This window comes from Pseudomonas oplopanacis (assembly GCF_057128725.1).
In genome coordinates, this window is sequence record NZ_JBSKHV010000001.1 from 169,177 (window position 1) to 226,112 (window position 56,936).

The 56,936-nt window shown below is 60.9% G+C and carries 52 protein-coding genes and 1 pseudogene (2 of these 53 only partly in view); 32 read left to right on the plus strand and 21 right to left on the minus strand.

The genetic code is table 11. From position 1 onward, the window contains the following. The 14 genes from rfaH to ACWKV5_RS00900 all read left to right on the plus strand — a co-directional run. Positions 1–4 carry the end of a transcription/translation regulatory transformer protein RfaH gene (rfaH, locus tag ACWKV5_RS00835; protein WP_483839742.1) on the plus strand. 533 nt of this gene lie to the left of the window's left edge, so 4 of the gene's 537 nt are visible here — the last part of the coding sequence; the start codon falls outside the window, past its left edge; it ends in the stop codon at positions 2–4. A 94-nt stretch (positions 5–98) separates the two neighbouring features. Further along, entirely contained in the window at positions 99–1,202 is a 1,104-nt protein-coding gene (locus tag ACWKV5_RS00840) for an outer membrane beta-barrel protein (RefSeq protein WP_483840302.1), read from the plus strand. Between the two features lie 12 nt (positions 1,203–1,214). After that, positions 1,215–1,748, plus strand: a complete 534-nt coding sequence (locus ACWKV5_RS00845; RefSeq protein ID WP_483839743.1) for a polysaccharide biosynthesis/export family protein — start codon at positions 1,215–1,217, stop codon at positions 1,746–1,748. 2 nt (positions 1,749–1,750) lie between these two features. Further along, positions 1,751–4,063, plus strand: coding sequence for a GumC family protein (locus ACWKV5_RS00850; RefSeq protein ID WP_483839744.1), 2,313 nt, complete (start codon positions 1,751–1,753; stop codon positions 4,061–4,063). 146 nt (positions 4,064–4,209) lie between these two features. Continuing rightward, positions 4,210–5,601: an undecaprenyl-phosphate glucose phosphotransferase gene (locus ACWKV5_RS00855; protein ID WP_483840303.1), complete on the plus strand. Its 1,392-nt coding sequence runs from the start codon at positions 4,210–4,212 to the stop codon at positions 5,599–5,601. A gap of 30 nt (positions 5,602–5,631) precedes the next feature. Beyond that, entirely contained in the window at positions 5,632–6,972 is a 1,341-nt protein-coding gene (locus ACWKV5_RS00860; RefSeq protein WP_483839745.1) for a UDP-glucose dehydrogenase family protein, read from the plus strand. 13 nt (positions 6,973–6,985) lie between these two features. Further along, the gene (locus ACWKV5_RS00865; RefSeq protein WP_483839746.1) at positions 6,986–7,690 is read left to right on the plus strand and encodes a WecB/TagA/CpsF family glycosyltransferase; all 705 of its coding nucleotides are present in this window, start codon (positions 6,986–6,988) and stop codon (positions 7,688–7,690) included. A gap of 2 nt (positions 7,691–7,692) precedes the next feature. Further along, positions 7,693–8,775, plus strand: coding sequence for a glycosyltransferase (locus ACWKV5_RS00870; protein ID WP_483839747.1), 1,083 nt, complete (start codon positions 7,693–7,695; stop codon positions 8,773–8,775). Next, positions 8,772–9,884 carry a glycosyltransferase gene (locus ACWKV5_RS00875; protein WP_483839748.1) on the plus strand — a complete coding sequence of 371 codons (1,113 nt, stop codon included), beginning with the start codon at positions 8,772–8,774 and terminating at the stop codon, positions 9,882–9,884. Before ACWKV5_RS00870 ends, ACWKV5_RS00875 begins: the two co-directional genes overlap by 4 nt. Then, positions 9,881–11,218, plus strand: coding sequence for an O-antigen ligase family protein (locus tag ACWKV5_RS00880; RefSeq protein WP_483839749.1), 1,338 nt, complete (start codon positions 9,881–9,883; stop codon positions 11,216–11,218). The genes ACWKV5_RS00875 and ACWKV5_RS00880 overlap by 4 nt, the downstream gene beginning before the upstream one ends. Then, a complete protein-coding gene (locus ACWKV5_RS00885) occupies positions 11,212–12,165 on the plus strand; it encodes a glycosyltransferase family 2 protein (RefSeq protein WP_483839750.1) in 954 nt (317 codons plus the stop codon). Before ACWKV5_RS00880 ends, ACWKV5_RS00885 begins: the two co-directional genes overlap by 7 nt. 15 nt (positions 12,166–12,180) lie before the next feature. Beyond that, positions 12,181–13,599 (plus strand): oligosaccharide flippase family protein, encoded by a 1,419-nt coding sequence (locus tag ACWKV5_RS00890; protein ID WP_483839751.1) that lies wholly within the window; start codon positions 12,181–12,183, stop codon positions 13,597–13,599. Between the two features lie 30 nt (positions 13,600–13,629). After that, entirely contained in the window at positions 13,630–14,685 is a 1,056-nt protein-coding gene (gene galE, locus ACWKV5_RS00895; protein ID WP_483839752.1) for a UDP-glucose 4-epimerase GalE, read from the plus strand. Positions 14,686–14,714: 29 nt separating this feature from the next. Continuing rightward, positions 14,715–16,160: a family 16 glycosylhydrolase gene (locus tag ACWKV5_RS00900; protein ID WP_483840304.1), complete on the plus strand. Its 1,446-nt coding sequence runs from the start codon at positions 14,715–14,717 to the stop codon at positions 16,158–16,160. Between the two features lie 23 nt (positions 16,161–16,183). Here ACWKV5_RS00900 and treS read toward each other — a convergent pair whose 3' ends face one another. Then, complete coding sequence (treS, locus tag ACWKV5_RS00905) at positions 16,184–18,250, minus strand: maltose alpha-D-glucosyltransferase (protein ID WP_483839753.1); 2,067 nt, start codon at positions 18,248–18,250, stop codon at positions 16,184–16,186. 230 nt (positions 18,251–18,480) lie between these two features. Here treS and ACWKV5_RS00910 point away from each other — a divergent pair, with 230 nt between their 5' ends. Next, on the plus strand, positions 18,481–19,350 hold the full coding sequence (locus ACWKV5_RS00910) for a hypothetical protein (protein WP_483839754.1): 870 nt from the start codon (positions 18,481–18,483) through the stop codon (positions 19,348–19,350). A 123-nt stretch (positions 19,351–19,473) separates the two neighbouring features. Here the strand turns inward: ACWKV5_RS00910 and ACWKV5_RS00915 are convergent, their stop codons facing one another. Then, entirely contained in the window at positions 19,474–20,805 is a 1,332-nt protein-coding gene (locus ACWKV5_RS00915) for an MFS transporter (protein WP_483839755.1), read from the minus strand. Positions 20,806–20,933: 128 nt separating this feature from the next. Here ACWKV5_RS00915 and ACWKV5_RS00920 point away from each other — a divergent pair, with 128 nt between their 5' ends. Next, positions 20,934–21,830 (plus strand): LysR family transcriptional regulator, encoded by an 897-nt coding sequence (locus tag ACWKV5_RS00920; RefSeq protein ID WP_483839756.1) that lies wholly within the window; start codon positions 20,934–20,936, stop codon positions 21,828–21,830. Between the two features lie 3 nt (positions 21,831–21,833). Here the strand turns inward: ACWKV5_RS00920 and ACWKV5_RS00925 are convergent, their stop codons facing one another. Genes ACWKV5_RS00925 through galB form a run of 3 tightly spaced genes read right to left on the minus strand, consistent with a single transcriptional unit; the run spans position 21,834 to position 24,360 of the window. Continuing rightward, the gene (locus tag ACWKV5_RS00925) at positions 21,834–22,910 is read right to left on the minus strand and encodes a 4-oxalomesaconate tautomerase (protein ID WP_483839757.1); all 1,077 of its coding nucleotides are present in this window, start codon (positions 22,908–22,910) and stop codon (positions 21,834–21,836) included. A gap of 2 nt (positions 22,911–22,912) precedes the next feature. Further along, entirely contained in the window at positions 22,913–23,629 is a 717-nt protein-coding gene (locus ACWKV5_RS00930; RefSeq protein WP_483839758.1) for a 4-carboxy-4-hydroxy-2-oxoadipate aldolase/oxaloacetate decarboxylase, read from the minus strand. Further along, entirely contained in the window at positions 23,626–24,360 is a 735-nt protein-coding gene (galB, locus tag ACWKV5_RS00935) for a 4-oxalmesaconate hydratase (protein ID WP_483839759.1), read from the minus strand. Before galB ends, ACWKV5_RS00930 begins: the two co-directional genes overlap by 4 nt. Before the next feature lie 155 nt (positions 24,361–24,515). Between galB and ACWKV5_RS00940 the strand changes: the two genes are divergently transcribed. Continuing rightward, positions 24,516–25,748 carry a LysR family transcriptional regulator gene (locus tag ACWKV5_RS00940; RefSeq protein ID WP_483839760.1) on the plus strand — a complete coding sequence of 411 codons (1,233 nt, stop codon included), beginning with the start codon at positions 24,516–24,518 and terminating at the stop codon, positions 25,746–25,748. A gap of 140 nt (positions 25,749–25,888) precedes the next feature. Here the strand turns inward: ACWKV5_RS00940 and ACWKV5_RS00945 are convergent, their stop codons facing one another. From ACWKV5_RS00945 to ACWKV5_RS00955, 3 genes are all read right to left on the minus strand, one after another. After that, positions 25,889–27,136: an OprD family porin gene (locus ACWKV5_RS00945; protein ID WP_483839761.1), complete on the minus strand. Its 1,248-nt coding sequence runs from the start codon at positions 27,134–27,136 to the stop codon at positions 25,889–25,891. 123 nt (positions 27,137–27,259) lie between these two features. Then, positions 27,260–28,522 carry a gallate dioxygenase gene (locus ACWKV5_RS00950; protein WP_483839762.1) on the minus strand — a complete coding sequence of 421 codons (1,263 nt, stop codon included), beginning with the start codon at positions 28,520–28,522 and terminating at the stop codon, positions 27,260–27,262. 25 nt (positions 28,523–28,547) lie between these two features. Continuing rightward, positions 28,548–29,885, minus strand: a complete 1,338-nt coding sequence (locus tag ACWKV5_RS00955) for an MFS transporter (protein ID WP_483839763.1) — start codon at positions 29,883–29,885, stop codon at positions 28,548–28,550. 225 nt (positions 29,886–30,110) lie between these two features. On the opposite strand from ACWKV5_RS00955, the gene ilvD reads away from it, so the two are divergent. Continuing rightward, positions 30,111–31,793 carry a dihydroxy-acid dehydratase gene (gene ilvD, locus ACWKV5_RS00960; RefSeq protein WP_483839764.1) on the plus strand — a complete coding sequence of 561 codons (1,683 nt, stop codon included), beginning with the start codon at positions 30,111–30,113 and terminating at the stop codon, positions 31,791–31,793. Between the two features lie 127 nt (positions 31,794–31,920). Here the strand turns inward: ilvD and ACWKV5_RS00965 are convergent, their stop codons facing one another. Together ACWKV5_RS00965 and ACWKV5_RS00970 are read right to left on the minus strand one after the other, a co-directional pair. After that, the gene (locus ACWKV5_RS00965) at positions 31,921–32,784 is read right to left on the minus strand and encodes a methyl-accepting chemotaxis protein (protein WP_404942959.1); all 864 of its coding nucleotides are present in this window, start codon (positions 32,782–32,784) and stop codon (positions 31,921–31,923) included. Then, positions 32,779–33,534: pseudogene (locus ACWKV5_RS00970) on the minus strand (MCP four helix bundle domain-containing protein); the annotation flags it as partial. The gene ACWKV5_RS00965 and the pseudogene ACWKV5_RS00970, both read right to left, overlap by 6 nt. Before the next feature lie 219 nt (positions 33,535–33,753). Between ACWKV5_RS00970 and ACWKV5_RS00975 the strand changes: the two are divergent. Then, a complete protein-coding gene (locus ACWKV5_RS00975; RefSeq protein ID WP_483839765.1) occupies positions 33,754–34,614 on the plus strand; it encodes a CAP domain-containing protein in 861 nt (286 codons plus the stop codon). Positions 34,615–34,886: 272 nt separating this feature from the next. On the opposite strand, the gene ACWKV5_RS00980 is transcribed toward ACWKV5_RS00975, so the two are convergent. Further along, positions 34,887–35,549 (minus strand): pentapeptide repeat-containing protein, encoded by a 663-nt coding sequence (locus tag ACWKV5_RS00980; protein ID WP_483839766.1) that lies wholly within the window; start codon positions 35,547–35,549, stop codon positions 34,887–34,889. A gap of 577 nt (positions 35,550–36,126) precedes the next feature. Between ACWKV5_RS00980 and katG the strand changes: the two genes are divergently transcribed. Continuing rightward, positions 36,127–38,382, plus strand: coding sequence for a catalase/peroxidase HPI (gene katG, locus ACWKV5_RS00985; protein ID WP_483839767.1), 2,256 nt, complete (start codon positions 36,127–36,129; stop codon positions 38,380–38,382). Positions 38,383–38,705: 323 nt separating this feature from the next. Further along, positions 38,706–38,930, plus strand: a complete 225-nt coding sequence (locus ACWKV5_RS00990; protein ID WP_483839768.1) for a hypothetical protein — start codon at positions 38,706–38,708, stop codon at positions 38,928–38,930. A 108-nt stretch (positions 38,931–39,038) separates the two neighbouring features. Here the strand turns inward: ACWKV5_RS00990 and ACWKV5_RS00995 are convergent, their stop codons facing one another. The 3 genes from ACWKV5_RS00995 to ACWKV5_RS01005 form a co-directional block, all read right to left on the minus strand. Beyond that, positions 39,039–40,478, minus strand: a complete 1,440-nt coding sequence (locus tag ACWKV5_RS00995; protein WP_483839769.1) for an FAD/NAD(P)-binding protein — start codon at positions 40,476–40,478, stop codon at positions 39,039–39,041. Between the two features lie 106 nt (positions 40,479–40,584). Further along, positions 40,585–42,015, minus strand: coding sequence for an LLM class flavin-dependent oxidoreductase (locus ACWKV5_RS01000; RefSeq protein ID WP_483839770.1), 1,431 nt, complete (start codon positions 42,013–42,015; stop codon positions 40,585–40,587). Between the two features lie 157 nt (positions 42,016–42,172). Beyond that, a complete protein-coding gene (locus ACWKV5_RS01005; RefSeq protein WP_483839771.1) occupies positions 42,173–42,736 on the minus strand; it encodes a helix-turn-helix domain-containing protein in 564 nt (187 codons plus the stop codon). On the opposite strand from ACWKV5_RS01005, the gene ACWKV5_RS01010 reads away from it, so the two are divergent. The 7 genes from ACWKV5_RS01010 to ACWKV5_RS01040 all read left to right on the plus strand — a co-directional run bounded on the left by ACWKV5_RS01010 (position 42,731) and on the right by ACWKV5_RS01040 (position 50,085). Next, positions 42,731–43,756 carry a DMT family transporter gene (locus ACWKV5_RS01010; protein WP_483839772.1) on the plus strand — a complete coding sequence of 342 codons (1,026 nt, stop codon included), beginning with the start codon at positions 42,731–42,733 and terminating at the stop codon, positions 43,754–43,756. The genes ACWKV5_RS01005 and ACWKV5_RS01010 overlap by 6 nt on opposite strands. Positions 43,757–44,021: 265 nt before the next feature. Continuing rightward, positions 44,022–46,940 carry a monovalent cation/H+ antiporter subunit A gene (locus ACWKV5_RS01015; protein WP_483839773.1) on the plus strand — a complete coding sequence of 973 codons (2,919 nt, stop codon included), beginning with the start codon at positions 44,022–44,024 and terminating at the stop codon, positions 46,938–46,940. Further along, positions 46,940–47,284, plus strand: coding sequence for a Na+/H+ antiporter subunit C (locus tag ACWKV5_RS01020; protein ID WP_007944721.1), 345 nt, complete (start codon positions 46,940–46,942; stop codon positions 47,282–47,284). Before ACWKV5_RS01015 ends, ACWKV5_RS01020 begins: the two co-directional genes overlap by 1 nt. Further along, complete coding sequence (locus ACWKV5_RS01025; RefSeq protein WP_123435818.1) at positions 47,281–48,966, plus strand: monovalent cation/H+ antiporter subunit D; 1,686 nt, start codon at positions 47,281–47,283, stop codon at positions 48,964–48,966. The genes ACWKV5_RS01020 and ACWKV5_RS01025 overlap by 4 nt, the downstream gene beginning before the upstream one ends. Continuing rightward, complete coding sequence (locus ACWKV5_RS01030) at positions 48,963–49,451, plus strand: Na+/H+ antiporter subunit E (RefSeq protein WP_483839774.1); 489 nt, start codon at positions 48,963–48,965, stop codon at positions 49,449–49,451. The genes ACWKV5_RS01025 and ACWKV5_RS01030 overlap by 4 nt, the downstream gene beginning before the upstream one ends. Then, the gene (locus ACWKV5_RS01035) at positions 49,448–49,726 is read left to right on the plus strand and encodes a K+/H+ antiporter subunit F (protein WP_027924693.1); all 279 of its coding nucleotides are present in this window, start codon (positions 49,448–49,450) and stop codon (positions 49,724–49,726) included. Before ACWKV5_RS01030 ends, ACWKV5_RS01035 begins: the two co-directional genes overlap by 4 nt. Beyond that, positions 49,723–50,085, plus strand: coding sequence for a Na+/H+ antiporter subunit G (locus tag ACWKV5_RS01040; protein ID WP_123435820.1), 363 nt, complete (start codon positions 49,723–49,725; stop codon positions 50,083–50,085). The genes ACWKV5_RS01035 and ACWKV5_RS01040 overlap by 4 nt, the downstream gene beginning before the upstream one ends. Before the next feature lie 155 nt (positions 50,086–50,240). Here the strand turns inward: ACWKV5_RS01040 and ACWKV5_RS01045 are convergent, their stop codons facing one another. The 4 genes from ACWKV5_RS01045 to ACWKV5_RS01060 form a co-directional block, all read right to left on the minus strand. Then, positions 50,241–50,678 (minus strand): DUF3995 domain-containing protein, encoded by a 438-nt coding sequence (locus ACWKV5_RS01045; protein ID WP_483839775.1) that lies wholly within the window; start codon positions 50,676–50,678, stop codon positions 50,241–50,243. A 74-nt stretch (positions 50,679–50,752) separates the two neighbouring features. Then, positions 50,753–51,769, minus strand: coding sequence for an ABC transporter substrate-binding protein (locus ACWKV5_RS01050; protein ID WP_483839776.1), 1,017 nt, complete (start codon positions 51,767–51,769; stop codon positions 50,753–50,755). A 117-nt stretch (positions 51,770–51,886) separates the two neighbouring features. After that, positions 51,887–52,090, minus strand: a complete 204-nt coding sequence (locus ACWKV5_RS01055; RefSeq protein WP_483839777.1) for a hypothetical protein — start codon at positions 52,088–52,090, stop codon at positions 51,887–51,889. Next, the gene (locus tag ACWKV5_RS01060; protein ID WP_172825907.1) at positions 52,090–52,539 is read right to left on the minus strand and encodes a hypothetical protein; all 450 of its coding nucleotides are present in this window, start codon (positions 52,537–52,539) and stop codon (positions 52,090–52,092) included. Before ACWKV5_RS01060 ends, ACWKV5_RS01055 begins: the two co-directional genes overlap by 1 nt. A gap of 420 nt (positions 52,540–52,959) precedes the next feature. Here ACWKV5_RS01060 and ACWKV5_RS01065 point away from each other — a divergent pair, with 420 nt between their 5' ends. The 3 genes from ACWKV5_RS01065 to ACWKV5_RS01075 all read left to right on the plus strand — a co-directional run bounded on the left by ACWKV5_RS01065 (position 52,960) and on the right by ACWKV5_RS01075 (position 53,967). Next, positions 52,960–53,208 (plus strand): hypothetical protein, encoded by a 249-nt coding sequence (locus tag ACWKV5_RS01065; RefSeq protein WP_483839778.1) that lies wholly within the window; start codon positions 52,960–52,962, stop codon positions 53,206–53,208. 158 nt (positions 53,209–53,366) lie between these two features. Next, positions 53,367–53,597 carry a hypothetical protein gene (locus ACWKV5_RS01070; protein WP_483839779.1) on the plus strand — a complete coding sequence of 77 codons (231 nt, stop codon included), beginning with the start codon at positions 53,367–53,369 and terminating at the stop codon, positions 53,595–53,597. A gap of 130 nt (positions 53,598–53,727) precedes the next feature. Further along, entirely contained in the window at positions 53,728–53,967 is a 240-nt protein-coding gene (locus ACWKV5_RS01075; RefSeq protein WP_483839780.1) for a DUF2789 domain-containing protein, read from the plus strand. A 9-nt stretch (positions 53,968–53,976) separates the two neighbouring features. Here ACWKV5_RS01075 and ACWKV5_RS01080 read toward each other — a convergent pair whose 3' ends face one another. The 3 genes from ACWKV5_RS01080 to ACWKV5_RS01090 form a co-directional block, all read right to left on the minus strand. Continuing rightward, on the minus strand, positions 53,977–54,180 hold the full coding sequence (locus ACWKV5_RS01080; RefSeq protein WP_046027607.1) for a hypothetical protein: 204 nt from the start codon (positions 54,178–54,180) through the stop codon (positions 53,977–53,979). A gap of 120 nt (positions 54,181–54,300) precedes the next feature. Further along, positions 54,301–55,944 carry a methyl-accepting chemotaxis protein gene (locus ACWKV5_RS01085; protein WP_483839781.1) on the minus strand — a complete coding sequence of 548 codons (1,644 nt, stop codon included), beginning with the start codon at positions 55,942–55,944 and terminating at the stop codon, positions 54,301–54,303. Between the two features lie 160 nt (positions 55,945–56,104). Next, positions 56,105–56,509 carry a TraR/DksA family transcriptional regulator gene (locus ACWKV5_RS01090; protein ID WP_007907888.1) on the minus strand — a complete coding sequence of 135 codons (405 nt, stop codon included), beginning with the start codon at positions 56,507–56,509 and terminating at the stop codon, positions 56,105–56,107. 366 nt (positions 56,510–56,875) lie between these two features. Between ACWKV5_RS01090 and ACWKV5_RS01095 the strand changes: the two genes are divergently transcribed. Continuing rightward, positions 56,876–56,936: the 5' end (the start) of a glutathione S-transferase gene (locus tag ACWKV5_RS01095; protein ID WP_483839782.1), read on the plus strand. It continues 551 nt past the right edge of the window; 61 of the gene's 612 nt are visible here — the first part of the coding sequence; its start codon is at positions 56,876–56,878; its stop codon lies beyond the right edge, outside the window.

Genomic DNA, 56,936 nt, shown 5'->3' on the forward strand with positions numbered 1-56,936 from the left:
CTAATTGCTTGCCTTATATGCTTTTCTTCAGGAGCTATGATATGGCCTTGATGTCACGCTGCCCTGTTGCACTGCTCATGGCCTCTCTTTATCCAGGGATGGCCTGGAGTATTAATCCACAAAATATCGATGTTTACGGCTTTAACTTCACCCCAACTTTCCTATTCTCAGAAAGTTACGATGACAACTTTCGCGAACTGGAAAACAATACGCAATCTTCCATGATCACCCGGCTGGCGCCTTCCTTCGAACTCAAGGCGGAAGACCGTAACAGTGCCACTCGCTTGATCTGGCAGCCCACTCAGTACATTTACCACGACGAGTCGGATGCTTCGTATACGGCACAACGGGTGCGAGCCGACAGCATCATGGAGTTCACCGACCGGCACCGTTTGAAACTTGAAGCCGAATACCGAAAATGGGAGCGCACGGAATCGACAGCAGTCCCGGACGAGAATGACAAACTCAACAACAAACGCGTGGGCGGCTTGTACACCTACGGCGCAAAAAGTGCGGATAACCAGATTGATGTCGGCGCCAACTACGCAGAGCTTCGCTACACCAATGGCGATGGCGTCAACGACGACAAAGAACGTAATACCACCGGCGTGACCACCACTTGGTATCACCGCATTGGCAGCAATACCCGTGGTTTGCTGGAGTACGACCATACGGACTTCGATTATTTGCAAGCCAACAGCCCGCGCAGCAGTAAATCCGACGCAGTTCTGGGCGGTGCCACATGGGACTTCACCGCACGCACCTCGGGCAAAGTACGCATTGGTTACGAGAAAAAGAATTTCGACAACAGCGAATCCAAAGACCTCGACAACCCCACTTGGCAAGTGGATCTGCAATACAAGCCGCGCACCTATTCGACCTTTACCTTCGTCGCCCGCCAGGCCCTCGCCGAGGGTGACGATGGCGCCGACGCGGTGAAATCGACCTTCACCCAGGTCGGTTGGCGCCATGGCTGGACCGAACGCATCACCACCGTGGCCCAGGCCGGCTACGGCCAATATGTCTACGAAGGCCAAAGCCGCAAGGACGATCTTCAGGACTACAACCTGGCCCTGATATACGCCATGCGCCGATGGCTGGATATCGAACTCGGCTATCGCTACCGGGATAACAACTCGGATGCCGAAGATGAAAGCTACACCCGCAACGTTGTTTCGATCAGCTTCAACGTAAGCCTATAGGAGGGTTTTGCCATGAACTCACACACTCTTGGCTTGTTGTTCGTATTGGCATTTGTCCCCACTACGTACGCAGCGGACCCCGGCACCCAGTACAAACTGGCCGCGGGCGATGTCTTGCGCATCACCGTGTTCGGCGAGCCGGAACTGAGCATTAAAAGGGTCCGCCTCAACGATGCGGGAACGTTTTCCTACCCATTCCTGGGTGAAATTTCCGCCAAGGGTCTCACCCCCAGCCAACTTGAAAAGGTCATCGTCGATGGGCTCAAGCAGGGCTACCTGACCGATCCGAAAGTCAGCCTGAGTCAGATCGAATACCGCTCGTTCTACATCAACGGCGAGGTCACCAAGCCTGGCAGCTACCCGTTCGTGCCCGGCCTGACGCTTGAAAAAGCCATCGCCCTGGGCGGTGGCCTGACCGAGCGCGCCTCGATCAAACGCGTGACGATTGTGCGCGGCGACAGCGGCCAGACCCTCACCGATGAAGTAACACGCGGCACCACGATTGCCCCCGGCGACACCATTTCCATTGCACAAGGCTTTTTCTAATCATGGACAACAGCCCTAGCACCTACGTCGAACGGCCTCTGCAAACGCACCTGCATCAGCAGCACAGCGAAGACAGGGACACCATTGATCTGCTCAAACTGTGGAGGGTGATCTGGCGCGCGAAATGGAAAATCGGCTGGCTGGTGGTACTCAGCATTGCCTTGGCGGTGGCGGCGGTCTCTTTGATCACCCCGCAATACGTCGGCAGTACCACGTTGCTGTTCAACGACAAGACGCCGCCGCTGATGTCCTTCCAGCAAGTGAAGGATTCAAGCAGCAATGCCACCGACTACTTGCAGACCCAACAGGCACTCCTGGAATCCCGGGACCTGGCCGAGCGAGCGGTGAAAAAACTCGGCCTTACCACCAACCCGATCACGGACCCGCGCCAGCAACCGGCGCCGTGGTTCACCCCGCGCCAATGGCTGGCGGACCTCAACCTGGATCAATGGATACCCGGACTGGGCATGCTGTTGCCGGTGAAGGACGCGCCAACCGAGGAAGACGTGTTCAATCAGGTCACGCAAAACCTGATGCTGCACACCACCGTCAAGTTTGTCGGCAAAAGCCAACTGCTGAACATCGAGGTCGAGCTGCCGGACCCTGATCTCGCCGCCGCCGCGGCCAACGCATTGGCCCAAGGCTTTACCGACAGCCAGATCGACACCAGCGAAAAGTCTTCGCAGACCACCACCGCGTGGATGAACACCCGACTGGTCGAGCTGCGCAATAACCTGCGCGTGGCCGAGAAAAAACTCCAGGGTTACCGCGAAGAGCAAGGGCTGGTCGATGTCGGCGGTGTCTCCACCATCAGCGCCAACGAACTGGAGGCGACCGGCAGCCGCATGGTCGACGCCCGCCGCACCCGTGCCGAAGCCGAGAGCGAATACCGTCAGGCCAAAGCCTTGAGCACTGGCGACTTGAGTCGGCTCTCCAGCGTTCCCGCGGTGCTGGCCAACCCGCTGGTCCAGCAATTCCAGGCGGACCGGGCCAAAGCGCAAGCCAAGGTCGATGAGCTGTCGGGGCGCTATGGGCCTAAACACCCGAGCCTGATTTCCGCGCAGTCCGAATTGCGCGCCGCCACCACCGCCCTGCAATTGCAGGTGCAGCAAGTGGTCGCCGGGATCGAGCGGCAATACCAGCTCGCCTCGGCCAGCGAAGCCTCGATCCGCCAATCGTTCAACAGCAACAAGGCGCAGATCCAGGACATCGCGCGCAAAGAGTTTCAGTTGCGCGAGTTCCAGCGTGAGGTCGACAGCACCCGTGCCTTGTACGAAACCTTCGTCACTCGCTTGAAGGAAACCGCCGCCACTGCCGACATGGACTCGACCAAAGTGCGCATCGTCGACCCGGCGATTGTGCCGATGGAAGCCAGCAAGCCACGCAAAACGCTGATCGTGGGCATTGTCGGGTTGCTGGCCGCGCTGGTTGGCGTTGCGCTGGCCCTGCTGTTCGACAGCCTGAGCAACACCTTCAAGACCGACGATGCGGTCGAAAGCACGCTCAATATTCCATTGCTCAGCGTCGTGCCGTTGGTGATGAAGAAAAGCCGCCGGCAACTGGCGCGCTTGTTCGAGGACAACGACAACCCGCGTTTTTCCGAGACCATTCGCAACCTGCGCACCTGGTTGATGTTGCAAAGCAGCGAGATGCCGTCGCAGGTGGTGCTGGTGACCTCGACCGTGGCCGGTGAGGGCAAAAGCACCATCGCCAACAACCTCGCCAGCTCGCTCACGTCACTTGAGCGGGTGCTGCTGATCGATGCCGACATGCGTCAGCCGACCCTTTCGCTGAACTTCGACTTCCCGCCGGATGCTCCCGGGTTGGCGAATGTCATCGCGGGCACGGCGCGGCTCGAAGACTGCATCGTCTCGGTGGGCAACCTGGATTTACTGCCGGCCGGCAGAATGTTGCAGCCCTCGGTGGACCTGTTCACCGCACCGCGCCTGCCGTCCCCCGCCGACGCACTCAACCCGGCGCGCCAGCCACCGCCGCAGGACTTGCTCAGCTCGCCGCGCATGGCGCGGATGCTCGAAGCACTGAAGTCGCGGTACCGCCACATCATCATCGATTCGCCGCCGGCGGAGATGATCAGCGACGCCTTGCTGCTGGCCCAGCATTCGGACGCCGTGATCTACGTGGTCAAGGCCGACAGCACGCCGATCAGCCAGGTGCAAAGGGGCATCGCGATGCTGCAACAAAGCCACGTACCGGTGTTCGGCACCGTGCTCAACCAGGTCGACCTGCGCAAGGCGCGCAAGTACGGCTACAACCACTCCCGCACTTTCTATAACTACGACTTCGCGCCCCGGTAACACCGGGGCGACCCAGTCGACGCGTCACCTCTGCCAAAACAAAAACAGCTGCTTCACCTCTGCCGAGCTACGGAAAAGCCTGCGGGAGCCACGCCGTGTCCGCCCGTTTTGTGCTGGTGCATCACTTCTGCCTTGAGGTTAAGCCCATGACACCGCTCTATACCGCTCACTTGACCCACCGCCGGGGCCTGACCTTCTGGGGCCAGTGGCTGTGCGCGATGACGCTGACCACCGCACTGTTAATGGTGCTCGTGTGGTGGCGCGTCGGCAGCCTGACCAGCGATTACCGCATCCTGCTGATCCTGACGGTGCTCGGCTCGGTGCCGATCTACAGCCTGATGCAGGTCTACCACAAGCGTCATGGCCTGTTGGTCGGGCTCGGCCGATTGCTTGCCGGCTGGCTGATCCTGCTGGCCGTGCTGGCGGCCATTGCCTTCATCACCCAGACCAGTGCGACGTACTCGCGCCAGGTCATCATGGTCTGGGCGGTGCTGGGGTTCCTGGTCCAGGCGTTGAGCTTTTTGCCCCTGCATTACTTCGCCCGGTTGCACTCGCGCATGGTCTGCAAGGAACGCCGTTCGGTGATCATCGGCACCTGCCCGACCGCCCATGAACTGGCGAAAAAGCTGTCCCGTCCGAACCGCGCGCTGGTCCTGGGTTTCATCGCCGCCGCCGACGACAGCGGCCCGGCGCCGAGCATTCTGCCGCTGCTGGGCAAGGTCGACGGCATTCGCGAAATCATCACCCGCCTGGCCGTGCGGCGCGTCTACATCGTCCTGACGATGGCGCATGCCGCGACCATCGAAGCGCTGTACATCGACCTGCTGGACATGAACGTCGACGTGGTCTGGATCCCGGATTTCGGCAGCATGGTGCTGCTCAACCATTCGATCTCGGAAATCGAGCGGATGCCGGCGATCTACCTCAACGAAAGCCTGATCAGCTCGCACCCCGCCAGCCTGTTTTGCAAGGACCTGTTCGAACGCAGCCTGGCGGCCATGGCCCTGATTGTGATCAGCCCGTTGCTGTTGTTGGTCGCGGCGGCCGTCAAGTTGAGCTCCCCGGGCCCGGTGCTGTTCAAGCAAAACCGCCACGGCTGCAACGGCGAAGTGATCAAGGTCTGGAAGTTTCGCTCGATGCGCGTCCACGACGACCGCGAGGTGCGCCAGGCCACCCGCGAAGACGACCGCGTCACGCCGGTCGGGCGCTTCCTGCGCCGCAGTTCCATCGACGAATTGCCGCAACTGTTCAACGTGCTGTTCGGCCAAATGGCCTTGGTCGGCCCCCGCCCTCACGCCGTCACCCACAACATTTACTACACCGGCAAAGTCCGCGCCTACATGGCCCGACATCGCCTCAAGCCGGGCATTACCGGGCTGGCGCAGGTCACCGGGCATCGCGGCGAAACCGAGACGGTTGAAAAGATGCAGCTACGCGTCGCCCAAGACCTCAACTACATCAACCAATGGTCGCTGTGGCTGGACATCAAGATTCTGATCAAGACGCCCTTCACGTTGTTCTCGAAAAACATCTACTGACCCCCTGCTTCGACTACCCGAGGTTTGATCATGAATGTGAGCGTATTCGGTATTGGTTATGTGGGCCTGGTCCAGGGCGCCGCGCTGGCAGAAGTCGGCCATAACGTGATGTGCGTGGATGTCGACGCCGCCAAGGTCGAGGCCCTCAAGGACGGCACCTTGCCGATCTACGAGCCGGGCCTGAAAACCCTGGTGCGCGACAACTACCAGAGCGGCCGCCTGCAGTTCAGCACCGACTTGGCCAGCGCCGTGCAGCATGGCGATGTGTTGTTGATCGCCGTCGGCACACCGCCCGACGAGGACGGTTCGGCCGACCTTCAGTACGTGTTGAGCGTGGCGCAAACCATCGCGCAGAACATGGATCGCCACCAGATCATCGTCGACAAATCCACCGTCCCCGTCGGCACGGGCGACCTGGTCCGCGCACGCATCGAACAGGTGCTGGCGGACAACGATCGCGGTCATCTGACCTTCGACGTGGTCTCCAACCCGGAATTTCTCAAGGAAGGCTGCGCGGTCGAAGACTGCATGCGCCCGGACCGGATCGTCATCGGCACCGACAGCCCGCGCGCTGAAGAGGTCATGCGCGAACTGTACGAACCGTTCAATCGCAACCGCGAAAAAATCATCGTCATGGACATTCGCAGCGCCGAGCTGACCAAGTACGCGGCCAACTGCATGCTGGCGACCAAGATCAGCTTCATGAACGAAATGGCCAACATCGCCGAAAAGCTCGGCGCCGACATCGAAATGGTCCGCCACGGCATCGGGTCCGACCCGCGCATTGGTTATCAATTTATCTACCCCGGCCTCGGTTACGGCGGCTCGTGTTTTCCCAAGGACGTAAAGGCGCTGATTCACGCCGCCACCAGCGTCGACATCGATGCGCGGGTGCTCAAGGCCGTGGAGTCACGCAACAACGACCAGAAAACCACCCTCTACAGCAAGATTTTCAATCACTTCGACGGTGCCCTGCGGGGCAAGACCTTCGCCTTGTGGGGCTTGAGCTTCAAACCCAACACCGACGACATGCGCGAAGCCCCCAGCCGGGTCTTGATGGAAGCCCTGTGGCACGCCGGTGCCAACGTCCAGGCCTACGACCCGAAAGCCATGGAAGAAACCCAGCGCATTTACGGCTCGCGCGATGACCTGACCTTGGCGGGCACCAAAGAAGCGGCGCTGAAAAATGCCGACGCCTTGATCATCGTCACCGAGTGGCAAGCGTTCCGCGCGCCGGACTTCGACCTGATCAGCCAGCGGCTCAAGCAACCGCTGATTTTCGACGGACGCAACCTGTTCGACCCACAGCGCTTGAGCAAACGTGGCTTTACCTACGTGTCCGTGGGTCGGCCGACCCATGCCGCGATTTGAAGGGGGCCGGGCCATGATCACGCTGAAAATCGTCAGGCATTACTCACCGACCTTGCTCGACGCCAACCAGGCGTACTCCTTCATCAACTTCGCCTCCATCAGCAGCTTTTTTAAACACACCCCGGGCACCGTCGCCTACTTTTGCGACGGCATGCTGATGTCAGCGTTCATGTCGCGGGTCACCGGGCGCAACGTCGGCCGGGTCAGCTTCGACTTCACTTCCATCGCTCACCCGGTGCTCGGCAGCGCCGAACAACAGGGCAAACGGGTGTATTTCGTCGGCGCCCGGCAAGACGAACTGGAGTTGTTCATCGGCAAGATCAAGGCGCGCTATCCACAGCTGATCATCGCCGGCTACCACAATGGCTACTTCGATGCGGCTCAGGCCGAAGGGATTCAGGCCGAGATCTGTCGCAGCGAAGCGAACATCCTGATCGTCGGTCTCGGCGCCGGATTGCAGGAACAGTTCGAGCAGGACGCGCAGCGATCCGGGTTTCGCGGCGTGGCCTTTACCTGTGGCGGGTTCATTCGCCAGGAGGCCATGGCCACGCGTCAGTACTACCCGGCGGCGATCAATCGCCTGCACCTGCGCGCGTTCTATCGCATGTACCGCGAGCCGCACACCATCAAGCGCTACCTCGTCGACTACCCAAGCAATTTCCTGCAACTGCTGGCGATGGTCGTTCGGCGCGAAGTCACCATCAGTGTCGGGGAATGACCATGCACATTCTGTTCATCCTCAAGGATTTCAAATCGGGCGGTGGCGTCGAGCGCGTTCAACAGCGCTTGTCCGAGCAGTTTCTCAAGGACGGCCAACGGGTGAGCTTCTTCGTCATCAATGGCGACACGCCGGACACTGAAGGCGTGCAGAGCCTCAATGACGGCGGTGGCAGCGGCCTGTGGGGGATGCTCAAATCGATCGTCCAGTTGCGCCGGTTGATTCGCCGAGAGGGCGTCACCCACCTGATTTCCGCCAAGGAGCAGGCCAACCTGTGTACGTGGTTCGCCACCCTCGGCAGCCCGTGCAAGGTCATCTATAGCCGCCACACCACCCTCGATTGCACCGAACAGAAAACCGGCCCCGCCAGCCTGCGCCTGCTCTACGCGCTGTACCTGTGTGGCAGCGGCAAGGTGGTGGCGGTGTCCACTGTGTTGCGCCAGTCGTTGGTCGACATGATGCCGTGGGGGCAGCAGCGCATCCGCTATTGCCCGAACGCGGTTATCACCGAACAACTGCTGCGCGCCGGCAAGGGCCCGTTACCCACCGAAGTCCCCCGCAATTACTGGTTGGGGCTGGGCCGGTTGGTCGAGCCCAAGGGCTTTAACCTGCTGCTCGACGCCTATGCCATGGCCCTGCATAGCGAAGCCGTGCCGGATCTGGTGATCGCCGGTGACGGTCCACTGCGCGAAGCCCTGCTCATTCAGGCAAACCGCCTGGGGATCGCGCACCGGGTGCATTTCACCGGGTTCCTGAGCAACCCCTATCCGCTGCTTAAGAACGCGCGGTTGTTCATTCTCAGCTCGGTGCACGAAGGCATGCCGACCGTGCTGATCGAGGCCCTGGCGCTGGGTACGCCGGTGCTGGCGTGCGACTGCGAGACCGGGCCTCGGGAATTGCTGGACCACGGTCGACTCGGCCAACTGGTCAAGGTCAACGACGTGCCGGCGCTGGCCGAAGGCATGCTGCAAAGCCTGTTTTTGCAGGGCCAGGTGGCGATCAACGAGGACATGATCTGCGACGCGATCCGCCAGTACACCAGCCAGTACGCCGCACAAGCGTATTACCAGGTGTGGAATCAATGAAAAAGCTACTGATTATCCTCCACGACCTCAGCGCAGGCGGGGCGGAAAAAATGATGACGCGCCTGGCCGGTGCGCTGGTGGACGCGGGCAATGACGTGACCCTGCTGATGCTCACCGGCGGCGGCCTCAACGTGGCTAACCTCGACCCCCGGGTGAAAAAGGTTGAACTGGGTAGCCCGCGCAGTTCACGGGCGGTGCCGGCGCTGGCGCGTTTCCTTCGGCAAAACCGTTTCGACGCGCAACTGGCGGCGCTGACTCACGTCAACGTGGTCGCCATCGTTGCCGCCGCGCTGTCGGGGACGCTGGCCCGGTTGCACGTCAGCGAGCGCAATGCGTTTTCCCACGACAAGCACGTCAACCCCGACCTCATGGTGCGGATCGCTTACCGGGTGGCGCCGCTGCTGTATCGGCTGATTCCCAACCCGGTGATTTGCGTGTCACGCGGCGTCGCCCAGGATTTGATCGACACCACCATTGCCCGTCGCCAGGACGTGACCATTGCCGACAACCCGGTGCTCGACAACGATTTTCGCGACAAGCCGCCGCGCCCGCCCAGCCATCGCTGGCTGCTGGAAGCGTCCAGCCCGGTGATTGTCGCCGTGGGTCGCCTGGCGCCGCAAAAAGGTTTCGACACCTTGATCACCGCGTTCGCCGCACTGCCCAATCGCAACGCGCGCCTGATCATTTTTGGCGAAGGCGGATTGCGCGATCGTTTGCTGGCGCAGGCACGTAAACTGGGCGTGGAGGATCGGATCGACCTGCCGGGGTACACCCATGACCCGTTGGCGGAAGTGGCCGCCGCCGATTGCTTCGTGTTGTCGTCGCGTTTCGAAGGCAGCCCCAACGCGCTGGTCGAAGCGCTCTCCACCGGCACGCGGGTAGTGTCGACCCGTTGCCCCCATGGCCCGCAAGACATCCTGATCAATGGCGTCGTAGCCCCTCTGGTGGCGGTCGACGACCCGATTGCACTGTCGCAGGCAATTGCCCTGCAACTCACCACCCCACGCGATGTACACCGCCAGGCCCGCCTCGATGCGGCGGCCCGGTTCATGAACGCCAGCGCGGTGAAAACCTACCTCACCGCCCTGCTCGGGAGCCCCTCGCCATGAACAGACTGGAGATCCGCTATTCCACCCTGCGTGACGGCTTCACCTTGTTCGGTGTGCTGTTTTACATCCAGGTGATTTCGTTTGTCCTTGGTTTGGGCGGCGCTTCGAGTTTCGACGACATCGACAAAGACCTCGAAGGCAACGTGACCAACCAGGTCTGCGGCTTGATCACGTTGCTGGTGCCGTTGTTTTTCTTCATTCGCAACAAGGTGTTCCTCAGTAAAAGTTTCTACCGTGGCAACTTCTTTCTGCTGCTGTTCCTGCTCTGTGTGATCGCCTCCATCGGCTGGTCGTTCGACCCGATGCTCAGCCTCAAACGCTTTGTCGCGATGATCAGCGTGGTGTTTTTTGCCGGTTTCATCGCCTACAACTACAGCCTTGAAAAAATCACCTTCATGCTCGGCTGTGCCATTGGCGTGGCGGCGTTGATCGGCTTGATTCTCGCGTTGGTGATGCCCAGTGCGGCGTTCATTTCCGGGGGGATTCGCGACGGCGCGTTCAAAGGGATCTTCATGGAGAAGAACGCCGGCGCACGGATCAATGCCATCGCGATCCTGCTGTTGCTGCCGATGATTCGCCAGCGCAACCGCTGGGCGCTGTTCTGCTCGTTTTTCTCGCTGATCGCGATCCTGCTCGCGCAGTCAGCGACCGGGGTGGTGCTGATCATTGCCGGCACCATCAGCTACGGCTATTTCCTGACGCTGATCCGGTTGCGCATGAACCGATCGCAGCTGATGTTCCTTGGTTGCACCCTGCTCTACCTGCTGGTCTGTCTTTTTCTCTACAGCAACTTCGCGGTGCTGCTGGAGATGGCGGGGCGTGACCCGTCACTCACCGACCGAACGATGATCTGGGAGCTGCTGGCACCCTTTGTCGACAGTCAATTCCTCAAGGGCTACGGCTACGGCGCCTTCTGGTCGAGCCCGGACGCGGACGCCTTCATTACCCGTTGGGGCTATATCGGCAACGCCCACAGCGGCTACATGGAAACGCTGCTCAACGGCGGCATCATCCAGCTGACCGCGCTGGGCCTGCTGCTCGCTGAAGCGCTGATCAAGCAATACCGCGCCGTGACGGCTAATCAATCCGCGCAGTTTCGCGCCAGCGCCCTAGTGATTATCGGTCTGTTCGCCGTCACCAACTACGTGGCGTATGTGATCCCCAACTACCGCTCCGCCGAGTTTCTGGTGTTCTGCACCCTGGCATTGTCATTCCGGCACCACCACGCCAAAGCGTTTGAACACTCACCGGCCACCGTGCACCACGTCCCCGCTGACGCCGCACGCCATGGCGCAGCGGCCCAGGTCATCCACAAGGAGCAACGCCCGTGCTGAATCCAGTCTCCCCAGCACCGTGTACGGTGTGCGTGGTCATCCCGATGTACAACGCCGCCGTCAGCATCCGCCAGACCCTGGACTCGCTGTGCGAGCAAACCCGGCGGCCTGATCACGTCATCGTCATCGACGACGGCTCTGGCGACGCCGGGCCGCAGATCGTTTACGACTATGTCGCGCCATTCCCCTTGACCCTGTTGCGCCAGGCCAATGAAGGCCCCGCCAGCGCGCGCAACCGCGGCGTGTTCCGCTCCGAAGAAACCTTTATTGCATTCCTCGATGCCGATGATCAGTGGCACCCGCAAAAGCTGGAAAAACAGTTGGCGCTGTATGAAGAGCTCTGCCGCCTCGGGCACTCGGTGGGGCTGATTGATTGCGACGTGTTGATCGAGTACAGCGACGGCACCCGGCAAGTCGAAGAGCGGCACAAATGCGGCCGGCACTTCGACGATTTCATTCACGCCAACATCGTCAACGGCACCTCGGCAGTGCTGGTGCTACGCGAAGTGGTGACTGCACTCGGCGGGTTCGACCCGTCGCTGCACTTTGCCGAGGACCGCTTGCTGTGGACGCGGATCGCCGAGTACTGGGAAATCCGCACGGTGCCGCAGGTGCTGGTCCGGCGCGAGATCAACAGCAACAACATCACCGCCCAGCCGAAAAAGTACTACCCGCACAAGGTCAAGTTCATCGAGCTGTACCTGGCGCGTTATGGCGCCGTACTGAGCCGCCAGCAGCGCATCGATTTCGTGCTGGCCAACCATGCGGAATTTCTCGACTCGTTTTCTCGACAAGGTCTGCATTCGCAGGTGATCAGCGTATACCGCAGCATGTTTGAACATTCCTGGCAGACGCTGTTTTTCTGCCGTGGCAAACAGACCCTGCGCTACCTCTATGCGCGGGCAAAAACCTTGCGCAAGGCAGCCGAGTCGACCACCGCTCATTGATCCGGTCCCGCTCCCATGGCCAATCATCGTCTGGTTACATTGATCTGGATCTTCACCGAGAAATTCGGCCTGATCTTCCTGTCCATGATCACGTTTGTCGTGTACGCCCGATTGCTGTCCCCGGCAGAACTGGGGGTGGGCACGGTCATCATCGCCATCGTCGAATTGATCGGACTGATTTACTCCTCGGTGCTGGAAGATCCGCTGGTGCGGCTTGAGCGACTGGAGGACAAACACATCGCCACGGCGTTCTGGGCTGCGGTGCTGGTGAGCCTGGCGTCCATCGTCGTCATCACCGGCGCGGCCCTGCTGTACACGCCCTCCCCGGTGCTGCAATGGATGATGGCCATCGCCTCGGTGAAGATCCTGTTCACCATGATGGCCAGGGTCTATGTGGCGCAAATGCGCCGCAGCGGCAACTTCAAGATGCTCGCCTCCCGTACGTTGCTGGGCAAGGTCGTGGGCGGCGTTGCCGGTGTGGCGGTGGCGCTTCTGGGGTTGGGTGCCTGGGCGGTGATTGCCCAGGCCGTGATCATGGAATTGGTCTCGATCATCGTGTTGATGCTCGGCGAGCGACGGCGCATACCGTTCCTCATCGACGGTCCGTTCCTGCGTGAACTGTTGAAGGCTGGCACGCCGGTGGCGATCAACGCACTGAGTTCACAAACGCTGCAACGCGGGGTCACCGTGGTCCTCGGCATGACCGCCGGCGCCAATGCGGTGGGCATGTTCAACATGGCGATGCGCATCATCGACCTGCCGCGTAGCGCGATCTATAACGGCCTGATGAGCTACGCGCTGCCGGTGTTTGCCCGGCGCAGCGCCGAACCAACGCGGCTGCTGGGGATCATCGGTGACTCGACCGCCGTCAGCGGCTTCCTGCTGACGCCACTGTTCATCGGCATCGCCCTCACGGCGCAGGACTTGATCCTGCTGATCTTCGGCGCCAAGTGGGCCGAGGCCATTCCGATGCTGCAAGTGCTGGCCTGCACCGCCGCCATCGGCAACACCGCCATGTATGCAACCACCGCGCTGGTGGCGGTCAACCGCAGCCACCTGACGATCAAGGCCGAAGTGGCAACCACTTTGCTCGCGCTGGCGCTGGTCTACGGTTTCGGCAATCTCTATGGCGGCATGGCCGCGGCGCTGGCGCTGCTGGCGCGGATGCTGGTGATCACGCCGCTGCAAATCCGTGGGCTGAACACCGCCATCGGTTATGGCTGGCGGCGCTTCCTCGACTCCAATTACCGCAGCGTGATCGCCTCGCTGGTCATGGCCGCGACCGTCCTGTTCGTGTCACCACGGCTGGGTTTCCAAGGTTACCTGCACCTGATCTGCACCATCGTTGTCGGCGCACTGAGCTACGCCGTGGCCTATAGCGTGTTGCACCCGCGCTGGCCGCAAGAATTCAAAACGGTTTTCACCGCTCGCTGAATTCAGTCCCTGAGACAGGAAGACCTCACCATGCGCAAAACTACGCTGATCACTGGCGGGGCCGGCTACATTGGCTCCCATACCGCCCTGGCGCTCATCAATGCCGGGCACCACGTGGTGGTGCTCGACAACCTGTGCAACAGTTGTCGAGAGTCCATCGCGCGCCTTGAGTTGTTAACCCATACCCGGGTCGACTTCATCAATGGCGATATCCGCGACTCGATCCTGCTCGACGACCTCTTCAGCCGCTACGACATCGACGCCGTGGTGCATTTCGCCAGCCTCAAATCCGTCGAGGAAAGCGTGCGCAAGCCGCTGGACTACTACGCCAACAACGTTGCCGGCACGCTCAACCTGTGCCGGGCGATGGGCCGCAACAACGTATTCAAACTGGTGTTCAGCTCCTCGGCCACGGTGTACGGCGAGCCCACACGCTCACCGATTGCCGAAGATTTCGGCACCGGGAAACCGGTCAATCCTTACGGTCGAACCAAGCTGATGATCGAGGAATTGCTCGGTGACCTGTGCCACTCCGATCCGCGCTGGAGCATCGCCCTGCTGCGCTACTTCAACCCGATTGGCGCCCACGAAAGCGGAATGATCGGCGAAGACCCGAACGGTCGCCCGAACAATTTGTTGCCGTGCCTGACCCAAGTCGCGATTGGCCGCATGCCGGAACTGACGGTGTATGGCTGTGACTACCCCACGGTTGATGGCACCTGCGTGCGCGACTACATCCATGTGGTCGACCTTGCCAACGGCCATCTCAAGGCGCTGGAGGTGTTGGACAATCAAGGCGGGGTCAACTCCTGGAACCTCGGCACCGGGATTGGCTACAGCGTGCTGCAGATCATTCACAGTTTCGAGGACATCACCGGCATCACCATCCCCTACCGCTTCGCCCCGCGCCGCGAAGGTGACATCGCCAAATTCTGGGCCGACCCGAGCAAGGCCGTGCGTGATTTGGGCTGGAGCGCGGAGCGTGATCTGGAGCAAATGATCGTCGACACGTGGCGCTGGCAGTCGTGCAACCCGCAGGGCTATCAGTCGGACTTCGGAAGGCCAGCCCTGTCTGCGGTGAAGTGATGCGGGGGCTCAAGGAAGGCTTATTGCTCGTGCTGTTGTCGGTTTCGCTGGCGTGCAACGCGGCGCCGGCTCCACCCACCACCGGGTTGGTACTGTGGCTGGATGCAGATGACGCGTCGACAGTGATCGCCGATGCGCAGAACCGTGTTCAGCGCTGGCGGGACAAGTCCGGCAAAGCCAATGACGCGGCAGTGGACGGTGCGGCCGTCGCCGCTCGACCGCTGCGGGTGGCCGACGGCATCAATGGCCATCCGGTGGTTCGGTTCAATGGCGGCTCCGCGTTTCTGGGCAAAGGCCTGCGCACCGCCAAAGGCCCGGTGACGCTGCTGATTGTCTCCCGTCGCTTGCCTGAACACGCCGGGGCCGACCCGTGGCAGCGACTGTTCAGCTCGCGGCCGATCAGCGCCGACAACGATAACGTGCTGCCGAACTTCGCCATCAGCCTGTCGCAACCCAGCGCCTACGAACCGACGGTTTCAGTGCTGGAGCTCAACGACGTGCCGATTGGCCCGTATGGGGTCGGGCGTAATGCGCTGGGCAGTGACGAAAACTTCCACGGCGACATTGCCGAAGTGCTGGTCTATGACCGTCCGTTTGCCTCCCTCGCCGAACGCCAGCGAGCCTTCCAATACCTGGCGACCAAATGGTCTGTCGCCATCCCCAAGTCGGCTGATACCTGGACGCGAGTCGGCCCGCTGGGGGCATTGCCCGTTCTCACCAACGCCAACCTGCCGTTGTCGGACCAGGCCAACGCCGGCCGCTGGGTGTTCGACCCTAAACTCTCCGACGACTTCAACGGCACCAGCCTCGACCCCGCGCGCTGGCACGTCAACGATGCCAGCGGTACCGATTCGCTCGGGCGCAAACCGGCGCTGTTCACCCCGCAAAATGCGTCGCTGGGCAACGGCAACCTGAACATCGTTTTTCGCAAGGAAACCTTGCCGCAGAAATACGTCCAGCTGGGCTATAAGGACTACAGCTCCGCCATGGTCCGCACGATTGATCGCGGGTTCTACGGCTACTACGAATCACGCGCAAAACCCATGAACTCAGCCGGTTCCAGCGCCTTCTGGCTGGCCTGGACGGGCATTCCCGATAACGCCACGGAAATCGATATCTTCGAAATCGGTGGCAAAACCAAGAACGGTACTTTCGACCGTTTGTACAACATGAACGCCCATCTCTGGGCCACGCCGCAAAGCACCGAACATGTCGCCAACGGCAGCACCTGGATCAGCCCGTGGCGTTTGGCGAGTGCCTTTCATGTCTACGGCTTCGACTGGCAATCCGACACCTTGCGCTGGTACGTCGACGGCGTGCTGGTCAGGGAATCGAAGAACACGAATTTCTTCTTTCCGATGCAGATCGTCTTCGACAGCGAAGCGTTTTGGGAGTGGTTCGGCGTGGTCGACGATGCCGACTTGCCGTCCACGTTCCGGGTCGATTACGTCAGGGTCTGGCAACGCAGCCAATAATGACGGCGCGGCCTGACCGCTCCCTAAATCATCGGCGAAGCACTGACCACCCGCAGTGCCAATCCTTCGAACGCATCCAGCGTGATGGTGAACTCACCCTCAGGCGTGAGATCCCCTTCCACCCGCTCATTGATGATGTCGACCACCGGCCCCGGCGCAATGTTGGGCAGGTGCAGAGTTTCCGTGATCGGCGTGGAACCGAAGTTCAGCGCAGTGATTTGCGTGCCTTTACCAGCCGGTAATTCGTGAACCATGACCAGCAGCCCCGGATGCTCGACATCCGGAATCAGGATCTGCCGACTGGCGGCAATGTCGTAGGCGCGGCGTGCGGCGAGGATCCGCTTGAGTTGCGAGACGAACGAATCCGGGTCCTTCAATTGGCTGGTCAGGCTGCCGTACAAGGTTTTCGGTCGCGGCATCTGCCCGGCTGAAAACTCTGTTTCAGGGTTGAGGTCGACCAGATCGTAGGCACCGCGATGAATCCAGCGGGTGTCGCCGTCGTGCATCAAATGCGCGACCTGTTCGGCCGGCAACGGCAGCGCACCGACCAAGTCCCAGCCAGACAATGCGAACACACCGGGCTGCATGGCGTTGTACATTACCAACAGTAAATGCACCTGACGAATCTGCTGGATGTCCGCCGCGGTGATCGCGTCGAGATCACGAATCCCCAGCGCCGCCGTGATGATGCTGGCGGTGGTGCAGGACACGCCGTTGGTGACGAACTTCAGATTGTACGGCGCGTGTTCCCCGGCCAGGCGTTCGTACATCTGTTCGCGGATGTGCTCGCGCAGGATGTTGCCGGGGAAGGTCTGGCCCTGATAGAGGAAATTGTCGTGGGCGTGCAGCGTCCAGAAATGCACCAGTTCGAGGGTCAGTTCGTCGTGGTTTTGCAAGGCGTGGATCAACGAACCGGGGTCGATGCCGAGGCTGTGCATCTGCCGCAGCATCAGGCGCAGGAACTCGGTATCGCCCATCAGCAACGCGTGCTGGTAGGCCGGTCGGGTGATGAAATCGTATGAGAGATCCGCACCGCCGTGGGACATGGCGGCGATGTCGTCGACGGTCAGGTTGAGTTCCTGGAAGCTGAAACCGCCGGCCTTGCGGATCGCCCCGGCCAACAACTGGTTGCCGGTGATCGACAGCGGATGGCTTTCCGACCAGGCGGTGCCGTCGAGTTTGCGTTCGACGCCGAGAAAACCGTTGGCATCCAGACGCAGGATTTTTGCGCCCATCACGTCGATGGCATGCAGCGCGTCGCCGATGATCATCTGCTGCGCAGCGAAGGTCGGGTCCAGCCAATTCAGCGAGGGCTGCCCTTCCTTGAAGTAATGCAAATAGACCCAGCGGCGCGGCTTGCCGTCGACGCCCACCACAACCGGTGTCGCGCTCCAGTCGGTTTCCTTGACCCCGGGCTCGAAGAAGATCACCCGCTGCAACTGGCCGACGATGTAGTGCTTGTCGCGCAGCACATCGACCTGCGCAGGGCTGAGGTTTTGCGCATCGCGGCCCTCAGCGATGTCGGGCAGCAACAGCCAGTCTTCTTCGCGGATTTCCACCATGTGGTAGAGGCCGGGATAGTCCTCATACGCCATCTCGGCCAGGCGAAAATCCGCGCCTTTGCCGGTGTGCGACGGGATCACGTCATCAATGATCACTGCGTTGTGCGCGGCGGCCATGCGCACCAGCGCCTGTAACTGCGCCTCGGTGCCCAGCTGCGGGTCGATGTCGAAGCTGATACGGTCGAAATTACCGTCAATTGTCGGCGTGCGTTCGGTACCCGTCAGGCCACCGGACATTTTCAGCGGGCCGTTGTGGATGCCCTGGATGCCGATTCTCGACAGCGCATGCCACAGGGTTTCATCGCCCAGGGCTTCCAGCACGGTGCCGTTTTCCCGGGTGACGATGGACGCCGGGTACGCGGTGAACCACACCGACGCCAGCGCCGACGCATCGCGCGGCCGGGTATGCGCATACGGTTGCTGCCACAAACGGCCCTGCCCCGAATAGAGCCTGGCCCGCTGCCGGGCGGCGTGCAGCATGGATTGTTCAACCAGCCAGATCACATGGTTCTTGTCCGCTGCGGTCATAAAAACAATCACCTGTCATTGAAGTCAGTGGTGCGAGGCCCGTGTTCGTGTGGCGTCGCTCGTTTTTATATGAGGCCCTGTGGTGCGATTCGTTGCATTGCCCGGCGAACGCTATCAAGTAGAAGGTATCGCCGCCGATACAATGAAAGCGTCATGGATACGGCGTACGGTGTCCGGCATCGAGCGTCTTATCGCTCTCACTTGCGAGCGTCCCTCGCCAAGGAAGCACAATGATCAATGTTTCAACTTCAACGAATGTGGCGATGTCGGCCTACGCGGCTGCCGTCGATTCGAAGTCTGCCAATACCCGGCAGCAGGTCGCTCAAGACGACACGGCGCAGGCCAAGGCCTCGAACACCGATTCGGTGAGTCTCTCCAGCACCTCCACCGATTACAGCAGCTCGATCGTCGGCAATGCGCCGTACTTTCCGGTGCGCGCGGGAATGAATGACGATGCGCTGGTGCTGGGTGCGTCCAAGCCGGGCGCAGTCTCCAGTTCCAAGGACAAGACCTTCCCGGAAGTGGCCGCCGATGCGCGCAAGCGCATGGATGAAAAATACGCGCAGATGACCGCCAGCGGCAAGCCGTACGCCAAGACCGATGAAGACCGTAATGCGCTATTCGGCGACCTTGATCGCCGCTCGCTGAACGCCGTCGCCACCAACGAAGGCGGCAAGTTCAGCGCTGACGAACAAGCCTCGGCCCAGGCCTTGATGCGCCAGCAGGGCCGTCTCGCCACCGGTTATTACAGCGGCCCGGCGGACCAGGAAAAAAACTGGAAAGACCCGTTCGCCAACGACCCGGTCGCCCGCGCCCATGCGGCCCTGGATTTTCTCGACAACATGAGCCCCGAAGAAAAGAACACGCCGCAATGGCTGACCCAGCATTTGTCGCTGGAAGCGGTATTGAACCAGGGTGGTGGTTCGGATCCGACGGAGAAAAAGTCCGGGCATTTTCACAACCTGGCTGAAATCCTCGCGGGTGTGGTGACGGATGGGTCGGACCAGAAAAAAGCCGACGATGCCAAGACTGACGATCCGGCTGCTGTCATCCTGGCCAAGCTTCAAACGAATGTGTCAGTCGATCTAAAAGCCAACTGACACACCACCCCCCTGTGGGAGCGAGCCTGCTCGCGAAAGCGGTGTGTCAGTTGATGTGAATGTCGACTGATACTCCGCTTTCGCGAGCAGGCTCGCTCCCACAAGGGAACTGCGGTGGCTGTACTATTCAGGCAGCAGAAGTTGACGTTCGCGAGAAGGCAATGCGATTGCCAGTGCCAGAACGATCAACCCCGCCGCCACCGCAAACGTCACCCGCATGCCATTACCGGCAAACACCGCGCCCATCGCTGATGCCCCCGTGATCAACCCCAGATTGCGCGACAGACTGAGCAACCCGGCAATCACCCCGCGCTGATCGGCGCTGACACCGCTCATGACCAAGGTGTTATTGGCCGCCTGAAACAGCGCATAACTGCCAGTGATCACCGCGATGGGGACGACATAGCCCGGCACACCAAAACCCGCCGGCATGATCGCCAATACCCCGGCGCCCAACGCCAGGGTCGCCAGCCCGAACACCGTCATGCGCTGCGCCCCGAATCGATCCACCAGACGCCCCGCCGGCACCCCGCCCAGCGCCGCCACCAGCGGACCGACCGACAGGGTCAACCCGACCAGCGCGGCGTTCAGCCCCAGCGTGCCCGAGAGATAAAACGGCCCGACCACCAGCGTCGACATCATCACCGTCGACACCAATGCACTCATGCCCAGGCTCGCACTCAGCCCTCGTTCACGGAACAGCGCCAGCTTGATCAAGGGCGACGTGGATCTAGCCTCGACCCACAGGAAAACTCCACCACCGACACCCGCAACCAGCAGCAACCCCCAATCACCCAACGTCATGGCCAGCGCATACGCGCCAAGCGTCAGCGCCAACAGCAGCGTCCCCGGAAAGTCGAAACCACTGCGCCGAGCCACAGGCCGATCCGCCGGCAAACAGCGGTAAGCCAGTACAAAATTCAAAACACCCAACGGCACATTGACCAGAAAAATCGTCTGCCAGCCGAACCCTGAAATCAGCACACCGCCCAACGAAGGTCCCAGCGTGGTGCCCATCGCCGACATCGTCCCCAGCAACCCCATGGCGCTGCCGGTCTGCGCTTTCGGCACCGTATCGGCGACAAACGCCACGGTCAGCGCCAACATGATCGCCGCACCCAGACCTTGCACGGCACGCGCCGCAATCAGCCAGCCCAGCGAAGGCGCGAGCCCACAGGCCAGCGACGCCAGGGTGAAAACCACGATCCCGCTCAACAACAAGCGTTTGCGACCGATCAAGTCACCGAGTCGTCCAACGCTGACAATCAACGTCGTGATCGCCTGCAGGTACGCCAGGACTATCCACTGCACGTCCTGAAACGCTGCATCAAAGGTCTGAGCCAACGTCGGCAATCCGGCATTGGCGATGCTGGTGTCGAGGGAAGGCATCAGCATCGACAGCGAAAGGCTGGCGAGCGCCCAGCGGACCGGGGCGGAGGACGTGAGGGTTTTCATGGGCTGGCCACTTCTGAAAGATTGGCTTTCAGCGTATGCGCGCCGCTGACATGGCGGAAGACGCAGCGTTTGCACTTGATACCTGCACGCAACGCCATGTCACCGCCAAGGCGTGCTAACGTTCAGCCATGACCATGCCCGATCTGAACCTGCTGATTACCCTCGATGCACTGCTCGCTGAAGGCAGCGTCGCGCGCGCCGCGCAACGCTTGCGCCTGAGCCCGTCGGCGATGAGCCGTGCGCTGGCGCGTTTGCGCGAAACCACCGGCGATCCGCTGCTGGTGCGCGCCGGCCGTGGGCTGGTGCCAACACCGCGAGCGCTGGAACTGCGCGAACAGGTCAGCCAACTGGTGCAGCACGCCGAAGCGGTGCTGCGCCCGGCCGAGCAACTCGACCTCAAGCACCTGACCCGCACCTTCACCCTGCGCACCAGCGACGGCTTCGTCGAAAACTTCGGCCCGGCACTCATCGCCCGTCTCGGCGAGCAAGCGCCCGGCGTGCGTTTGCACTTCCTGCAGAAACTCAACAAGGACAGCGCGCTGCTGCGTGACGCAAGCGTCGATCTGGACACCGGCGTGGTCGGCGACACCACCAGCCCGGAAGTGCGCACCCGTGCGTTGTTCAAGGATCGCTTTATCGGCGTGGTGCGCGCCGGCCATGGGTTGAGCGAGGGCGAGATCACGCCCGCCCGTTACGCCTCGGGTCGGCACATCCTGGTCTCGCGACGCGGGCGCGACAGCGGGCCGATGGATGATGCGTTGCAATCACTGGGGCTGGCGCGAGACATCGCCACCATCGTTGGCGGCTTTTCCGCTGCACTGGCACTGGCCCGCGCCTCGGACCTGATCGCGACCGTGCCCGAACGGCACACGCAAAACCTGCGTGCCGGTTTGCACAGTTTCCTACTGCCGATCCCGACGCCGCCGATCACGATCTCCATGCTCTGGCACCCGCGTATGGATGCGGACTCGGCGCATCGGTGGTTGCGCGACTGCGTTCGTGAGGTGTGTGCGCAGGCTCAATAGCCCTCACTTCGACCAGACCGCTTGCGGAACACACACCACCCCCTCGAACAACAACCGTGCGGTGCGCATCAACCCGCACCCGGCCAATTGCCCTTCCTTCAGGCGCAATTCCACGGTGAACTCGCCGGTGGGATGCTCAATCGACAACCGTCGCACGTCGCCCTCGCCAACGCTGGCCAGCCCCGTCGCCACCGTATCCTCGATCAAACACGCCGCGGCGACACTGACCGCACCGAATACGCCGATGCTGGTGTGGCAACGATGCGGAATGAAGCTGCGGGTACTCAGCGCCCCACCCGCTTGCGCCGGCGCCACCAGGCACATTTTTGGCACGTTACGCTGGCGTACATCGCCAAGATTCATGAGCGGTCCGGCTTGCAGGCGGATGGCTTCGAGACGGGCCTTGAGTTCGACGTCAGCGTCCAGTTGTTCGGGGCTTTCATAGCCGCTGCAACCCAGCGCCTGGGCGCGGATCAGCACCACCGGCATGCCATTGTCGATGCACGTGACGTAAACCCCGTCGAACATATCCAGGGCATTGCCGGTCGGCAGCAACGCACCACAACTGGAGCCGGCGACATCCTCAAACTCGACGATCAGCGGCGCGGCATGCCCCGGCACGCCATCAATCCGCGCATCGCCTGAGTAGCGCACGCTACCGTCCGGTGTGGGGACATGCGCGACGGCGATCTGTCCGGTGTTTTCCATGAAGATTCGCACCGGGGTTTCGTCGCCGGTCACGGCCACCAATCCACGTTCGATGGCGAACGGGCCCACCGCGGCCAGGATGTTGCCGCAGTTCTGCCCGTAATCGACGCGGGCCTCTTCGACCAGTACCTGGGCGAACAGATAATCGACGTCCGCCTCGGCGCGCGAAGAAGGTTTGATGATCGCGACTTTGCTGGTCAGCGAATCGCCGCCGCCGAGGCCATCGATCTGACGTTTGTCCGGCGAGCCCAAGACGGCCAGCAGCACTTGATCACGCAGCGCCGGCTGATCGGGCAAATCGTCCGCCAGAAAATACGCGCCCTTGGACGTGCCACCGCGCATCAGCAGGCACGGAATACGGGTTTGTCCCATGGTCAGTCTCCGAGTTCGTCGAGGCTGTCGACATAGCGCAAACCCTTCTCTGCCAACCGGCCACGCATGTTGTAGATATCCAGGCCCAGTTCGCCCCTGGCCAGGCGCAACGCCTTCTGTTCTTCCAGGTCGGCACGGGCGCGGCTGGCGTCAACCACCTGCGGCACTTCGGCGCGACGCACAATGACTACGCCGTCATCATCGGCCACCACCACATCCCCCGGATTGACCAACTGACCGCCACACACCAGCGGCAGGTTGACCGAGCCCAGGGTCTCTTTGATCGTGCCTTGGGCACTGATGGCGCGGGACCACACCGGGAAGCCCATTTCACGCAGCGTATGGGTGTCGCGCACACCGGCGTCGATCACCAGGGCACGCACGCCATGGGCCTTCAGCGACGTGGCCAACAGGTCGCCAAAGTAGCCATCGGTGCACGGTGAACTGGGGGCAACCACCAGGATGTCGCCGGGCCGGCATTGCTCCACCGCCACATGGAACATCCAGTTATCGCCCGGTGCGACGAGCACCGTGACCGCCGAACCGCTGATGACAGTGCCCTGTTGGATCGGTGTGATCGACGAGGCCAGCAAGCCCTTGCGCCCCTGCGCCTCATGAATGGTCGCGACGCCAAAACGTCCGAGTTCATCGACCAGCGATGCCTCGGCCCGAGTGATGTTGCGCAGCACAATGCCGGTTTTTCCGATGTGCTCGCTCATCCGAGGTTCTCCGTCACACGGGGGAAGATGCTCTGGTAGCCCTCGCCATAAATGATGTTGCGGGTCGAGGTGATCCCGACGTTACGTTTGGCTTGCACGCCACGTTGCAGCGCGACACGGGTGTAGTACTCCCACAAATGTTCCTGACCGGCCATGCACTGGATCGCCGCGTACTTTTTGTCCCAGACATCGGTGATGTCCAGCAACACGTCCGGGCGCCATTCGCACTGCTCTGGCTGGTGCGGTTCGAAGCTGTAGACCGGTGGCGCGCCGACGATTTTCTCGCCCGGTTTGTAGCCCTCGGCCTGGGCGATGATGCGTGCCTCTTGCGTCAGGTTCATGGCCAGTGGGTGATCGTAGTTGTAAGGGTCTTTCAGCGAATGGCTGAGGACGAATTCCGGCTGGACCCGGCGAAACACATCGGCCAGGCGGAACAGCGTGTCCTTGTCGGCGCGCATCGGGTAGTCACCGATGTCGAAGAACTCGACGCTGGCGCCGAGAATGTCGGCGGCGGCCTGTGCTTCTTCGCGGCGTGCGTCCTTGACCTTCGATTCGCTCATGTCGCCCTTGCGCCAGAGCTTGGCCGACTCACCGCGCTCGCCGAACGACAGGCAGACGATGTGCACGTTGTAGCCCTGCTGCGCATGCAGTGCGATGGCACCGCCCGCACGCCAGACGAAATCGGCAGAGTGTGCGCTGACGACCAGCGCGTTTTTGGATGACTCGATCATTGCGGGTGCTCCTCCTGCGTGTCGAAAGAGCATCGCACCGGGGCCCATCGGTGGAGTAATGCGTTCGAGTGTTCGAGGTATGCGTTTTTTTTATTGCCTCCCCTCAAGCACAGAGGCATAGTCCGGCGAAACGTGGACCCGTCGAGCATGAACCCATGGAAACCCCTGAACTTCCCAGCCTGATGCACGTGCGCGCCTTCGTCCGGGTGGCTGATCACGGCAGTGTTTCCAGGGCGTCGGTGGCGCTGTTTCGCGCGCAGTCGGTGGTCACCCGCTCGATTTCCGAGCTGGAGGCGCGGTTGGATGTGCCACTGTTCGAACGGCACGCCAACGGCATGCGCTTGACCGATTTTGGCGAACGCCTGTTGCCCCGCGCACGGCGGGTGCTGGCGGAACTGGACAGCGTGCCGAAGTTGCTGGGCGCCGGCGACAAACTCGCCGTGGAGCCGTTGTATCTGTTCCAGGCCCGACGCCTGCAAGTGTTCGTCAAACTCTGTGAAACCCACCACATGCAAACCGTGGCCAGCCTGTTGGGCCTAAGCCAGCCGGCGGTCAGTTCGACGCTCAAGGTGCTGGAAAGCGGTTGCGGCCAGAGCCTGTTCGAGCGCACGCCTCGCGGGTTGCAGCCGACCCGGGCCAGTCATGAAATCCTCTTTCCGATCCGCCGGGCGTTGAATGAACTGCGTCATCTGGACACCGACATCACCGCCATTCGTGGGGCATTGCAAGGCGTGGTGCACGTCGGCGCCCTGCCCTTGGGCCGCACGCGCATCCTGCCCGAAGCGATTGTGCGCCTGGTGGCCGAACACCCCGGCATTCAGGTGATCACCAACGAGAGCCCGTTCGATTTGCTGGCGACGGAACTGCGCGCCGGCGATGTGGATTTCATTTTTGGCGCCTTGCGCTCGGCAGCGTACGCCAGCGATCTGGTCGGCGAGTCGCTGTTCACCGAAGACATGGTGGTGTTGGCGCGACGTGATCATCCGCTCGCCACGCAAACGGATTTGCATCAGGCGCTCGGCGCCACGCAATGGGTGCTGCCGCGTGCCGGCTCGCCCGCCAGAAAGATGCTTGATGACTGCTTCACCGGGTTCGGCATCGCCGCCCCACGGCCCGTGGTGGAGAGTGCCGACATGGCGATCATTCGCGGGCTGTTGCTGCGCTCGGACATGCTCGCGGCGGTGTCCGCCCATCAACTCGAACAGGAAATTGCCTCCGGCGAGCTGTGCATCCTGCCGCTGCGGCTGCCACAGACCACCCGCGCCATCGGCCTGACCTACCGCAACGCCAGCCTGCATTCACCGGTGGCTCAGGCGTTGATGGAGATGATCCGCCGGGTGATTCGCGAGGAAGCGACCGAGGTCCGACAGGGGTTTGTCGGTGACTGAGTAATCGCCATCGTGAGCAGGCTCGCTCCCACATTTGATCTTCGTCTTACACAGATTTTGTGTTCACTGAAGATCTACTGTGGGAGCGAGCCTGCTCGCGAAGACGGCAGCCCATCAAACGATGAGCCATCAGCCTGTCGTCAGAGCAAGCTCAGCGGATAGCTGATGATCAAGCGGTTCTCATCAAACTCATTGGTGCTGTAATCGCGACGAATACTGGAATTACGCCATTTGACGTTGAAGCTTTTCAACGGGCCGCTTTGCACGGTGTAGGCCAGTTCCGACTCACGCCCCCACTCCTTGCCGTCAGTGACGGTGCCAGTGTGGATGTTGTCGCCACTGATGTAACGGTTCATCAGCGTCAAGCCAGGCACGCCCAGTGCGACAAAGTTGTAGTCATGACGCAACTGCCAGGATTTCTCCCGGGCACTGTCGTAACTGCTGTTGTAGCTGTCGTTGGCCAGGGTGCCGCCGCTGGTGCCGTTGACCCGCATCCACGCATCATCGCCCGTGAGTTTTTGCAGCCCGACGTAGAAGGTACTGCCGCCATACTTGGCCGAGAGCAGCGCCGATGCCGTGCGGTTATCCAGATCACCCGCGCGGGCGCTGCCGTCTTCACTGCCCCAGAAATAGCCCAGGTTCGCGCCGAGGGTCCAGTCCCCCAGTGGCTGACTGTGGACGATTTGCAGGTATTGCTGCTGGTAGATGTCCTTGAGTTGCGCGTTCCACACACCGATCATCGTGCGTTTGTCGTTGAAACTGTATTCACCACCGACAAAGTTGAAACGATCAGAGGTGAACGCGGTTTTGCCCTGCATGAACATGTCTTCCATGCTCGCGTCGTTGCGTGGGCTGTTCTGCCGGAACTGACCGCCGTACAGGCTCAGGCCAGCCAGTTCCTGCGAGGTGACCTGCCCGCCCTGAAAGGTTTGTGGCAACGAACGGCCATCGTCGGAACGCAGGATCGGCAGCACCGGCATCCACTCGCCGACCTTCACTTCGGTCTTGCTCACTTTCATCTTCCCGGCCACCGCCAGCCGACCGAAGTCATCGGCGGGACGTCCGTCGCTGCCAATCGGCAGCAACTGCGTACCGCCCGTGCCTTTGCCGCCATCCAGCTTGACCGACAGGAGGCCGAGCGCATCGACGCCAAAACCCACCGGCCCCTGAGTGAACCCTGAACGCGCATCGAGGATGAAGTTCTGCGTCCACTCCTCAGCCTTGCCCTGCGGGTACGCGGGGTTGGTGAAGTTGCGGTTGATGTAGAAGTTGCGCAGGTTCAGGTTGGCGCTGGCGTCTTCGAGAAAACCGGCCGCCGAACCCGCCAACGGAAATGCCGAGGCCATGGCGAAGGTGCAGGCGATACGAGGGTTGACCGTGATTTTCATTGTTATTGTTTTCCGATTTTTGGGTAAAGAAAGGCCCTGCGCCCGCCGAAGCCGGGCACAGTGAGATCCAACAGAAAAAGTGCAAGGGGCGGCCCGGGAGGAGCCGCGAGAATGTCGGCGCGATCAGCGCGGTGCTTTACCCGCCACCGAATAGAGCACTTGCTGATTGCGGGTTTTCATGAAGTCTTCCAGGCTTTGCCCACGCATGGCTGCGTAGACGTGCAGGTTGGGAATGCCCAGCACCGCTGCGAGTTTTTCCAGCACAAAGAAGATCGCCCCGTAGTGGATCAGCCCGCGCCAATCACGGCGACGCAGCAGATCGCGCTCTTCGTCGCTCAAGGCGCTTTCATCGAACAGCGCCTCGGGCGCATCGAGAAAACGCTGACGCCACTCGGGCTCGATCATGCGGTGCAGAAACTTGTTCAGGCGATAACCCTTGGCGCTGCGTTCCAGGGTGAACGGGTACGTCCCTTGCAGTTTCTCGATACCGGCCAATTGGTGTTGCATGTGCTGCACGTGACGCGCGTTGACGTCGGCAGGCACTGGTTGATCCTGGTTTTCCAGGAGCAAGGTGGCGATGCCGGTCATCGACGGCAGGTAATAATCCTGGTGCAGGTTTTTCACCGTGGCCGACAACGCGCCGCGCATGATCAGCCAGGTGATCACCTCCGAGCCTTCCATCCCGCCCAGGGTGGCGTACTCGGCGTGGGTCATTTCGGTCAGGCGCACCGGTTCGTTGACCAGCAGATCGATGAACTGCGCGTCCCACTCCGGGTTATTGAACCCGCAGCGCTCGCCATGCACCTGATGCGATACGCCGCCGGTGGCGACGATCGCGACCTTCAAGTCTTCAGGGTAGCTTTCGATGGCCCGGCGCAGGGCCTGGCCCAGCTTGTAGCAGCGCAACGCACTGGGAATCGGGAACTGCAACACGCCCACTTGCAGCGGCACGATCTGCACCGGCCAATCCGGCTCGCACGGCAGCAGCGCCGACATCGGCGAGAAGAAGCCATGGTCCAGTGGCTTGTCGCGGAAGAAACTCATGTCGAACTCATCGGCCATCAGACTCTGACCGATGTGTCGCGACAGGGCCGCATGCCCGCCAACCGCAGGCAACGAACGTGGATTGCCGCCCTCGTCGGCGACCTCGTAACGCTCATCGACCCCAAGGGAGAACGCGCCATAGTGGTCGAAGAAAAACGAGGTCACATGGTCGTTGAAGATGTAGAACAGCACGTCGGGTTGCTGCTCTTTGAGCCAGACCTTGATCGGTTCGAAGCCTTCGAAAATCGGCGCCCAGGCCGCCTCGTTCTGTTTGTCGTGATCGACAGCGAAGCCGATGGTGGGAGTGTGTGAGACCGCGAGGCCACCGATGATGCGTGCCATGACAAATTCCTGTGTTTGAAAGAGATTATTGCGCCAGCAAGGCCCGGTTCACCCGGCGCCGTGCATGACCGTTGGCCAGGATCGCCAGCGCGGCGATAAAGGCCGGCACGCTCAACAGGGCGAACAGCAACGGCAGACCCAAGCCGAGGCTGAGCACCGCCCCCCCGATGAGAGAACCAAAGATAGCCCCGAAACGCCCGATGCCCAGCATCCAGCTCACCCCGGTGGCGCGGAAAGCGGTCGGGTAATAACCCGGCGCGAAGGCGTTGAGCCCGGTCTGCGCACCGCTCATGCAGAACCCCGCCGCGACCACGCCGATGGCCAGCAGGCTCGACTCAAGACTGAAGGCCCCCAGCAGCAGAATGAACACACCGCCCAACGCATAAGAAGTCGCGATCACCGCGTTCGGATTGCGTCGATCCATGGCCCAACCGACCAGGATCGCACCGACGGTGCCGCCAATCTGAAACAGCCCGGTAATGGTTGCTGCGCGTTCGATCGACAAACCGCCTTCGCGCAACAGCGTCGGCATCCAGCCCATGGTCAGGTAAATCACCAGCAGGCCCATGAAATAGGTGAGCCACAGCGCAAACGTGCCGAGGCGGAAACGCTCGGTGAACAGCATCCGCACCGGGGCTTTTTGCTGCGCCTGGGGCTCGGTCATGATGAATTGGGTAGCGCCGGTGAACGTCCCGCCCAACTTGTTCAAGACCTTGGCAATCTGGCTCGCGGGCGCATTGTGAGCGGCCAGAAAACGCGCCGACTCGGGCAACAACAGCCACAGGAACGGCACCAGCAACAGCGGCAGGATCCCGCCAAAGAGCAGCACCGCCTGCCAGCCGTGCCCCGGAATCAGCCATGCCGCGACAAAACCGCCCAAACCCGAACCCATGTTGAAGCCGGTGAACATGATGGTGATGAACAGCGAGCGGTTGCGCTCCGGCAGGTACTCAGACAGCAATGTCGTGGTGTTGGGCATGGCCGCGCCCAGTGCCACGCCCATGAACAGCCGCAATGCCGCCAGTTCGTAGGGGTTACGGGCGAACGCACAGGCCAGGCTCAACACACTGAAACCGGTGACAGCGCACAGCAGCACCTTCTTGCGCCCCAGGCGATCGGCGTATGGGCCGGCCGTCAACGCACCGATGGCCAGACCGACCATGCCGGCGCTCATCACCGGGCCGAACGCGGCTTTGGACAACCCCCACTCCTGAATCAGCGAAGGCGCGATAAAGCCCATGACCGCGACGTCGAAACCGTCGAACAGCACAATGAAAAAACACAGGGCCATGATCAGCCACTGATAAGGCGCAACCGGACGGTTGTCGATCCATGCCTTGATGTCGACGGTTTCAGTACTCATGCATTCACCTTCTTATTTTTTTGAAATTGCAGCAGGCGTGGCGTCGATGCGCGACGGTCAACCTGTTGGGCGTGACTCTAAAGCCGCAGCCGCCTGCACCGCCTCTGGGAAATCCTTAAGGGGGTATCGGTTTTTCTTATCGGGCCGAATCGGCGAACCGGGGCTAGACTTAAAAACCCCGGGCTTGGGCCGCACCGGTCAGGTCATTTGAGGTGAGGAACTGTCATGAGCGACACAGACAATCTGCGCAAATACTCCTCCCAGGTCATCGACGGCGTCGAAGCCGCACCTGCCCGCGCCATGCTGCGCGCCGTGGGTTTTACCGATGCCGACTTCAAGAAGCCGCAGATCGGCATCGCATCCACCTGGGCGATGGTCACGCCGTGCAACATGCACATCGACAAGCTCGCCCTTGAAGTCGAAAAAGGTGCCAACGCAGCGGGCGCCAAAGGCGTCATTTTCAACACCATCACCATTTCCGACGGCATCGCCAACGGCACTGAAGGCATGAAGTATTCGCTGGTGTCGCGCGAGGTGATCGCCGATTCGATCGAGGTGGTGGTCGGTTGTGAAGGCTTTGACGGCCTGGTGACCGTGGGCGGTTGTGACAAGAACATGCCGGGCTGCCTGATCGGCATGGCGCGGCTCAATCGCCCGTCGATTTTTGTCTACGGCGGCACGATCCGGCCCGGCGCGGGACACACCGACATCATTTCCGTGTTCGAGGCTGTGGGCCAACATGCGCGGGGGGATATCAGCGAGATCCAGGTCAAGCAGATTGAAGAAGTGGCGATTCCCGGTCCTGGCTCCTGTGGCGGGATGTACACGGCCAACACCATGGCCTCGGCCATTGAAGCGTTGGGCATGAGCCTGCCCGGTTCCAGTTCTCAGGACGCGGTCGGCAGCGACAAGGCGTCAGACAGTTTCCGAGCTGGCCAGCAGGTCATGGAGCTGCTCAAGCTGGACCTCAAACCCCGCGACATCATGACCCGCCAGGCCTTTGAAAATGCGATCCGCGTGGTCATCGCCCTCGCCGGCTCGACCAATGCGGTGTTGCACCTGCTAGCCATGGCGAATGCCGTGGATGTCGACCTGACGCTGGATGACTTCGTCGAACTGGGCAAGGTGTCGCCGGTGGTGGCGGACCTGCGCCCCAGCGGCAAGTACATGATGAGTGAACTGGTGGCCATTGGCGGTATCCAGCCGCTGATGAAACGTATGCTCGCCGCCGGCATGCTGCACGGTGATGTGCTGACGGTGACTGGCAAAACCCTCGCGGAAAACCTCAAAGACGTCCCCGACTATCCTGAAGGCCAGGACGTGATCCTGCCCTTCGACACGCCAATCAAGAAGGACTCGCACCTGGTGGTGCTGCGCGGCAACCTCTCGCCTACCGGCGCCGTGGCCAAGATCACCGGCAAGGAAGGTTTGCGCTTTGAAGGCACGGCGCGGGTTTATCACGGTGAGGAAGGCGCGCTGGCCGGGATTCTCAATGGCGAGGTTAAGGCTGGCGATGTGATCGTGATCCGCTATGAAGGGCCCAAGGGTGGGCCGGGTATGCGCGAGATGCTGTCGCCCACTTCGGCGGTGATGGGTAAAGGGTTGGGCAAGGAAGTCGCGCTGATCACTGATGGGCGTTTCTCCGGTGGCTCGCACGGCTTTGTCGTGGGGCATATCACGCCGGAGGCGTTTGAGGGGGGGCCGATTGCGTTGGTTGAGGATGGCGACAGGATCACTATTGACGCGGAAACCCGGCTGATTACGGTGGACGTGACCGACGCGGTATTGGCCGAGCGCAAGACCCGTTGGGTGCGGCCGGAGTCCAAGTACAAGCGTGGGGTGTTGGCGAAATATGCCAAAACAGTGTCGAGCGCTTCGGAAGGGGCTGTGACGGATAAGTATCTTTAGGGGTTCTTGTGCTGCCTGATCCACCGCTTTCGCGAGCAGGCTCGCTCCCACATAGGTCTTGTGAACACCCGAGATCCAATGTGGGAGCGAGCCTGCTCGCGAAGGCGGTGGATCAGGCAATATCAATTTACAACCTGAACCGGTCCACCGACTGCGACAGTTTCCCCGCCAGACTCGATAACTCATCAGTCGTCGAAGCCGTCTGCCCGATCACCTTGCTGTTGCCTTCCGACATCCCCGCAATCATATCCACCTGATGCGCAATTTCGTTGCTGGCCAGGCTTTGCTCGCCGATGGTGCGGGTAATGTCGTTGACCAGTTGCGTGGTGCTCAGTGTCGCGTCGAGGATTTCACGAATCGCGCGCTCGACATCGGCGGTCACCGCCATGCCTTTGTCGACCTGCGCCACGCCCGCTTCCATGCTGGTCACCGCTTCGCGGGTGCTTTGCTGGATGCGCGCGACCATGCTGGCGATTTCCTGGGTGGAGGCGCTGGTGCGGCCGGCGAGGTTGCGCACCTCGTCGGCAACCACGGCAAAGCCACGGCCCTGCTCACCGGCACGGGCCGCCTCGATGGCAGCGTTCAACGCCAGCAGGTTGGTCTGGTCAGCGATCCCCTTGATCACCTGAATGATGTTGAAAATCCCTTCCGACTCCTTGTCCAGCGTGCGAATCACCTGAGCCGACTGCTGCGCGGAACGGGCAATGCCGTCCATGTCTTCGACGACCTGATGGATCACCCGACCGCCATCCTTGGCCAGTGACTCGGCCTGGTTGGCCATGTCCAGCGCGCGTTCGGCGTGGCGGGTGATTTCCTCGATGCTGGCGGTCATTTCGCTGGCGGCGGCGGCCATGGTGCTGGCCGCGGCGCTTTGCTGCTGGCTGCTGTCGGCGACTTGATGGCAGCCGCTGCTGAGTTGATCACTCATGCCGCTGACGCCATGGGCATTGCTGCGCACCACCTCGATCATGCCGCGCAGGTCGCGTTGCATGGTCGCCAGGCTGCGGATCAACGCGCTGGCTTCATCCTTTTGAGTCGGCTCGACAATCGGTTCGCTCAAGTTGCCGTGGGCGATGCTTTGGGCGATTCGGCTGGCGGTCTGCAACGGCCCCATGATGCTCATAATCACCCAGCGCCCCTGAATCAGCAGCAACACCAGGCTGGCGATCAGCACGATGCCGAGGGTGAAGTTGGCACTGTGGATGGCTTGCGCCGTGCCTTGGCTGGTCTGTTGCGTGTTGGTTTCGATCAACTCGCTGAGGGCTGCCATCTGGTCTTCCAGCTGGCTGAACGCGGTATTGAAAGTACCCAATTCCTTTTGCGCCGCTTCAGGGTTTTCCAGCGCCAGGCCGACGATACGCTCGGCTGCGCTGATGTAGGTGTCGAGGCTCGGTTTGACCTTGTTCAGCGCGGTCTTGAGGGTGTCGTTGACCGGCAGCTTGAGGTTATCGCCCAGCACTTCACGAAAATGCGCCGTATGTTCCTGGATAGAACTGTGTACTTCGGCCTTGCTGCTGGTGCTTTTGCCCAAGCCGACCAGCATCGCCGACAGCACATCGGCGCGCAGGGCGTCATGCATCATGTCGGCTTCGAGGTGGTTGCGCAGCGCGGTCATGCTGACCTCGCTCTCGCTCACCGCGTCAGCCATCTGCGTGTTGCCCACGTAACTGACCAGGCTGACGATCAGCGCGGTGAGCACACTGGTGCCGATCAACAAGAGTAAACGGAGTTTTATCGACATGGTGCAGCCCTCTGTTGGCACGTCGGCATTATTCAAAAGCTATCGACTGCGACCGCCACATATTTAAGGCTGGACCGGTTCTTTTCGCATTTTGCGACATGCGGTAGGCAAAGCCGCTGTTTTGGCGCCCTTGGGTCCTGAACCTAGTTTCAAAACCCCAGTCATACAGGCGCCTTGAATGCCCACTTACCGTCGTCTCTGATCAGAGCTGTCCGCCTCATGCACCCGACTGTCCTCGCCTTGCGCCGCGCCTCGCTGTGTCTTTTGCCTGTGTTTGCCCTATTTGCCTCCCCCGCTCATGCCAATGGCGAACGCCAACTGGTGGCGGCAATCAACGACTACCGCGCCCATCCCCAGCGCTGCGACAGGCGCCCGGCACAACGCCTGGCACCGCTGGCGCTGAACTCCAACCTGGCGTTGCCCATCGGCTATGGCGGCGGTTTGCGTGATCGGCTGAAGGCTTCCGGCTATTCCGCGGTGACCGTACGCAGCATTCGGGTGGTCGGCGCGCAGGATGCCGATGAAGCGTTTGACATGCTTCAGGACGATTACTGTGGGGCGTTGCTGGATGGCCAGTACGCCGACATTGGTGTCAGCCGCGCCCGAAGCGAATGGCAAGTGGTGCTCGCGCAACCGGTGCTCGACCACAAGGTCGGCGATACACGCGCCGTCAGCAAAGCCTTGCTCGCGCAGGTCAACGCCGCGCGGGCCAAACCGCGAATGTGTGGCGGTCAGCGATTCTCCGCCGCGCGGCCGCTGAGCTGGAACCCGGCTTTGGGCGCCGCCGCACAAGGGCACAGCAAGGCCATGGCCTACGGCAACTACTTCGCCCACCGCGACCCCGACGGCGACATGCCCGCGGATCGAGCGAGGGCCGCCGGTTACCGCGGCCGGCAGATCGGCGAAAACATCGCCGCCGGGCAGAGTTCACCCAACAAGGCGATGGCCGGATGGCTGGCCAGCCCAGGGCATTGTGCGAATTTGATGAACCCGATGTTTACTCAGGTAGGCGCTGCGTATGCGGCGGATGCGCGAAGTGATGAGGGGGTGTATTGGACGATGCTGTTCGGGGCGCAATGACCTTCGGCCAGCCACGCAACCTTCCGGCCCATTGAAATCCTGTGGGAGCGTGGCTTGCCCGCGATGAGGCCATCAGCCCCACAGCAATCCCCAACAGAAGCATTAGACCCAACAACCTCGCTGCATAGAACCCAACGCAATCAAAAACCGCGCTTAGTCCGGAACCCGGCCTTCCAGACACTTTCCGTGTGCAAGTCGGCAAAGTTTGGCGAACTATACTGATTGATCAGATTTCTCATGTGTCATGTAGAACGTCGACACCCGCGCACCTGTCAGGCGCCCCGTGCCATTTGCCAACAACTTGATCCCGAGCCGATTTTGCCAAGGAACGAATGGCAAGCAGTCCCCCGATTGCTGTATGGCCAACGGGTGTGGAGAAGAGCATGAACTACAAGCTTTTTACCGGCGTTGTATTTGCGGTCGCGACAACAATGGCCATCCCGGTTGGTCTGTCCAGTGCCTGGGCTGCGGAACAGCGGGCATTGGCTTCGGATGGAGCGGATCATGTAGGGGCTGGTCAGGTCGCCTCCGATGGGTCGGATCATGTGGGCGCCGGTCAGGTCGCTTCCGACGGTTCCGATCATGTGGGCGCCGGTCAGGTCGCTTCCGATGGTTCCGATCATGTTGGCGCTGGACAGGTCGCTTCCGACGGTTCGGATCATGTTGGCGCTGGTCAGGTTGCTTCCGACGGTTCGGATCATGTGGGCGCTGGACAGGTTGCTTCCGACGGTTCGGATCATGTCGGCGCTGGTCAGGTTGCCTCTGATGGTTCGGATCATGTCGGCGCTGGTCAGGTTGCTTCCGATGGTTCGGATCATGTGGGCGCCGGTCAGGTCGCTTCCGATGGTTCCGATCATGTCGGTGCCGGTCAGGTCGCTTCCGATGGTTCGGATCATGTCGGCGCCGGTCAGGTCGCTTCCGATGGTTCGGATCATGTAGGGGCTGGTCAGCTGGCTTCCGACGGTTCGGATCGCGTGGGTGCCCCTCGTCTCGCGTACTCCTCACGTGTGGGCGTTGGCTCTGATCGCGTCGCGTCGAATCTGATGTCCGGTAGCTACACCGACCAGTTCAACGCGCCAAGGTAAGAACAGCCGCTGAGGCCCTGCCAAAAGCCACGGGAAATACGTTCGCCAGCGCCAGCGTATTTCCCGGGCAACCGCCCAAATGCGGTCAATCTCACCCCCGACAATAAAAGCTTTTGCCTATCAGCCCCGAATACTCCACCTATTAGCTGACTTGCAGATAGGCGTCTAACCTTATCCCAGCGCTGGCGTCAGCCGGCCGGTTTTGAGCTGATAAGGAGACAGGAATGAGTCAGAAACATGACTAAGCCTGCCGTGGGCCACCGTGATTGCACCTCGTTTTTTGCTGTACCGATAGCCGTGTGATCAAAACAATCAGTGAATCGAACTGCTGGCCCAGCAGCCTGTGTCATTGCTTTCGCTCGTCGCTATTCCAGAACCCACAAAGGGCCGGATAGCCCGGATGAACACGACCAAAGGTAGCTCGCACATGGCAAATGAATCGAAATGCCCGTTTAACCACGCCGCCGGCGGTGGCACGACGAACCGCGATTGGTGGCCGAACCAGCTGAATCTGAAAATCCTGCACCAGCACTCGTCCCTGTCCGATCCCCTGGACGAGGGCTTCAACTACACCGAAGCGTACAAAAAACTGGACTTTGCCGCGGTCAAACGAGACCTCACGGCACTGATGACCGATTCGCAAGACTGGTGGCCAGCCGACTTCGGTCACTATGGGCCACTGTTCATTCGCATGGCCTGGCACGCCGCGGGCACCTATCGAACCGGCGATGGCCGTGGCGGGGCCGGCTCCGGCCAACAACGCTTTGCGCCACTCAACAGCTGGCCGGATAACGTCAGCCTCGACAAGGCACGCAGGCTTCTCTGGCCGATCAAGCAAAAATATGGCCGCAACATTTCCTGGGCCGACCTGATCGTACTCACCGGCAACGTCGCGCTAGAGTCCATGGGCTTCAAGACTTTCGGCTTCTCCGGTGGTCGCGCCGACGTCTGGGAACCGGATGAGGACGTTTACTGGGGTTCGGAAAACAAATGGCTGGGCGGCGACACCCGCTACGACAAGGCGCAAAAAGCCGTGCAAGCGCCCGGCGATGTTCCACTCGTGGCCGAGCCTGGGAGAAATGAAGACAGCCGTACCGATCAGGGGCGCAATCTGGAAAATCCACTGGCTGCCGTGCAGATGGGTCTGATCTATGTGAACCCGGAAGGTCCGGAGGGCAATCCCGATCCCGTCGCTTCGGCACTGGACATTCGCGAAACCTTTGGCCGCATGGCGATGAACGATGAGGAAACCGTAGCGCTGATCGCGGGCGGTCACGCCTTCGGTAAAACCCACGGCGCAGGTCCCGCCGACAATGTCGGTGCCGAGCCCGAAGCCGCTGGTCTCGAACAGCAAGGCTTTGGCTGGAAAAACAGTTTTGGCACCGGCAAAGGCGCGGACACCATCACCAGCGGCCTGGAAGTGACCTGGACCACCACACCGACAAAATGGAGCAACAACTACCTGGAAAACCTGTTCGGTTTCGAGTGGGAACTGAGCAAAAGCCCCGCCGGGGCGAACCAGTGGGTGGCAAAAAACGGTGCCGGTGCCGGTACTATCCCGGATGCCCACGACCCGTCGAAACGGCGCAATCCGACCATGCTGACCTCGGACCTGGCCCTGCGCTTCGATCCGATCTACGAGCCGATTTCGCGGCGCTTCCTGGCCAATCCCGATCAACTGGCCGATGCCTTCGCCCGGGCCTGGTTCAAGCTGATCCACCGCGACATGGGTCCCCTCTCCCGCTACCTCGGCCCGGAAATGCCGAACGAAGAACTGCTGTGGCAAGACCCGATCCCGGCGGTCGATCATGCCTTGGTCAACGACAGCGATGTCGCCGCACTCAAGAGCAAAATCCTCGCCTCCGGCCTGTCGGTTTCGCAGCTTGTATCCACCGCTTGGGCAGCGGCTTCGACCTTCCGCGGCTCCGACAAACGCGGCGGTGCCAACGGCGGACGCCTGCGTCTGGCCCCGCAGAAATTCTGGGCAGCCAATCAGCCGGAACAACTGGCGAGCGTGCTGACGAAACTCGAAAGCATCCAGAACGAGTTCAACAGCGGCGGCAAGAAAGTCTCGCTGGCGGACCTGATTGTGCTAGCCGGTAACGCCGGCGTGGAGCAAGCGGCAAAAAACGCCGGGCACACCGTCACCGTGCCATTCACGCCAGGACGGATGGACGCCTCACAAGAGCAAACCGATGTGGAGTCCTTCGGCTTCCTTGAACCGATTGCCGATGGCTTCCGCAACTACCTGAAAACCCGCTACCGCGTATCGGCCGAGCAATTGTTGATCGACAAGGCACAATTGCTGACGCTCACCGCGCCAGAAATGACCGCGTTGATCGGCGGCCTGCGCGTGTTGAACACCAACGTCGGACAAACCCGCCACGGCGTGTTCACCCAGCAACCGGAAGCGCTGACCAACGACTTCTTCACCAACCTGCTCGACATGGGCGTGGAATGGAAACCGACCTCCGAAGCCGCTGAGGAGTTTGAAGGCCGGGATCGCAAAACCGGTCAGGTGAAGTGGACCGGGACGCGGGTGGATCTGGTCTTTGGTTCGAATGCGCAATTAAGGGCATTGGCTGAGGTGTATGCCAGCAGCGACGCGAAGGAGAAGTTTGTCAAAGACTTCGTGGCAGCATGGACCAAGGTGATGAACCTGGATCGGTTTGATGTGAAGTGAGCCACCTGTTCCACCCCGGCCTGGTGACAAGGGTTGGGGTGGCCTGACTCGGTGCCGATCGACACCACAATGAAGATCCCCTGTGGGAGCGAGCCTGCTCGCGAAGGCGGTGTATCAGTCAGCATTGATGTTGAATGACACACCGCCTTCGCGAGCAAGCCCGCTCCCACAGTTTTGATTGTGTGGTCAGTTTATAAAGCCTCGCCCCCTCACTGACCAAGGATCAACGCTCTCGATAACGACTATGCCCAAGGGTGTTTTTTCATCACAGGGCTCCAGCACTACAGTGGCGACATCTTCTTCCCACACTCTGGAGCAACATCATGAAAAGCATCATCGGTCTTGGTTTCGCCCTGTCGGTCCTTGGCGCTACGTCCGCTATCGCCGCCCCGCATGCCACCTCGCAGGTTGTCGCCGCCGTCAAGGTCAGCCAACCAGCAACACTGAACGTGAACACCGTCGGTCTCGATCACAAGGACAGCCAGCCAAGCACACTCTACGTCGCTGAAAACCGTCCTGAATTCGGTTCGAAGTATCAGCGTTATTGATCAACAGCTTTGCGCCGCTTGAAACAAAAACCCCGGGTAGATCCGATCTACCCGGGGTTTTTCTTTGAGAGCAGAAACCTGAGGGAGACAAGGCTCCCACTGTTACGTTTATCTCAACAGGTTTTCGACAAGTCGTGCGGCAAGGGCTTTGGCCTGCAGCGCTACGTCGGTGACGGCGGTGCTTTCCCACCACATGCCGCGCAACGGCGGGCCCATGGCGAACAGGCGATAAGCGACCTGGCCATCGGCGTCCAGTACGGCACCGTCGACCGCCGCCGCGATCCCCAGTGCCAACGGTCCCGGCCGGATCAGCCCGCGCGCCAGCAATTGTTGCGGCAACGGCCGAGCGACGCGGCGCCAGTCATATTCGATACCGCTGGAGTTTATCAACGCCGCGCCGTGCACCACACAGGTGTCGGCCTCGCCACGGCGGCGAATGCGGATGCTGACGCCGCCCTGCGACACAGGCTCAAGCCCCTTGAACGACGCGGCCTGAATCCGCAATCGCCTTTCCCGGTGCAACCGTTCCACCAGGGCCGCACTCAACGGCGGCGAGCGGTGGTGATGACTTTCCCACCATGGCCGCACATGCCGCACAAACTGCCGACGTTGCAGGTCCGTCGCCTGATTCCACAACCGTCCAATGTGCGCCCGCACGGTATCGAGCGGTGCTTGCCAGTCAATGCCTTGGGCGATCGCCTCACGGCAATGCCGACGCAGTTCACGCACCAGTTGCCGGGGTGTGCGAAGGCTGTGATCCTCGGCCAGAAAATCTACCCAGGCCGGCGGTTGCCGACGCACATGCGGCAGCAAGCCGTGGCGGGAAAACACTTCGATAGGGCCGCGATGCCCGGCCTGTTCCAGCGACACCACGGCATCGACCATGGTCAGGCCAGAACCAATGATCAGCACCGTCGATTGTGGATCGAGTTGGCGCATTGCGGCGACATCCCACGGATCGAGCGCTGCGGCGTTCAAACCACTGGACTCGGTCTGTGGCGTGCGCGCGGCGGGGAACATCCCTGTCGCCAGCACCGCATACGCACCCTGCAAGCGTTGCCCGTCACTCAAGGTCAGCCGTACCGAATCGTCGTCCGTTTGCAGATCGATCACTTCAGCCTGCACATGTTCGACCGTGGAACCATTCAACGCCCCGACGGCTTGCGCTTCGGCCAGACGTTGCTGCACGTACACGCCGAACAGCCCGCGTGGCGGGAACAACTCGCTGATCGGTACCGGTTGCTCGGCCGATTCCGGCCAGCCACCGGCGCCAATGTGCTCGGTCAGCCACTGCGTCAGGTCATCGGCATTGTCCGGGTCGACACTCATGCGCGCCGCGTTGCCGTTCAGCGTATGGCCCAATTCGATGGCACTGTAGGCTTCGCCCCGACCGAGCTCGGCACGCGGCTCGATCACCAGCACCGAACGCCGGCCCGGCAAGCGCAACAACTGCGCCGCCAGCATCGCGCCGCTGAGGCCGCCGCCGATGATCAGAACGTCGGCGTGGCGGGTGTCGTTGGTCGTTTGTGCGCTTTGGATTTCGCTCATGCCATGCTCGTTGGTCAGATGGAAAGCTGCTGCGTGCCACCTTAATGTGTTGCTCTCCAGCGCACAAACCCGTCCTTAGTAGGAGTGAGCCTGCTCGCGATAGCGTCTACGCAGACACCACTTTCTTCTCCTGCTGCCGCAACGCCGACAAATCCCGATACCCTGCCCCCGGATGACTCTCCGGCAACCGCGCCCCGCCCCCAAACAACTTCTCGCGCAAAGTCCCCGGCGCATACTCGGTCTTGTACACCCCGCGTTTCTGCAACTCCGGCACCAGCAACTCCACAGCATCGATAAAGGTTTCATGGGTCAGCGCGTAAGCCAGGTTAAACCCGTCAACGTCGGTCTCATCCACCCACTCTTGCAACAAATCGGCGACCGTCTCGGGGCTGCCGACAAACAACGGACCAAACCCGCCAATCCCCACCCAGTCCGCCAGTTCATTGGGGGTCCAGACCTTGTTCGGGTCCGCCGTGGAAAACGCTTCGACCGCCGATTGAATCGCATTGGTGTGCACATGCTTGAGCGGCTCATCGGGCTTGAACTGACTGAAGTCGATACCGGTCCAGCCAGAAATCAATGCCATGGCGCCTTCGTAACTGACCCAGGTTTTGTATTCCTCGAACTTGGCTTTGGCTTTCGCGTCGGTTTCACCGAGGATCACCGTTTGCAGGTTGAAGATCAGGACTTTCCTCGGATCGCGCCCGGCCTCGGCTGCACGTCGACGAATGTCGGCCACGGTTTTCTTCAGCAACACTTTCGACGGTGCAGCGACGAACACGCATTCGGCATGTTCGGCCGCAAACTGCTTGCCACGACTTGAAGCACCGGCCTGATACAGCACTGGCGTGCGCTGCGGCGAAGGTTCGCAGAGGTGAATGCCCGGTACCTGGAAGTGTTTGCCGACGTGGCGGATTTCGTGAATCTTGCTCGGGTCGCTGAAAATCCGCCGCTCGCGATCACGCAAAATCGCGCCCTCTTCCCAACTGCCTTCCCAGAGCTTGTAGCAAACCTCCAGGTACTCCTCGGCGAAGTCATAACGGGCGTCGTGTTCGGTCTGGTTCTTCTGGCCGATGTTCTTCGCGCCACTTTCCAGATACGACGTGACGATGTTCCAGCCGGCGCGGCCCTTGGTCAGGTGATCCAGCGTCGACAGGCGTCGGGCGAACGGATACGGATGCTCAAACGACAACGAGGCGGTCAGGCCAAAGCCCAAATGCTCGGTCACCAGGGCCATGGGCGGAATCAGTTGCAGCGGATCGTTGACCGGCACCTGCGCAGCCTGACGGATCGCCGCGTCACCGTTGCCGTTGTAGACGTCATAAATGCCCAGCACATCGGCAATGAACAAGCCGTCGAACTTGCCGCGCTCGAGGATTTTCGCCAGGTCGGTCCAGTATTCGAGGTCCTTGTATTGCCACGAACGATCACGTGGATGCGCCCACAAGCCCGGCGACTGGTGGCCGACGCAGTTCATGTCGAAGGCGTTCAGGCGAATTTCGCGGGAAGTACGTAGGGGTTGGGCTGGGGTTGTCATGGGCCGACTCCGGGATTCTGATAAAGGCTCCTGGACCTTTTGCAGGAGTCGTGCCCGAATAATATATTCAGCTATTTCAACGGGTTAGTGAACCTTCCCAGAAAAATCTGCAGCTGTAGAAAAGCAAAGTGTCTATCCACTGTTGACTGGCAAACAGTCAGATCACCACGTTGCGCACGAACCGCGCCGCTACCGGGCCATCGTTGCGATAGGCATGGGGCTGGTTACTGGCGAACATGAAAAACTCGCCGGCAGCGATGCGCTGTGGCGTATCACCCAACATCAGGGTCAGGCAGCCTTCGAACACGTAGATCTGTTCGCTCCAGCCTTCGGCGTCCGGTTGCGACGGATAAACCTCACCGGGTTGCAGGCACCATTCCCATTGTTCCACTTCGCGAGTCGCGGTGGCCTTGGACAGTAGAACGGCTTTGCTGCCAGGGATTAAACCGGCCCAGGCCACTTCGTTGATGCGACTCGGGTCGCGAGCGTCCGGGGCCTGAATCAGGTCACTGAACCTGACGTCCAGCGCTTCGGCCACGCGGTCGAGGGTGGTCAGGCTGACGTTCTTCTCGCCCGCCTCGATGGCCACCAGCATCCGGCGGCTGACCCCGGACTTTTCGGCCAGCGCGGTCTGGCTCATGTCGGCGGCGTGGCGCAGGCGTCGAACGTTTTGGCTGACGTGCTGGAGGACCGAAGCCCGTTGCGTGGAATCTTTGTGCACTATATTGCTCACTCGGTGGGGTTGGGCAGTATACTGCGCAACATTCGGCGCATTGTGCGTCCCCCTCAGGTAGCGTGCAAGGTCATGACGTCGGTGAACTCTTCTTCCCCCCGTTTCTCGCGGTTCAGCAAAGCCGAGTGCGTGCTGGTGCTGATCACCATGGTCTGGGGCGGTACTTTTTTGTTGGTGCAGCACGCCATGACCGTCAGCGGCCCGATGTTTTTCGTCGGCCTGCGCTTCGCTGCTGCCGCGATTCTTGTTGCGCTGTTCTCCTGGCGCCACCTGCGGGAGTTGACCCTGTTCGAACTCAAGGCCGGGGCGTTTATCGGCGTGGCGATCATGCTCGGTTATGGCTTGCAGACCGTGGGTTTGCAGAGCATTCCCAGCAGTCAGTCGGCGTTTATCACGGCGTTGTACGTGCCCTTTGTGCCGTTGCTGCAATGGCTGGTGCTGGGACGTCGCCCGGGGTTGATGCCGAGTATCGGGATCATGCTGGCGTTTACCGGGTTGATGCTGCTGTCGGGGCCGGCCGGCGCTTCGTTCAATTTCAGCCCCGGTGAAATCGCCACGCTGATCAGCGCGATTGCGATTGCCGCAGAGATCATTCTGATCAGCACCTATGCCGGTCAGGTCGATGTACGGCGGGTGACGGTGGTCCAATTGGCAACCACCTCGGTGCTGGCGTTTTTGATGGTGGTGCCGACCCAGGAACGCATTCCCGACTTTTCCTGGCTGCTGCTGTGCAGCGCGTTGGGGTTGGGCGCGGCGAGTGCGGCTATTCAGGTGGCGATGAACTGGGCGCAGAAGAGTGTTTCGCCGACCCGGGCGACCTTGATTTATGCGGGCGAGCCGGTGTGGGCCGGGATTGTCGGGCGGATCGCCGGCGAGCGGTTGCCGGCGATTGCGCTGGTGGGCGCGGGGTTGATTGTGGCGGCGGTGATTGTCAGTGAGTTGAAGACCAAGGGTAAGGGTGTGGCGGCGGAAGACGAGTTGGAGCGGGAAACTTCGGTTGAACCTTGATTACTGAGTTGCCGGATAGATCGCCTTCGCGAGCAGGCTCGCTCCCACAGTTGATCGCGGTGTACTCGGATTATGTGTACACCAAAGTCCTCATGTGGGAGCGAGCCTGCTCGCGAAGGGGCCAGACCTGCTGAACACGGGTCCTGGAAACAATGTGAATCCGCCTTTTTCCGTCTACCGTGTAGGATTCTGCGACAGCTTGGCGTTTGGCGATCTTGGGAGTGGCACGTATGATGCTTCACAAACTTCCGCAGATTAGAAGCCTATGTCCCTGATAGTTCTACTGCTTCTGCCTTTTATCGGCAGCTGTCTGGCAGCCGTCCTGCCACACAACGCACGCAATACCGCCCCCCTGCTGGCCGGCCTGATCGCACTGATCGGCACGGTCCAGGTCGCGCTCTTGTACCCGCAAATCGCCCATGGCGGCGTGATCCGCGAAGAATTCTTCTGGTTGCCGAGCCTTGGCCTGAACTTCGTCCTGCGCCTGGACGGCTTCGCCTGGTTGTTCTCAATGCTGGTGCTGGGCATCGGCACCCTCGTCTCGCTGTACGCGCGCTACTACATGTCGCCGGACGATCCGGTGCCGCGGTTTTTCGCGTTTTTCCTGGCGTTCATGGGCGCCATGCTCGGGCTGGTGATATCCGGCAACCTGATCCAGATCGTGTTTTTCTGGGAGCTGACCAGCCTCTTCTCGTTCCTGCTGATCGGTTACTGGCACCACCGCAGCGATGCACGACGCGGCGCCTACATGGCGCTGATGGTTACCGGCGCGGGCGGATTGTGCCTGCTGGCGGGGGTCATGCTCCTCGGCCATGTGGTCGGCAGCTATGACCTGGACAAGGTCCTGGCCGCCGGCGAGCTGATTCGCGCACATGCCCTCTACCCTATTCTGCTCCCCCTGATCCTGATCGGCGCCTTGAGCAAAAGCGCACAATTCCCCTTCCACTTCTGGCTGCCCCACGCGATGGCGGCCCCGACACCGGTTTCGGCCTATCTGCACTCGGCGACCATGGTCAAGGCCGGGGTGTTTCTACTGGCACGGCTGTGGCCGTCGCTGTCCGGCAGCGAAGAATGGTTCTACATCGTCAGCGGCGCCGGCGCCTGCACCCTGTTGTTGGGCGCGTATTGCGCGATGTTCCAGAACGACCTCAAAGGGTTGCTGGCCTACTCGACCATCAGCCACCTCGGCCTGATCACCCTTCTATTGGGCCTGAACAGTCCGCTGGCCGCCGTGGCCGCGGTGTTCCACATTCTCAACCACGCGACGTTCAAGGCCTCGCTGTTCATGGCCGCCGGGATCATCGACCACGAAAGCGGCACCCGCGACATTCGCAAGCTCAGCGGCCTGATCAAGCTGATCCCGTTCACCGCCACCCTGGCCATGGTCGCCAGCGCATCGATGGCCGGTGTACCGCTGCTCAACGGCTTCCTCTCGAAAGAGATGTTCTTCGCCGAAACCGTGTTCATCAATGCCACGGCCTGGGTCGAGTGGAGCCTGCCAATCGTCGCGACCATCGCCGGCACCTTCAGCGTCGCTTATTCGCTGCGCTTCACCGTCGACGTATTCTTCGGCCCGACCGCCACCGACCTGCCGCACACCCCGCACGAACCGCCGCGCTGGATGCGCGCACCGGTGGAATTGCTGGTGTTCACCTGTCTGGTCGTGGGGATGTTCCCGGCGCAAGTGGTCGGTTCCATCCTGGCCGCCGCAGCCCTGCCGGTGGTGGGCGGAACCCTGCCGGAATACAGCCTGGCGATCTGGCACGGCTTGAACGCGCCGATGATCATGAGCCTGATCGCCATGTCCGGCGGCATCGTGCTCTACCTGCTGTTGCGCAATCAGCTCAAGCGCGGGCGCTTCAAATACCCGCCGGTGATTGGCCGGTTCAACGGCAAGCGCCTGTTCGAGCGCGGCTTGGTGATCATGATGCGCTCGGCCCGTCGTCTGGTGCGCCGGATCAGCACCAACCGTCTGCAAACCCAATTGTTCCTGGTGGTCCTCGCCGCCGTGCTGGCCGGGTTGATCCCGATGCTCCACAGCAGTTTGAGCTGGGGTGACCGGCCGAAAATTCCGGGCTCGATCGTGTTCGTGACCCTGTGGTTGCTGGCGATTGTCTGCGCCCTCGGCGCGGCGTGGCAGGCCAAGTATCACCGGCTCGCGGCCCTGACCATGGTCAGCGTCTGTGGCCTGATGACCTGCGTGACCTTCGTCTGGTTCTCCGCACCCGACCTGGCCTTGACGCAACTGGCGGTCGAAGTGGTGACCACGGTGCTGATCTTGCTCGGCCTGCGCTGGCTGCCACGGCGGATCGAAGAAGTCTCGCCACTGCCAAGCAGCCTGCGCAAGGCGCGCATCCGGCGTATCCGCGACTTGCTGTTGTCGACCGTGGTCGGTGGTGGCATGGCCTTGCTGGCCTACGCGATGCTGACGCGCCAGACGCCCAACGACATTTCCTCGTTCTACCTCAGTCGTGCCCTGCCCGAAGGTGGCGGGAGCAACGTGGTCAACGTGATGCTGGTGGACTTCCGTGGCTTCGACACCCTCGGTGAAATCACCGTGCTGGTGGCCGTGGCCCTGACCGTGTTCGCCCTGTTGCGACGCTTCCGCCCGCCGAAAGAAAGCCTGCAGCTGCCGGCGCAGCAACGCCTGTTGGCTCCAGACGTGGTCACCGACCTGGTCAACCCGCGCCACGCCAGCGACACCGCACTGGGTTTCATGATGGTCCCGGCGGTGCTGGTGCGCCTGCTGTTGCCGATTGCCCTGGTGGTGTCGTTCTACCTGTTCATGCGCGGACACAATCAACCGGGCGGCGGTTTTGTCGCCGGGCTGGTGATGTCGGTGGCGTTCATCCTTCAATACATGGTGGCCGGCACGCAGTGGGTCGAGGCACAAATGAGCCTGCGACCGCTGCGCTGGATGGGCACCGGGTTGCTGTTCGCCACGGTCACCGGACTTGGCGCGATGGCTGTCGGTTATCCGTTCCTGACCACCCACACCTGGCATTTTTCACTGCCGGTACTGGGCGACATTCACATCGCCAGCGCGCTGTTTTTCGACATCGGCGTGTACGCCGTGGTGGTCGGTTCGACGCTGTTGATCCTCACCGCCCTCGCCCACCAATCGGTTCGCGGCCACAAAACCGCGGCCCAGCCCAAACCTGGCGCCACGCAAGGAGCCGTCTGATGGAAGAAGTCATCGCAATCGCCATCGGCGTACTCGCGGCCTCCGGCGTCTGGCTGATCCTGCGGCCACGGACCTTTCAGGTGGTGATGGGCCTGTGCCTGCTGTCCTATGGCGTCAACCTGTTCATCTTCAGCATGGGCAGCCTGTTCATCGGCCGCGAGCCGATCATCAAGGACGGCGTGCCGCAGGACTTGTTGCACTACACCGATCCACTGCCGCAGGCGCTGGTACTGACCGCCATCGTGATCAGTTTCGCCATGACCGCATTGTTCCTGGTCGTGCTGCTGGCTTCCCGGGGCTTGACCGGGACCGACCATGTGGATGGCCGGGAGCCTAAAGAATGAATGCGATGACGCACCTGATCGCCGCACCGATTCTGCTACCGCTGCTGACCGCCGCCATCATGTTGATGCTCGGCGAGAAACACCGTCCGCTGAAGGCCAAGATCAACCTGTTCTCCAGCCTGCTCGGCCTGGGGATTTCCGTGTTGCTGCTGCAATGGACACAAACCACTGGCGTGCCGGGTTCCATCGGCGTGTACCTGCCGGGCAACTGGCAAGTGCCGTTCGGCCTGGTGTTGGTGGTCGACCGCCTGTCGGCCTTGATGCTGGTGCTGACCGGGATCATCGGCGTCAGCGCCTTGCTGTTCGCCATGGCCCGTTGGGACGGCGCCGGTTCAAGCTTCCACGCGCTGTTCCAGATTCAATTGATGGGGTTGTACGGCGCGTTCCTGACCGCCGACCTGTTCAACCTGTTCGTGTTCTTCGAAGTGCTGCTGGCGGCGTCCTACGGCTTGATGCTGCACGGCTCGGGCCGGCCGCGGGTGTCGGCGGGCCTGCATTACATTTCGATCAACCTGTTGGCCTCATCGCTGTTCCTGATTGGCGCGGCGCTGATCTATGGCGTCACCGGCACCCTGAACATGGCCGACCTGGCGCTGAAAATCCCGCTGGTGCCGGAAGCTGATCGCGGTTTACTGCATGCCGGAGCGGGGATTCTCGCGGTAGCGTTTCTGGCCAAGGCCGGGATGTGGCCGCTGAACTTCTGGCTGGTGCCGGCCTACTCCTCGGCCAGCGCACCGGTGGCGGCGATGTTCGCGATCATGACCAAAGTCGGCGTCTACACCTTGCTGCGCTTGTGGACATTGCTGTTCTCCGGTCAGGCCGGGGCGTCCGCCTACTTCGGCGGCGACTGGCTGATCTACGGCGGCATGGCGACGATCGTCTGCGCGGCGCTGGCGATTCTCGCGGCGCAACGCCTGGAAAGGATGGCCAGCCTGAGCATTCTGGTGTCGGCCGGGATCCTGCTGTCAGCCATCGGTTTCGCCCAGCCAAACCTGATCGCGGCGGCGCTGTTTTATCTGGTCAGCTCGACCCTGGCGTTGAGTGCGCTGTTCCTGCTGGCCGAGTTGATCGAGCGCTCGCGTTCGGTCAATGAACTGCCGTTGTTCGACGACGCCGACCTGATTGCGCGACCGGCGCCGGCCGCGCAACCGCTCAAAGGCATCAACCTCGATGACGATCAGAAAGCCGTGGTCGGCCAGGTAATTCCCTGGACCATGGCCTTCCTTGGCCTGAGCTTCATTGCCTGCGCACTGCTGATCATCGGCATGCCGCCGCTCTCCGGGTTCATTGGCAAACTCAGCCTGCTCAACGCCCTTCTCAACCCGCTGGGCCTGGGCAATGGCGTCGGCGAACCGGTATCGAATGCGGCGTGGGGATTGCTGGCGTTGTTGATTCTGTCGGGGCTCGCCTCATTGATCGCCTTCTCGCGCCTGGGCATCCAGCGCTTCTGGACCCCGCAAGAACGTCCATCACCGCTGCTGCGCCGCTTTGAATGTGTGCCGATCATCGTCCTGCTGGGGCTGAGCATTGCGTTGACCTTCAAGGCTGAACCGCTGTTGCGCTACACCCAAGCGGCCGCTGACGCCTTGAACAATCCGCAGCAATACGTGATGGCCGTGCTCGGCACCCGTGCGGTACCCAGCCCGGAAGCCAAGGCGGCGATGGCGGAGGTGCAACCATGAAGCGACTGTTTCCTGCTCCCTGGCTGTCCTTGGCCCTCTTGCTGTTATGGCTGGTACTGAACCAGTCGATCAGCCCTGGCAACCTGTTACTCGGTGTGATGCTGGGCTTCTGCGCGCCGTTGATGATGCGCCGGTTGCGACCGCTGCCCATTCGAATTCGCCGTCCGGGGGTGATCCTGCGCTTGCTGCTGGTGGTCGGTCGCGACGTGGTGGTGTCCAACCTCGCCGTGGCCTGGAGCGTGCTGAACGCGGGTCGCCGTCCGCCCCGCTCACGCTTCATCAAGGTGCCGCTGGACTTGCGCGACGCCAATGGCCTCGCCGCACTGTCGGCGATCTGCACCGTGGTGCCTGGCACCGTCTGGTCGGAACTGGCGCTGGACCGCAGCATCCTGTTGCTGCATGTGTTCAATCTGGATGACGAAGCGCTGTTTATCCAGCACTTCAAGGCGACCTATGAGCGCCCCTTGATGGAGATCTTCGAATGAGCGCATTGCTGTCGAACGCCATCCTGGCGAGCCTGTTCCTGTTTTCCGTAGCGATGATCCTGACGCTGCTGCGCCTGTTCAAAGGCCCATCGGCGCAGGATCGGGTACTGGCACTGGATTACCTGTACATCATCGCGATGCTGATGATGCTGACGCTCGGCATTCGTTATGCCAGTGACACCTATTTCGAGGCGGCACTGTTGATCGCCCTGTTCGGCTTCGTCGGCTCGTTTGCCCTGGCGAAATTCCTGCTGCGTGGCGAGGTGATCGAATGACTGGCGAACTGTCGCTGTGGGTTGAGATTCCGGTAGCGATTCTGCTGCTGCTCAGCAGTCTGTTTGCGCTGATCGGCGCCATTGGCCTGGTGCGGATGAAGGATTATTTCCAGCGCATGCACCCACCGGCGCTGGCGTCGACCTTGGGCGCGTGGTGCGTGGCATTGGCGTCGATCATTTACTTTTCCGCGCTTAAATCGGGGCCGGTGCTGCACGCCTGGCTGATCCCGATTCTGTTGGCGATTACGGTGCCGGTGACAACGTTGCTGCTGGCTCGGGCGGCGTTGTTTCGTAAGCGCATGGCTGGGGATGATGTGCCGGCTGAGGTGAGTAGTCGGCGGAGTGAGAGTGGGAGTTAAGCCTGGAGTCTTTTGTTGACTGGGCTGGCCTCTTCGCGAGCAGGCTCGCTCCCACAGTAGATCTTCAGAGGACACAAAATTTGTGGATCATCCAGATCCTGTGGGAGCGAGCCTGCTCCGGGCGGCGTTCCGACGAAAGCAATTTCAGCAGCAGTTCAAATCCAGGCCACTGCCAACAACCCCGCACCCAACACCACACACAACGGTGAATACACCCAGGTATCGAGCCGGGCGAACTTCGAATCCTTCACCTCTTTGAAAAACCCTACCAGGTTCGAATCGCCAATCGCCCGGGCGAACATCAGTATCGCAATGCCACTGATCACCCATTGCAGCCAGCCGTCCTGCACCGCCGGCAAACACAGCCCGACCCGTAGGCACACCAGCATGGCGATCATCAGAAGCCCCACCGCCACCAGCAACGTCACCATCCCCGACGGCTTGAAGGCTGGCCTTGATTGCGCGCCGCCCTCCCCGGGCAATCGCGGTACCGCCGCCTCGCTGCCCACTTTACCGCCCGACGCCCAATACACGTGGACCAGGCTGATCATCAGAAAAATTGAAGACATCCATTGTGCAACCAACAGGTTCATATTCAGTTATCCATCCAGTGAGAGCACACGTGCTCCGGGCGGTGATAGCGAATGCAGTTGTGTGGAGCACCTGTTTACTTCAGGTCGGCGGAGACCTTATCAGCCACCTCCTTGGGTAGCCATGCCTTCCAGACGTCCGGGTGCGCCTTCATGAATGCTTCTGCGGCCTGGCGGGGCGGGGTGTGTTTTTCGCTCATCTCGGCCAGGGCCTTGTTCAATGGATCGATGGGCAAATCGACCTTGCTGAAGAACTCGGTGATCTGTGGGTACTGCTTTTGAAACGGCGTAGACACGCCGATGGACAGCTTCGAGGCCAGTGAACGGGTCGGCTTGGGATTTGGATTGTCAGCGTCGGTCAGGGTTTTCCAGGCTTCGGCGTCGAAGGGTGGTTCCTCCAGCTGGATCAGCTTGAAGCGGCCGAGCAAGGGCGTCGGTGACCAGTAATAGAACAGCACCGGCTTGCCGCGATGGATCGACGAAGTGATTTCCGCGTCCAGCGCTGCTCCGGAACCGCTGCGAAAATTCACGTAGCTGTCGTTCAAGCCATAGGCGGTGAGCTTCTGCTTGTTCACCACTTCCGAGGTCCAGCCGATCGGGCTGTTGAGGAAGCGGCCCTTGCCAGGGGTTTCCGGGTCACTGAACACGTCTTTGTACTTGAGCAGGTCGCTGACACTGCGCAACCCCGGCGCCAGTGGCTTGATGCCTTTGGCCGGATCGCCCTTGATCACGTACTCCGGAACCCACCAGCCTTCAGTCGCGCCCTTGACCGTATCGCCCAGGCTGGCGACCTTGCCTTCGGCCTCAGCCTTGACCCAGACCGGGCTGCGACCTGCCCACTCTTCACCAATGACCTGAATGTCATTGTTGGCCAGGGCGGTCTCCAGGGTAATGGTAGTGCCCGGCAAGGTATCCGTCGGTAGCCCGTAGCCCTTCTCGACGATGATCCGCAAGATATCGGTGATCAGGCTGCCGCTTTCCCAATTCAGGTCGGCGAAGTGGATGGGTGCCTGGGCGGCGAATACCGGAACGGGTGACGTCAACAACCCGAAACTGGCCACGGACGCAGCCAGTAACCGTCGAAATCCTTTCATGCTTTTGCACCTCGTGCTGTTCACAGCAATAGCAGGATGGCCTGATGAAAGACCGCGAGCCTCAAAATATTCAGTCAATTGACTGTAGTAGAGGATCCTGATTTCGAGGGGCAGGAATTAATTTTCGGAAGATTCCTGCAAGAGGGATAGCTCTCTTCTGACCATGCTGGCGTACGCCGCCGGGCGCAGCGCATAAATGTGTGACGCCACCCAATTCAGCCAGGCTCCCTGCAGAACAGCCTTTTGCTCGAACAACCGAAGGGCTTCAGCGTGGGCACTGGCCTGGTTCTGTTCGTGGAAATCGGCGCGGGTCAGGCTCATTACTCGCTGGCCTTGAAGGTCACCAACTCGCCCTTGCGCCACTTGGCGGCTTTGGCGGTCACGGCTTTCAGGGTTTTGGTCAGGCCTTCCTGCAGCTGTTGATGAGCGGCAAACACCATCACCACGCTATGACCTTCCTTGAACACAATCGCCTGACCATCGGCGGTGGTGACAAACGCGTAATCGCCCAATCCATACACCGTCAGTTTGATTTCGCGAAACTTGATGTCCAGCTTGCCGCCTTCGCGACTGGGCAGTACCGAGGCGCTGAAATGATCACCAACCTTGAGTTTGAGCCCTGGCTTGTCATCAACCACCAGCGCTTCTTCGGTGTCGATCTCGGCAATGTAAATGCCTTCGGCGTTCTGTTCGGTGACATAGACAAAACGAGATTGAAACTGTTTAACCAACTTTGCGCGCAAATCACCCAGCACGAACAAAGCATGCATATCGAGATTACTTACTGCCAAGGAAACATCCCCACATCTGAAATGGATGCTGCACGCAGGAAAAGCGCGCAGCAGAAAAAAGCGGCCATGCCGAAGGTCTAGCAAAAAAACCGGGTTGAAATCCTGATCCGGGCAGAGGGCTCATGCATCGCGAGGTCCGTGAGCGTACTGGAATAACACTCGCGCCGTCTTCCCTCAACGTCGTCAGATGTTGAAGGAAAATGCCCTTCTTGCTGCCAGAAGAAACAGGACTACCAACTTTAAGGAAAAAACCCTACAAGAAAAGCACTTTTCCGACATATCGCTCGCAAAAAATTGCTTTAGATGGACACCCTTGATGGCGATTCTAGAGCAGCGATGCTGACAGAGACCAGCCAAAACGGCGTACATACGTCGGCAAAACAATGAAAAGGACTTCATATGTGCACAATGACTCACTTTGCAACCACCCAGCCGACTTACACGCACAACACCTTGGCGCTGTCGCAGGCGTTGTTCGATCAACCTCCCTTACACCCTGACAGCCCTTCCCGGCCAAGGTTTCAGGTGGTCCTGGCCGGTAACGCGTTTTTCCATATCAAGGAAACCTCCACAGGACGCGTCAGAGGTTTCCGCGGTGACCACAACCAGGCCTGTGCGCTTGCCCGCTCACTTGAGTCCCGCGAATAAAGCCTCCCCTGAGTTCATTCCAATAGACGTTTCGTCATACCGTCGAGTTAACTCAGCCGTCGGCGGGCAACTACTGCCATACTGCCCGCCCCATGAAACCCGTTCCCACGTCGGACGGTGCTCAAAACAACAAAACATTTCCAAGGGAAGACTGCTACGTGACGGAATTTGATATCGGCGAATTTATTATCCGGGGCGAAGCCAGAGAGATCGACGGCGAATTCCAGGCAGTGATAGTTTTGCGCGCCAAACCGAAATTGACCACGGTGACCTATCACCAGGTCGAGAAAGATCGCTGGTTCAAAACGGCAGATGTCGCCGCCGTCGCCGCTCAGGAAGCGGCCAAAGAACTGAAGGCAGCCGTCGATGCAGGGGCATTGAAAGCCTGATCAGCGAATTTGCCGTCTATGCTCACTCCTGCTTTGGAACATCCATCGAACTCCTGAAGCGCGGCCTCCTCAGATGCAATGAAGCCGCCCTTCAGTTCTCGCATTCGACGCGACCCACCAGGAGATGAACATGGATTCACCTACACACGACTTGAAAGGTTTGTTCGACCAACTTGGCCTGGACTCCAGTCAGAAGGCCATCGACGATTTCATCGCCAGCCATTCACCGTTGCCCGACGACAAGAAAATGATCGACGCCGAGTTCTGGACCCCGCAACAAGCCGGCTTCCTCAAGGAGCAACTGCGTGAAGACGCCGATTGGGCGCGAGTGGTCGACGACCTGAACCTGCGTCTGCACCAGGTTCACTAGCCCGCGTACTCAGTGCAGGCTGTCCGGAGATTCGGCGCTCAACTGCGCCAGCCAGGCAGCCCTGCACTCTTCAGCTTCATCGCGACTGGAAAACGCCGTCCCCCGGCGCTCACCGTTTAGCAGTACCACCCAACAAACGCTCTGCCCCATCGCGCGCAAACAGGCGGGCACCCCGCTGCCAATCATCACCGCGACATCCACTTTGCTTTGCATGCTGGCCTCTCGAATTTCATTAGCAACCTAACTATGTAGGCATGTTAATGAGTTCATCCGCGAGGAAACAGCAACGAGGCTGCACAGCTTCGTTGCCGGAATCGTAACAATGGTCAGCGCCTAGCGTGGCCCCTGTGGCTTGTATCCCAGGCGCAAACCGCCCCAATGTCGGCCCTTGACGAGGATTGGCACCGAGAGATCGTGCATCAGCTCGCCGGTATCGCGGGTGTAAGTCTGCAACAACACCGGCTGCTGATGGCTGCCGCAGCGGATACCGGTGCGATCAGCAAATTTGCGCTTGGTGCGGTTTTGCAAGGTGTCGACCTTCGCGTCGCCCGTCAGCGGCTGGCTGAAGACCGTGTTATGAGTCGGCACATAACCCTGCTGTGTGCAGGCGATGGCAAACACCAGCCCTTCATGACGCGGCAACAACGGCTCCTGAATCGTCGGCAGGACCTGATCGGTGTAGCGGTCGAAACGGGTCTGGAACTTGGCCGGGCTGGTATTGGGGATCGCCTGATAATTGCGATCAAACAAGTCATCGAGGCTGACGCGCCCCTGATCGATATCCGCTTCGAAACGCGCGGCAATCTGGCCCGCGCCTTCTCGGGCCAGGTCATAAACCCGTTGGTGATAGTCATCCAGTCCGACTTCGGCTAGGCGCTCGCTGATGGATTCGGCCTGCCCTTCCATTTGCACGGCGGCCTGGGCCAGTCGTTGGGTCTGCTGGTCGCTGATCGCCAGATCGCTGCGCATCTGTTCGATCGCATGAAACAGGCTGTCGAGTTGTTCGCGATTGGTGTCGGCGCCCCGGGCGATTTCCCCGACCTGATGCTCGACACCCGCGGCCAGGCGCGCAATGTTTTCCAGGTGCTGGCCAGTGTGCTCGACTTGCCCGACACCGGTATCGAGGTCGCTGGACAGTTGGCGGATCTGCTCGACGACCTGAGCGGTGCGTTGCTGGATATCGGCAACCATCTCGCCGACTTCACCGGTCGCCGTCGCGGTTCGCGCGGCCAAGCCCCGTACTTCATCGGCCACCACCGCGAAACCGCGCCCGTGCTCCCCGGCCCGCGCCGCTTCAATAGCGGCGTTCAACGCCAGCAGATTGGTCTGGCTGGCGATGGACTGGATCACCAGCGTCACCCGCTGGATATCGTCACTGCGCAGGCTCAGGGCCTCGATCAGTTCGCGACTGTTACTGGCGCGCTCGCTGAGTTGATGCATACGGGCGATGGACTCGATCAACTCCTTGCGCCCGGCGGCGCCGCTTTGATGCGCCTCGCTGGCGGCGTCGAGCGCTTCACGGCTGAGTTTGGAAGTGACTTCTTCGGTCGCGATCATCGCCTCGGCATTGCGGACAATTTGCGCCGCCGCGCTGAGTTGCGATTGCAGTTTGTCCGCCAGTTGCTTGACCGAAAAGGCCACGCCGGCCGCAGACAGTGCGTTATGACTAGTGGTGTAGGACAGATCGCGGGTCAGCGTGGTGATGGCGCTGGCGTCGTCCGCCGGCGAATCTTGAGGCGTTGCGCGGGAGCGCAGACGCGGCAACCAGATAATCAGCACCGCCAACGGCAGGCCAAGGTAAAGCGGCCATCCACCCAACGCCATGCCACATAACAACAGCATCAGGGCGATGCTTTGCAGGGTCGGCGTCACCCAGGGGTTTTTCGGCAAAAGCACTGGCGCAGGCGCGGCCGTCGCCAGAGATCCGTCTCTCGTCATCTTCGTCACCCCACGATCTTCTAATTGTTGTCTTCGCATTAAACGCCACTACAAGGCCATTATCCATGGTCCATTAGTCGCGTGTACTGCAGCAGATCAATAGCGACGCAGGGGCTTTTTCGCAGACGAAAAAAAGCATCGCGGGCCAGCCTTGCTCCTTTGGGAGTGAGGCTCGCCCGCGATGCGGGGCGCTACGAAATCAGGCCTGACGCTGGTGCTTGTCGATCTGTTCGTGACGCTCTTGCGCTTCGATGCAGTACTTGGTGGTCGGGCTGATCAGCAGGCGTTTCAGGCCAATGGCCTCGCCGCTGTCGTCGCACCAGCCGAAGCTGTCTTCTTTGATGCGTTCCAGAGCCTGCTCCAACTGAGGCAGCATGCGCTGGTCGCGATCGATCGCGTTGACCAGCCAGGTGCGCTCTTCTTCGACCGAAGCCGCGTCTGCCGGATCGGCCGGGGTGTCCAGGCTTTCGATGGCGATGCGGTTCTGCTCGATGCGCTCATGGGTTTCGACTTTCATGTTCTGCAACAGCTCGCTGAAAAAAGCATGTTGCTCAGCATTCATGTAGTCATCCGCCGGCATGGCCAGCAACTTGTCCTTTGTCATTGATATCTCTATAAAAAAACGTGCATTAAGGCGAATTAGGGAGCGTTCCGGCGGACCTGGTGAAGGCCATCGGAAAGGCGCCGTTTATTCCAAGCGCCACCCGGCACTCAATTTACGAGGGGCGGCAGTCTAAGGCCGACTTGAGGCCCCAGCAACTGAAAAGTCAGCGAATTTGTCCGACAAGGTACGCAAAGTGCTCTACTGCGACCGTTGCGGCGGTTATCGGAGTGCGTTTATAGCAAGAAATTCAATCGAGCGGCTGTATATAGAAGACAAACGGCCGCACAAGCCCTCCCTTTGCTTGCGGGACGCGGATCCTCAGCTAAGGTTGACCGTCCCGAAATGGCCCTCTGCAGGAGTGTATTAATGAAGCTGATCGGCATGCTGGATTCACCCTACGTACGGCGCGTGGCCATTTGCGCCCAAC

Excerpts from the sequence above, each read along its gene's own strand:
- katG (WP_483839767.1), top strand. The coding sequence starts at position 36,127 with ATGGCAAATGAATCGAAATGCCCGTTTAACCACGCCGCCGGCGGTGGC.
- ACWKV5_RS00965 (WP_404942959.1), bottom strand. The coding sequence starts at position 32,784 with ATGCAACGCGACCTGCGCGGCATGATCGAGGTGGTGCGCAGCAATGCC.
- ACWKV5_RS00955 (WP_483839763.1), bottom strand. The coding sequence starts at position 29,885 with ATGAGTACTGAAACCGTCGACATCAAGGCATGGATCGACAACCGTCCG.
- ACWKV5_RS01015 (WP_483839773.1), top strand. The coding sequence starts at position 44,022 with ATGTCCCTGATAGTTCTACTGCTTCTGCCTTTTATCGGCAGCTGTCTG.
- ACWKV5_RS00915 (WP_483839755.1), bottom strand. The coding sequence starts at position 20,805 with ATGAAAACCCTCACGTCCTCCGCCCCGGTCCGCTGGGCGCTCGCCAGC.
- ACWKV5_RS01020 (WP_007944721.1), top strand. The coding sequence starts at position 46,940 with ATGGAAGAAGTCATCGCAATCGCCATCGGCGTACTCGCGGCCTCCGGC.
- ACWKV5_RS00950 (WP_483839762.1), bottom strand. The coding sequence starts at position 28,522 with ATGGCACGCATCATCGGTGGCCTCGCGGTCTCACACACTCCCACCATC.
- treS (WP_483839753.1), bottom strand. The coding sequence starts at position 18,250 with ATGACCGCAGCGGACAAGAACCATGTGATCTGGCTGGTTGAACAATCC.
- ACWKV5_RS00940 (WP_483839760.1), top strand. The coding sequence starts at position 24,516 with ATGGAAACCCCTGAACTTCCCAGCCTGATGCACGTGCGCGCCTTCGTC.
- ACWKV5_RS00845 (WP_483839743.1), top strand. The coding sequence starts at position 1,215 with ATGAACTCACACACTCTTGGCTTGTTGTTCGTATTGGCATTTGTCCCC.
- ACWKV5_RS00925 (WP_483839757.1), bottom strand. The coding sequence starts at position 22,910 with ATGGGACAAACCCGTATTCCGTGCCTGCTGATGCGCGGTGGCACGTCC.
- ACWKV5_RS00910 (WP_483839754.1), top strand. The coding sequence starts at position 18,481 with ATGATCAATGTTTCAACTTCAACGAATGTGGCGATGTCGGCCTACGCG.
- ACWKV5_RS01055 (WP_483839777.1), bottom strand. The coding sequence starts at position 52,090 with ATGAGCCTGACCCGCGCCGATTTCCACGAACAGAACCAGGCCAGTGCC.
- ACWKV5_RS00870 (WP_483839747.1), top strand. The coding sequence starts at position 7,693 with ATGCACATTCTGTTCATCCTCAAGGATTTCAAATCGGGCGGTGGCGTC.
- ACWKV5_RS01025 (WP_123435818.1), top strand. The coding sequence starts at position 47,281 with ATGAATGCGATGACGCACCTGATCGCCGCACCGATTCTGCTACCGCTG.
- galB (WP_483839759.1), bottom strand. The coding sequence starts at position 24,360 with ATGATCGAGTCATCCAAAAACGCGCTGGTCGTCAGCGCACACTCTGCC.
- ACWKV5_RS01030 (WP_483839774.1), top strand. The coding sequence starts at position 48,963 with ATGAAGCGACTGTTTCCTGCTCCCTGGCTGTCCTTGGCCCTCTTGCTG.
- ACWKV5_RS01050 (WP_483839776.1), bottom strand. The coding sequence starts at position 51,769 with ATGAAAGGATTTCGACGGTTACTGGCTGCGTCCGTGGCCAGTTTCGGG.
- ACWKV5_RS01035 (WP_027924693.1), top strand. The coding sequence starts at position 49,448 with ATGAGCGCATTGCTGTCGAACGCCATCCTGGCGAGCCTGTTCCTGTTT.
- ACWKV5_RS00930 (WP_483839758.1), bottom strand. The coding sequence starts at position 23,629 with ATGAGCGAGCACATCGGAAAAACCGGCATTGTGCTGCGCAACATCACT.
- ACWKV5_RS00995 (WP_483839769.1), bottom strand. The coding sequence starts at position 40,478 with ATGAGCGAAATCCAAAGCGCACAAACGACCAACGACACCCGCCACGCC.
- ACWKV5_RS01060 (WP_172825907.1), bottom strand. The coding sequence starts at position 52,539 with ATGCATGCTTTGTTCGTGCTGGGTGATTTGCGCGCAAAGTTGGTTAAA.
- ACWKV5_RS00975 (WP_483839765.1), top strand. The coding sequence starts at position 33,754 with ATGCACCCGACTGTCCTCGCCTTGCGCCGCGCCTCGCTGTGTCTTTTG.
- ACWKV5_RS01045 (WP_483839775.1), bottom strand. The coding sequence starts at position 50,678 with ATGAACCTGTTGGTTGCACAATGGATGTCTTCAATTTTTCTGATGATC.
- ACWKV5_RS01075 (WP_483839780.1), top strand. The coding sequence starts at position 53,728 with ATGGATTCACCTACACACGACTTGAAAGGTTTGTTCGACCAACTTGGC.
- ACWKV5_RS01080 (WP_046027607.1), bottom strand. The coding sequence starts at position 54,180 with ATGCAAAGCAAAGTGGATGTCGCGGTGATGATTGGCAGCGGGGTGCCC.
- ACWKV5_RS00890 (WP_483839751.1), top strand. The coding sequence starts at position 12,181 with ATGGCCAATCATCGTCTGGTTACATTGATCTGGATCTTCACCGAGAAA.
- ACWKV5_RS00860 (WP_483839745.1), top strand. The coding sequence starts at position 5,632 with ATGAATGTGAGCGTATTCGGTATTGGTTATGTGGGCCTGGTCCAGGGC.
- ACWKV5_RS00920 (WP_483839756.1), top strand. The coding sequence starts at position 20,934 with ATGACCATGCCCGATCTGAACCTGCTGATTACCCTCGATGCACTGCTC.
- ACWKV5_RS01000 (WP_483839770.1), bottom strand. The coding sequence starts at position 42,015 with ATGACAACCCCAGCCCAACCCCTACGTACTTCCCGCGAAATTCGCCTG.
- ACWKV5_RS00865 (WP_483839746.1), top strand. The coding sequence starts at position 6,986 with ATGATCACGCTGAAAATCGTCAGGCATTACTCACCGACCTTGCTCGAC.
- ACWKV5_RS01085 (WP_483839781.1), bottom strand. The coding sequence starts at position 55,944 with ATGCGAAGACAACAATTAGAAGATCGTGGGGTGACGAAGATGACGAGA.
- ACWKV5_RS01040 (WP_123435820.1), top strand. The coding sequence starts at position 49,723 with ATGACTGGCGAACTGTCGCTGTGGGTTGAGATTCCGGTAGCGATTCTG.
- ACWKV5_RS00880 (WP_483839749.1), top strand. The coding sequence starts at position 9,881 with ATGAACAGACTGGAGATCCGCTATTCCACCCTGCGTGACGGCTTCACC.
- ACWKV5_RS01090 (WP_007907888.1), bottom strand. The coding sequence starts at position 56,509 with ATGACAAAGGACAAGTTGCTGGCCATGCCGGCGGATGACTACATGAAT.
- ACWKV5_RS01065 (WP_483839778.1), top strand. The coding sequence starts at position 52,960 with ATGTGCACAATGACTCACTTTGCAACCACCCAGCCGACTTACACGCAC.
- ACWKV5_RS00875 (WP_483839748.1), top strand. The coding sequence starts at position 8,772 with ATGAAAAAGCTACTGATTATCCTCCACGACCTCAGCGCAGGCGGGGCG.
- ilvD (WP_483839764.1), top strand. The coding sequence starts at position 30,111 with ATGAGCGACACAGACAATCTGCGCAAATACTCCTCCCAGGTCATCGAC.
- ACWKV5_RS00945 (WP_483839761.1), bottom strand. The coding sequence starts at position 27,136 with ATGAAAATCACGGTCAACCCTCGTATCGCCTGCACCTTCGCCATGGCC.
- ACWKV5_RS00855 (WP_483840303.1), top strand. The coding sequence starts at position 4,210 with ATGACACCGCTCTATACCGCTCACTTGACCCACCGCCGGGGCCTGACC.
- ACWKV5_RS00840 (WP_483840302.1), top strand. The coding sequence starts at position 99 with ATGGCCTGGAGTATTAATCCACAAAATATCGATGTTTACGGCTTTAAC.
- ACWKV5_RS00990 (WP_483839768.1), top strand. The coding sequence starts at position 38,706 with ATGAAAAGCATCATCGGTCTTGGTTTCGCCCTGTCGGTCCTTGGCGCT.
- ACWKV5_RS00980 (WP_483839766.1), bottom strand. The coding sequence starts at position 35,549 with ATGATCCGAACCATCGGAAGCGACCTGACCGGCGCCGACATGATCCGA.
- ACWKV5_RS00850 (WP_483839744.1), top strand. The coding sequence starts at position 1,751 with ATGGACAACAGCCCTAGCACCTACGTCGAACGGCCTCTGCAAACGCAC.
- galE (WP_483839752.1), top strand. The coding sequence starts at position 13,630 with ATGCGCAAAACTACGCTGATCACTGGCGGGGCCGGCTACATTGGCTCC.